This is a genomic window from Limnohabitans sp. 2KL-1, from assembly GCF_003063435.1.
GTDB lineage: Bacteria > Pseudomonadota > Gammaproteobacteria > Burkholderiales > Burkholderiaceae_C > Limnohabitans_A.
Genome location: NZ_NESL01000015.1, coordinates 1 through 54,783, shown reverse-complemented (window position 1 = coordinate 54,783; position 54,783 = coordinate 1). Strand labels below are relative to the sequence as shown.

The 54,783-nt window shown below is 60.6% G+C and carries 48 protein-coding genes and 7 tRNA genes; 22 read left to right on the top strand and 33 right to left on the bottom strand.

Annotation, left to right across the window (positions count from 1 at the left end):
- Nucleotides 1-289: 289 nt before the first annotated feature.
- Both B9Z47_RS17585 and B9Z47_RS17580 read right to left on the bottom strand, forming a co-directional pair.
- Nucleotides 290-1,247 (bottom strand): IS5 family transposase gene (locus tag B9Z47_RS17585; protein ID WP_108332505.1). Its coding sequence is split into 2 segments (ribosomal slippage): nt 290-1,136 and nt 1,135-1,247, totalling 960 coding nucleotides; the frame shifts between segments, so codons are not numbered across the junction.
- A gap of 64 nt (nt 1,248-1,311) precedes the next feature.
- Nucleotides 1,312-2,499 carry a pyridoxal phosphate-dependent aminotransferase gene (locus tag B9Z47_RS17580; RefSeq protein WP_255418480.1) on the bottom strand — a complete coding sequence of 396 codons (1,188 nt, stop codon included), beginning with the start codon at nt 2,497-2,499 and terminating at the stop codon, nt 1,312-1,314.
- 99 nt (nt 2,500-2,598) lie between these two features.
- On the opposite strand from B9Z47_RS17580, the gene B9Z47_RS17575 reads away from it, so the two are divergent.
- A complete protein-coding gene (locus tag B9Z47_RS17575; protein ID WP_108332504.1) occupies nt 2,599-2,871 on the top strand; it encodes a hypothetical protein in 273 nt (90 codons plus the stop codon).
- Here the strand turns inward: B9Z47_RS17575 and recD are convergent.
- The 9 genes from recD to B9Z47_RS17530 all read right to left on the bottom strand — a co-directional run bounded on the left by recD (nt 2,868) and on the right by B9Z47_RS17530 (nt 16,541).
- The gene (recD, locus tag B9Z47_RS17570) at nt 2,868-5,045 is read right to left on the bottom strand and encodes an exodeoxyribonuclease V subunit alpha (RefSeq protein WP_108332503.1); all 2,178 of its coding nucleotides are present in this window, start codon (nt 5,043-5,045) and stop codon (nt 2,868-2,870) included. The genes B9Z47_RS17575 and recD overlap by 4 nt on opposite strands.
- Nucleotides 5,042-8,923, bottom strand: a complete 3,882-nt coding sequence (gene recB / locus B9Z47_RS17565; protein WP_108332502.1) for an exodeoxyribonuclease V subunit beta — start codon at nt 8,921-8,923, stop codon at nt 5,042-5,044. The genes recD and recB overlap by 4 nt, the downstream gene beginning before the upstream one ends.
- Nucleotides 8,920-12,462, bottom strand: a complete 3,543-nt coding sequence (gene recC, locus B9Z47_RS17560) for an exodeoxyribonuclease V subunit gamma (RefSeq protein ID WP_108332501.1) — start codon at nt 12,460-12,462, stop codon at nt 8,920-8,922. The genes recB and recC overlap by 4 nt, the downstream gene beginning before the upstream one ends.
- A 283-nt stretch (nt 12,463-12,745) precedes the next feature.
- The gene (locus B9Z47_RS17555) at nt 12,746-14,155 is read right to left on the bottom strand and encodes a mannose-1-phosphate guanylyltransferase/mannose-6-phosphate isomerase (protein ID WP_108332511.1); all 1,410 of its coding nucleotides are present in this window, start codon (nt 14,153-14,155) and stop codon (nt 12,746-12,748) included.
- A gap of 224 nt (nt 14,156-14,379) precedes the next feature.
- Nucleotides 14,380-14,913 (bottom strand): transcription termination/antitermination protein NusG, encoded by a 534-nt coding sequence (locus B9Z47_RS17550; RefSeq protein ID WP_233253866.1) that lies wholly within the window; start codon nt 14,911-14,913, stop codon nt 14,380-14,382.
- Nucleotides 14,914-15,100: 187 nt separating this feature from the next.
- On the bottom strand, nt 15,101-15,454 hold the full coding sequence (locus B9Z47_RS17545; protein WP_108332500.1) for a hypothetical protein: 354 nt from the start codon (nt 15,452-15,454) through the stop codon (nt 15,101-15,103).
- 5 nt (nt 15,455-15,459) lie between these two features.
- Nucleotides 15,460-15,828 carry a glutaredoxin domain-containing protein gene (locus B9Z47_RS17540; protein ID WP_108332499.1) on the bottom strand — a complete coding sequence of 123 codons (369 nt, stop codon included), beginning with the start codon at nt 15,826-15,828 and terminating at the stop codon, nt 15,460-15,462.
- Between the two features lie 133 nt (nt 15,829-15,961).
- Nucleotides 15,962-16,038, bottom strand: a tRNA-Pro gene (locus B9Z47_RS17535).
- Between the two features lie 35 nt (nt 16,039-16,073).
- A complete protein-coding gene (locus B9Z47_RS17530; RefSeq protein WP_108332498.1) occupies nt 16,074-16,541 on the bottom strand; it encodes a MerR family transcriptional regulator in 468 nt (155 codons plus the stop codon).
- Nucleotides 16,542-16,761: 220 nt separating this feature from the next.
- Here B9Z47_RS17530 and B9Z47_RS17525 point away from each other — a divergent pair, with 220 nt between their 5' ends.
- The 4 genes from B9Z47_RS17525 to B9Z47_RS17510 are packed head-to-tail and all read left to right on the top strand — an operon-like array spanning nt 16,762 to nt 20,155.
- Nucleotides 16,762-17,700, top strand: a complete 939-nt coding sequence (locus B9Z47_RS17525) for an amidohydrolase (RefSeq protein ID WP_108332497.1) — start codon at nt 16,762-16,764, stop codon at nt 17,698-17,700.
- Nucleotides 17,697-18,506 carry an SDR family NAD(P)-dependent oxidoreductase gene (locus B9Z47_RS17520; protein WP_108332496.1) on the top strand — a complete coding sequence of 270 codons (810 nt, stop codon included), beginning with the start codon at nt 17,697-17,699 and terminating at the stop codon, nt 18,504-18,506. Before B9Z47_RS17525 ends, B9Z47_RS17520 begins: the two co-directional genes overlap by 4 nt.
- A gap of 22 nt (nt 18,507-18,528) precedes the next feature.
- On the top strand, nt 18,529-19,509 hold the full coding sequence (locus B9Z47_RS17515) for a tripartite tricarboxylate transporter substrate binding protein (protein ID WP_108332495.1): 981 nt from the start codon (nt 18,529-18,531) through the stop codon (nt 19,507-19,509).
- Nucleotides 19,510-19,522: 13 nt separating this feature from the next.
- Nucleotides 19,523-20,155, top strand: a complete 633-nt coding sequence (locus tag B9Z47_RS17510; protein ID WP_146185827.1) for a hypothetical protein — start codon at nt 19,523-19,525, stop codon at nt 20,153-20,155.
- Between the two features lie 94 nt (nt 20,156-20,249).
- Here the strand turns inward: B9Z47_RS17510 and B9Z47_RS17505 are convergent.
- The 11 genes from B9Z47_RS17505 to folC form a co-directional block, all read right to left on the bottom strand.
- A tRNA-Asp gene (locus B9Z47_RS17505) sits at nt 20,250-20,326 on the bottom strand.
- A 49-nt stretch (nt 20,327-20,375) separates the two neighbouring features.
- Nucleotides 20,376-20,451: transfer RNA gene (locus B9Z47_RS17500), tRNA-Glu, on the bottom strand.
- Between the two features lie 73 nt (nt 20,452-20,524).
- Nucleotides 20,525-20,601: transfer RNA gene (locus B9Z47_RS17495), tRNA-Asp, on the bottom strand.
- Nucleotides 20,602-20,650: 49 nt separating this feature from the next.
- A tRNA-Glu gene (locus B9Z47_RS17490) sits at nt 20,651-20,726 on the bottom strand.
- Between the two features lie 33 nt (nt 20,727-20,759).
- Nucleotides 20,760-20,835, bottom strand: a tRNA-Ala gene (locus B9Z47_RS17485).
- Nucleotides 20,836-20,909: 74 nt separating this feature from the next.
- Nucleotides 20,910-22,319: a glutamate--tRNA ligase gene (gene gltX, locus B9Z47_RS17480; RefSeq protein ID WP_108332493.1), complete on the bottom strand. Its 1,410-nt coding sequence runs from the start codon at nt 22,317-22,319 to the stop codon at nt 20,910-20,912.
- A 1-nt stretch (nt 22,320) separates the two neighbouring features.
- Nucleotides 22,321-23,532, bottom strand: a complete 1,212-nt coding sequence (locus tag B9Z47_RS17475; protein ID WP_108332492.1) for an O-succinylhomoserine sulfhydrylase — start codon at nt 23,530-23,532, stop codon at nt 22,321-22,323.
- A gap of 9 nt (nt 23,533-23,541) precedes the next feature.
- Nucleotides 23,542-25,056: an amidophosphoribosyltransferase gene (gene purF, locus B9Z47_RS17470; RefSeq protein WP_108332491.1), complete on the bottom strand. Its 1,515-nt coding sequence runs from the start codon at nt 25,054-25,056 to the stop codon at nt 23,542-23,544.
- A gap of 37 nt (nt 25,057-25,093) precedes the next feature.
- Nucleotides 25,094-25,588, bottom strand: coding sequence for a CvpA family protein (locus tag B9Z47_RS17465; protein WP_108332490.1), 495 nt, complete (start codon nt 25,586-25,588; stop codon nt 25,094-25,096).
- A 1-nt stretch (nt 25,589) separates the two neighbouring features.
- Complete coding sequence (locus B9Z47_RS17460; protein ID WP_108332489.1) at nt 25,590-26,399, bottom strand: SPOR domain-containing protein; 810 nt, start codon at nt 26,397-26,399, stop codon at nt 25,590-25,592.
- Between the two features lie 10 nt (nt 26,400-26,409).
- Complete coding sequence (gene folC, locus B9Z47_RS17455; protein WP_108332488.1) at nt 26,410-27,699, bottom strand: bifunctional tetrahydrofolate synthase/dihydrofolate synthase; 1,290 nt, start codon at nt 27,697-27,699, stop codon at nt 26,410-26,412.
- A gap of 50 nt (nt 27,700-27,749) precedes the next feature.
- Here folC and B9Z47_RS17450 point away from each other — a divergent pair, with 50 nt between their 5' ends.
- The 6 genes from B9Z47_RS17450 (at nt 27,750) to B9Z47_RS17425 (ending at nt 31,251) form a co-directional block, all read left to right on the top strand.
- Complete coding sequence (locus B9Z47_RS17450) at nt 27,750-28,094, top strand: ArsC family reductase (protein ID WP_108332487.1); 345 nt, start codon at nt 27,750-27,752, stop codon at nt 28,092-28,094.
- Nucleotides 28,095-28,193: 99 nt separating this feature from the next.
- Nucleotides 28,194-28,847: a glycine zipper 2TM domain-containing protein gene (locus B9Z47_RS17445; RefSeq protein ID WP_108332486.1), complete on the top strand. Its 654-nt coding sequence runs from the start codon at nt 28,194-28,196 to the stop codon at nt 28,845-28,847.
- A 133-nt stretch (nt 28,848-28,980) separates the two neighbouring features.
- Nucleotides 28,981-29,298: a pyrimidine/purine nucleoside phosphorylase gene (locus B9Z47_RS17440; RefSeq protein WP_100173912.1), complete on the top strand. Its 318-nt coding sequence runs from the start codon at nt 28,981-28,983 to the stop codon at nt 29,296-29,298.
- Nucleotides 29,299-29,305: 7 nt separating this feature from the next.
- A complete protein-coding gene (gene argG, locus B9Z47_RS17435) occupies nt 29,306-30,646 on the top strand; it encodes an argininosuccinate synthase (RefSeq protein WP_108311535.1) in 1,341 nt (446 codons plus the stop codon).
- Between the two features lie 96 nt (nt 30,647-30,742).
- Entirely contained in the window at nt 30,743-30,997 is a 255-nt protein-coding gene (locus B9Z47_RS17430) for a DUF4160 domain-containing protein (RefSeq protein WP_108332509.1), read from the top strand.
- Nucleotides 30,998-31,008: 11 nt separating this feature from the next.
- Nucleotides 31,009-31,251 carry a DUF2442 domain-containing protein gene (locus B9Z47_RS17425; protein WP_108332485.1) on the top strand — a complete coding sequence of 81 codons (243 nt, stop codon included), beginning with the start codon at nt 31,009-31,011 and terminating at the stop codon, nt 31,249-31,251.
- Nucleotides 31,252-32,155: 904 nt separating this feature from the next.
- Here B9Z47_RS17425 and murB read toward each other — a convergent pair.
- Nucleotides 32,156-33,208: a UDP-N-acetylmuramate dehydrogenase gene (gene murB, locus B9Z47_RS17410; RefSeq protein ID WP_108332483.1), complete on the bottom strand. Its 1,053-nt coding sequence runs from the start codon at nt 33,206-33,208 to the stop codon at nt 32,156-32,158.
- A gap of 41 nt (nt 33,209-33,249) precedes the next feature.
- Between murB and B9Z47_RS17405 the strand changes: the two genes are divergently transcribed.
- On the top strand, nt 33,250-33,735 hold the full coding sequence (locus B9Z47_RS17405; protein WP_108332482.1) for a YajQ family cyclic di-GMP-binding protein: 486 nt from the start codon (nt 33,250-33,252) through the stop codon (nt 33,733-33,735).
- A gap of 25 nt (nt 33,736-33,760) precedes the next feature.
- Here the strand turns inward: B9Z47_RS17405 and B9Z47_RS17400 are convergent, their stop codons facing one another.
- The 5 genes from B9Z47_RS17400 to B9Z47_RS17380 form a co-directional block, all read right to left on the bottom strand.
- Entirely contained in the window at nt 33,761-34,120 is a 360-nt protein-coding gene (locus B9Z47_RS17400; protein ID WP_108332481.1) for a RidA family protein, read from the bottom strand.
- A complete protein-coding gene (gene plsY, locus B9Z47_RS17395; RefSeq protein WP_108332480.1) occupies nt 34,117-34,746 on the bottom strand; it encodes a glycerol-3-phosphate 1-O-acyltransferase PlsY in 630 nt (209 codons plus the stop codon). Before plsY ends, B9Z47_RS17400 begins: the two co-directional genes overlap by 4 nt.
- A 28-nt stretch (nt 34,747-34,774) precedes the next feature.
- Nucleotides 34,775-35,266, bottom strand: a complete 492-nt coding sequence (locus B9Z47_RS17390) for an aminoacyl-tRNA deacylase (RefSeq protein WP_108332508.1) — start codon at nt 35,264-35,266, stop codon at nt 34,775-34,777.
- An 11-nt stretch (nt 35,267-35,277) separates the two neighbouring features.
- On the bottom strand, nt 35,278-36,339 hold the full coding sequence (locus tag B9Z47_RS17385) for an aldo/keto reductase (protein WP_108332479.1): 1,062 nt from the start codon (nt 36,337-36,339) through the stop codon (nt 35,278-35,280).
- A 71-nt stretch (nt 36,340-36,410) separates the two neighbouring features.
- Nucleotides 36,411-38,171 carry an acyl-CoA synthetase gene (locus B9Z47_RS17380; RefSeq protein WP_108332478.1) on the bottom strand — a complete coding sequence of 587 codons (1,761 nt, stop codon included), beginning with the start codon at nt 38,169-38,171 and terminating at the stop codon, nt 36,411-36,413.
- A gap of 25 nt (nt 38,172-38,196) precedes the next feature.
- On the opposite strand from B9Z47_RS17380, the gene B9Z47_RS17375 reads away from it, so the two are divergent.
- From B9Z47_RS17375 to B9Z47_RS17350, 6 genes are all read left to right on the top strand, one after another.
- Nucleotides 38,197-39,111: an alpha/beta fold hydrolase gene (locus tag B9Z47_RS17375; protein WP_108332477.1), complete on the top strand. Its 915-nt coding sequence runs from the start codon at nt 38,197-38,199 to the stop codon at nt 39,109-39,111.
- A gap of 78 nt (nt 39,112-39,189) precedes the next feature.
- Nucleotides 39,190-39,720: a hypothetical protein gene (locus B9Z47_RS17370; protein WP_233253867.1), complete on the top strand. Its 531-nt coding sequence runs from the start codon at nt 39,190-39,192 to the stop codon at nt 39,718-39,720.
- Between the two features lie 71 nt (nt 39,721-39,791).
- Nucleotides 39,792-40,896, top strand: a protein-coding gene (gene prfB, locus B9Z47_RS17365; protein ID WP_108332476.1) for a peptide chain release factor 2 whose coding sequence is annotated in 2 segments (ribosomal slippage) — nt 39,792-39,872 and nt 39,874-40,896 — 1,104 coding nt in all. Because the reading frame shifts where the segments join, the coding sequence is not laid out codon by codon here.
- 33 nt (nt 40,897-40,929) lie between these two features.
- Nucleotides 40,930-43,641, top strand: coding sequence for an aminopeptidase N (gene pepN / locus B9Z47_RS17360; protein WP_108332475.1), 2,712 nt, complete (start codon nt 40,930-40,932; stop codon nt 43,639-43,641).
- 25 nt (nt 43,642-43,666) lie between these two features.
- Complete coding sequence (locus B9Z47_RS17355; RefSeq protein ID WP_108332474.1) at nt 43,667-44,674, top strand: class 1 fructose-bisphosphatase; 1,008 nt, start codon at nt 43,667-43,669, stop codon at nt 44,672-44,674.
- Between the two features lie 13 nt (nt 44,675-44,687).
- A tRNA-Thr gene (locus tag B9Z47_RS17350) sits at nt 44,688-44,763 on the top strand.
- Between the two features lie 132 nt (nt 44,764-44,895).
- Here the strand turns inward: B9Z47_RS17350 and B9Z47_RS17345 are convergent.
- Together B9Z47_RS17345 and B9Z47_RS17340 are read right to left on the bottom strand one after the other, a co-directional pair.
- Nucleotides 44,896-46,116: an MFS transporter gene (locus B9Z47_RS17345; protein WP_108332473.1), complete on the bottom strand. Its 1,221-nt coding sequence runs from the start codon at nt 46,114-46,116 to the stop codon at nt 44,896-44,898.
- A 5-nt stretch (nt 46,117-46,121) separates the two neighbouring features.
- Nucleotides 46,122-46,946, bottom strand: coding sequence for a hypothetical protein (locus B9Z47_RS17340; protein ID WP_233253865.1), 825 nt, complete (start codon nt 46,944-46,946; stop codon nt 46,122-46,124).
- A gap of 243 nt (nt 46,947-47,189) precedes the next feature.
- Between B9Z47_RS17340 and B9Z47_RS17335 the strand changes: the two genes are divergently transcribed.
- Both B9Z47_RS17335 and B9Z47_RS17330 read left to right on the top strand, forming a co-directional pair.
- Nucleotides 47,190-47,924 (top strand): CoA pyrophosphatase, encoded by a 735-nt coding sequence (locus B9Z47_RS17335; RefSeq protein WP_108332471.1) that lies wholly within the window; start codon nt 47,190-47,192, stop codon nt 47,922-47,924.
- Nucleotides 47,925-47,931: 7 nt separating this feature from the next.
- The gene (locus B9Z47_RS17330) at nt 47,932-48,897 is read left to right on the top strand and encodes a CobD/CbiB family protein (protein WP_108332470.1); all 966 of its coding nucleotides are present in this window, start codon (nt 47,932-47,934) and stop codon (nt 48,895-48,897) included.
- Nucleotides 48,898-48,958: 61 nt separating this feature from the next.
- Here the strand turns inward: B9Z47_RS17330 and rsgA are convergent, their stop codons facing one another.
- The 3 genes from rsgA to B9Z47_RS17315 are packed head-to-tail and all read right to left on the bottom strand — an operon-like array spanning nt 48,959 to nt 51,513.
- A complete protein-coding gene (rsgA, locus tag B9Z47_RS17325; protein WP_108332469.1) occupies nt 48,959-49,939 on the bottom strand; it encodes a ribosome small subunit-dependent GTPase A in 981 nt (326 codons plus the stop codon).
- Between the two features lie 6 nt (nt 49,940-49,945).
- The gene (locus B9Z47_RS17320) at nt 49,946-50,257 is read right to left on the bottom strand and encodes a 4a-hydroxytetrahydrobiopterin dehydratase (RefSeq protein ID WP_108332468.1); all 312 of its coding nucleotides are present in this window, start codon (nt 50,255-50,257) and stop codon (nt 49,946-49,948) included.
- Nucleotides 50,254-51,513, bottom strand: coding sequence for a M48 family metallopeptidase (locus B9Z47_RS17315; protein WP_108332506.1), 1,260 nt, complete (start codon nt 51,511-51,513; stop codon nt 50,254-50,256). The genes B9Z47_RS17320 and B9Z47_RS17315 overlap by 4 nt, the downstream gene beginning before the upstream one ends.
- 133 nt (nt 51,514-51,646) lie before the next feature.
- Here B9Z47_RS17315 and orn point away from each other — a divergent pair, with 133 nt between their 5' ends.
- Complete coding sequence (gene orn / locus B9Z47_RS17310) at nt 51,647-52,234, top strand: oligoribonuclease (protein WP_108332467.1); 588 nt, start codon at nt 51,647-51,649, stop codon at nt 52,232-52,234.
- A 260-nt stretch (nt 52,235-52,494) separates the two neighbouring features.
- A complete protein-coding gene (locus tag B9Z47_RS17305; protein WP_108332466.1) occupies nt 52,495-54,579 on the top strand; it encodes a DEAD/DEAH box helicase in 2,085 nt (694 codons plus the stop codon).
- Nucleotides 54,580-54,783 lie beyond the last annotated feature (204 nt).

Here is a 54,783-nt window from a genome sequence, read left to right as displayed (position 1 = left end):
CAGTCGCACAGCCTCCAGCTTGAATTCCAGCGTGTACCGCGCCCGTCGTTTCGTTTCGCTCATCTCTCACTCCTGTTACTGATTTTTACCCATCAGCTATGGAGTACGTTTTTCGGGGGCAAGGTCAGTTAAGGATGGTCTGAATAATTCGACACAAGCAAAGGCTAATGGCCGTTGACTTCAATTTCTTGCCTTTTCGGATCAATGCGCCCAGTTGGGCAACAATTTTTCAGGCCCCTGATGCGCCGTTGCCCATGGGCACCACCACTTGCCTTGCCAGCAGACGCACTCATCCCTGCGCCCCTTGCAACTTGGTCCGCACCATCCACAAATTGGACAAGGCAAACAAGGTGACCAACTGTGCCGTGTTCTTCTTGAGCCCACGGTAGCGCGTTTTGACATAGCCAAACTGGCGCTTGATCACCCGAAACGGATGCTCCACCTTGGCTCGAATCCCGGCCTTGGCTTTTTCAAGCTTGTCTGTCAGTTGATCGAGCGGGTCGCTCTTGTTCAAGGCCTTGCGTTTGCCTGGGTGCATGGCAACGTGCCATGTCACGCGGCTGTTGGCATCGGGACGTTTGTGGATGCCCTGATAACCGGCGTCGCCATACGCATCCACTTCTTGCCCGTGCAACAAGCTGTTGCCTTCGAGCACATCGTGAACATTGCCGGATGTGCCTCTCACGGTGTGCACCAAGCCCGAATCGGCATCAGCGCCAATGTGGGCCGTCATGCCAAAGTGCCACTGGTTGCCCTTTTGGCTGGAGTGCATCTCAGGGTCGCGGGCTTTGTCGTTGTTCTTGGTTGAGCTGGGGGCTGCTATGAGCGTGGCATCCACCACCGTACCGGTCTTGAGCAGCAAACCGCGCTCAATCAGCAAGTCGTTGACGGTGGCCAGGATTTGATCGGCCAGCTTGTGCTTTTCCAGCCGATGGCGGAACCGCAAGATGGTGCTCTCGTCGGGCATGCGCGAGAACTCTGGGATCAGGGCAAATTCCCGATACAGGGGCACGTCAAAGCACGCTTCTTCCATACCTGGGTCCGACAAGGTGAACCACTGCTGCAAAAAGTGCGTGCGCAGCATGGTCGCCAGTGAGAAGGGTGGACGCCCTTTTTTGCCTTCGGGGTAGTAAGGCGATCAGCTCGATCAGCGCCTGCCACGGGACTACTTGCTCCATCTGATCGAGGAACTCGCGCTTGCGGGCTTTCTTCTCGCTCAGGTTCAAATCAAGACTTGCTTGTTTCATGTATCAATGATGCTGGGCGAGGCTTACGACAGGCACACGGGGGCGGGACTTTTGCAGAGTTTCCTTAAGCGTTCAAGGCCAACCACCCCTTGAGCCGCTCTACACCCTCCCCCAGCCGCCCCAAATCTTTCGACGCAAAGCACCAGCGCAGCCAGCCTGCCGCCTCGGGGGCAAAGGCTTCGCCAGGGGCCAGGCCCAGACCGGCTTCGGCCACCAAACGCTTGGCCGTCAGCACCGCATCGGGATGTCCTTCGAGCTTGAAAAACGCGTACATGCCGCCTTGGGCTGGGGCCACTTGCACGCCCGGTACGGCTTGTAGCAGGGGCACCAAAGTGTCGCGGCAGGCTTTGAGGTGGGCCACCACGCGGGGCGTGATGTCGGCTGTGTTTTGCAAGGCCACAACCCCCGCTTTTTGGGTGAACACCGAGGCACACGAGGTGTTGAACTCGATCAGCTTGCCCATGTGGGGCGTCATGGCGGCAGGCATGACCAACCAACCCAGACGCCAGCCGGTCATCAAAAAGCTCTTGGAAAAGCTGTGCACCACGACCAGGCGGTCGTCGGGCTCGGACACATCCAAAAAAGACGGGGCGCAGCCGTTGGCCGTGTCGGTTTCGTAATACAGGCGCTCGTACACCTCGTCGGCCAGCACCCAGGTGCCGGTGCTGCGGCAGTGCGCCAGGATCTCGGCCTGTTCGGCGCGGCTGAGTGTCCAGCCCGTGGGGTTGTTGGGCGAGTTGACGATCAGCAATCGGGTGGCGGGCGTGATGGCGGCTTTGAGTGCGGCCATGTCGAGTTGCCACTGGCCCGCCATAGCACGCAGCGACACGCACTTCAAATCAGCGCCCATGACCAGCGCCTGCGCGGTCAAGTTGGGCCAGACGGGCGTGACGGCGACCACTTCGTCGCCTGCATTGATCAGGGCTTGCGCGGCCAGCATCAAGGCGTTCACGCCGCCCGAGGTGATGGCCAGACGCTCCACACCAATGGGTCCGTGCAAGGCCGACATGTAATCGGACACGGCATGGCGCAGCTCGGGCAGGCCCAGGTTGTGCGAATAAAAGGTCTCGCCTTTTTGCATCGAATCGATGGCGGCTTGGCGCACGATGTCGGGCGTGATCTCGTCGGATTCGCCAAACCAGAAAGCCAGCACATCGGGCCGGCCCATGCCCGCGTTGGCGACTTCGCGGATGCGGGACTCTTCCAGGTCCATGACGGCCTGGCGCATGAAAGGAGGGGGACTGGTGTTCATGCACTCATCGTAAAGGCTGACCCGGCCTGGGCATGTCGCACTTTGCACACCTGCACGACATGCCTATGATGAAAACAAACCAACGTCAGGGAGAACGCCATGAAGTCGACATGTTTTACAACCGCGCTGACCAGCACGGTTTTGGCCTTGGGCCTGATGGGCGCATCGCCCGCCAGCTGGGCCGTGGAAACCTTCACCGCCACCACAGGCGCAGACAAACCCGCCAAGGCCAGGAAAGCCAAGGCAGGCAAAGCCCCCAAACTGCCCGGCGACAAGGGCTCTGGAGAAAACAAGGCCGAGCGAGACAAACGCCTGCTGCGCGAATGCCGGGGCAAACCCAATGCCGGTGCTTGCGAAGGTTACGCCCATTAGGCCCCCCACCACTGTTGCAAACCGCTGGCGCGCACGCTGGGCCGGCCAATCGCCGCTGCCAGCAAGCCCGCCTGCGCCTCGACCAGGGTGAACTGTTCGCGGGCGCGGGTGATGCCGGTGTAAACCAGTTCACGCGACAGCACCTCGGCCGCACCAGGCGGCAACACCAAGGCGGTGTGCAAGAACTCAGAACCCTGGCTTTTGTGCACCGTCATGACAAATGCGGTCTCGGCATGGGCCAGGCGCGACACGCTGACCGAACGCAGCTGCTCACCGTCCAGAAACCAGACCTTGAGCAAACCTTGGGGGTTGGGCACAACCACCCCCACATCGCCGTTGAACACGCCCAACTGCGTGTCGTTGCGCATGACCATGATCGGGCGACCGGCAAACCATTCGCCTTGCGGCTTGAGCCAACCCGCATCGGCCAGCGCTTTTTGTACGGCAGCATTGAGGGCGGCGGTGCCCCAGTCGCCTTGGTGCACGGCGCACAAGATGCGAAACCGGTCAAAGGCCTTGAGCACGCTGCGCACCCAATCCGCATGGTCATCTACCCCCGGCCCCGCAGGGCCACGCCGCAGGGCTTGCAAGTAGTCGCTGTAAGAAGCTTGACCCGATGCGCCCAGCGCCAGTGCACACACGGCCAAAGGGGTGTCCGGCTGCAAAGCCAGCAAGGGAAACGCCGAAGTGTCGGCGGCTCTGAAACAAGCCCATGCGCCATCGGCGTCACCCGCATTCACGGCCAAGGCCAGCTGGCCAATCGGACCATCGAAGCGGCGGCTTTGGCGCAGCATCACGGTTTGCTGGGCCAATGCCGAGACCGCCCGCCCAGCCACCGCGTGAAACCGGGGAGCCAGGGTCTGACCGGCCACCGCTTGCGCATAGCGCAAGGTCTCGGGCTGGTAAGCGCCAAGCGATGCGTTGCGGCACACATCACCCAGCACCGCGCCCGCTTCGACCGAGGCCAGCTGGTCCTTGTCGCCCAGCAACACCAGCCGGGCCGTGGGTGGCAGGGCCTGCAGCAATGCGTCCATCATCTCCAGGTGCACCATCGAGGCCTCATCCACGATCAGCACGTCCACATCGAGCGGGTTGGCCGCATGGTGCCGAAAGGCGCGGGTATCCGGCCGTGCACCCAACAGCGCGTGCAAAGTACGGGCCGAACCAATGCGCTGGATGAGTGTGTCCAAGTCGAGTGGACGCTCAGCAAAAGGCCTGGACGGGGTGGACACGATGGGTTCACCCGGTGGCGATGGCCGCACCTCAAGCTGCAACGACCCAGCCTGCAACGCCTTGGCTTGCAACGCCTGCAGCGAGCTGTCAATCGACTGCTTGAGCCGAGCCGCTGCCTTGCCCGTGGGCGCAGCCAAGGCCACGCGCAAGGGGCTGACGCCATCGTGCAAGGCCAACAACAAAGCCAGCAAACGCGCGGCGGTGTAAGTCTTACCGGTGCCCGGCCCCCCCGTGATGACCGACAAACGCGCCCGCAAGGCCACGGCGCAGGCGAGTTTTTGCCAGTCAGTTTGGGCCTCGGGGTGATCACCGGGATGGACCTCAGGAGGCAGCGCGCCAAAAAGACGGTCCAACCACGCGCGCGCCAAATCCTCTTGCACCGGCACCGCACTTTGTGCGCGCTGCAGCAGGTTTTGCCCCACCCGCTCTTCATGGGCACGGTAGCGACGCCAATACAGCAAGGGCGCATCCACCGACCCACCCAGCACCAGAGGCTGCCCCTGATCTGGCGCATCGGCCAGGCGCAAACAGGCCCTTGGTGCCGCCTGCAAGGCCGCAACCCAAGCCTGTGCATCGCGCGGCATGTGGGTCCACAGCGCCTGCAAACCTTGCGGGGCCTGCACGGCATCGGTTGGCCAACCCAGCAAATCCGTGGGCGGCGTGGCCAGTGCGTGCACCGCCAGGCAGGTGTGGCCGCGCCCCTCCATTTGCGCCAGCACGGCAGCCGACACCAGCACAGCGGGCGAGATGCCCGCGTCCAGGCGGTGCAGCTGCGTGGCCAAAGCGCTGTCCAGGCGGCGCAACCAGCCCAGTTCGGCCCAGGCATGCAGCCACTGCAGGGTGTGCACGGCACTCAAGCCCAGCGCGGGCAAATCGACCAGCCAATCCATTTGGGCGGCCTGCGCCAACACGGCGGCTTGTTTTGTTTTGCGCGTGGTCATGCCCGCTCTCCCGGCTGCGTTGCAGCGCCTTCATCGTGTCCCAACATCGCATCCAGGCCGTCCATCAAGGCCACGGGTGCAGGCAAGCAGCAGCAGCCTGAGGCGGGTCCGTCGATGCCGCGCATGAACAGGTAGACCGCGCCACCCAGGTGTTGCGCGGGGTCGTAAGCTGCGCCCAGACGCGAACGCAGCAAACGGTGCAACGCCAGCATGTAAAGCGCCGCCTGCACCTCGTAGCGGTGCTGGGCCATGGCCTGGTCCAAGGCCTCGGCCGTGTAGGCCGCGTCATCTGCGCCCAAATGGTTGGACTTGTAATCCAGCACCCAGTAGCGCCCCTCGTGCTCAAACACCAGATCGGCAAAGCCCATGAGCATGCCGTGCAGCTGCGCATCGGGCAGCTGCGGACGCACCACACCGGGCAGCAAATGCAGCTGGCACAAAGCGTCGATTTCCCGCGCATGCAAGCGCTTGGCAGGCAGCCAAAATTCCATTTCGGGCAAGACCGTTTGCAACGCATTCAGGGCCACACCCGGTCCACGACTCAGCGCAAGGTTCGGCCCCGCATTCAGACCCGTGTTCATCCCACGCAAGCCCCCGCCCAAAGGTTGCGCCACCACCCGAGCGAGCCACTGCACCATGCCCTCAGCCTGCGCCTTGTAGCCCGCGCGCTCGCAGCGCTTGGCCAGGCGTTCGGCAGTGGGCGTTCCGGGCTGCAGCGCAAAGCCGTCAGCGGCCAGCCACTCCATCTGGTCGTGCAAAAAGTTGCCCGCACTCGGGCCACGGGCAAAGCCATGCCAAGGCGCAGCCTGTGCCGATGCTGCGCGAGACAACGGTGCCTGCAGCTCAAAACTCAAGGCCATGGCCGCGCCCTCATCCTGAGGTTCGTCATCGGCCGGGCGCGGGGTGGCCATGTCCAGACTGGCAAACCAGGACGGCTCGGGCATGGACTCGGACAAACCCGGCGAGGACAACGCCGGTGAAGACATGGCCTGCGATGACAAATCCCGCGTCAACCTGGAAAAACTCGCGATGCCCCAGGACTTGTCAATGCGGGCGGTGCAGGCCAAAGCCTCGCGCAGAGCGTGCAATTGCTCGGTGCGCTGCCAGCGTGTGAGTGGCACCACGCTCGGCGCGAGCGTGAATTGCACCGCCAAGTGCTCGCCTTTGGCGTTGGTTTGCAAGGCCTGCAGCTTGGGCCACCAGCCGGCTTCATCAGGCTCGTCGCCGCGGGCCAGCAAATGGCCGGCCGCGCTGTCGTGGTTGACGCAGCTTTTACCGTTGCCGCGCTTGACCGGGCTCCAACCCACCCACAACGCATGCCGCGCCCGGGTCAGCGCCACATACCAAAGACGCAGGTCTTCGCGCAGGCGGTCACGGTCGGCCGCCTGGGCGTCGGTCCGGTCAAAGTCCAGCGTCCAGTGGCGATTGCCTCCGGCCTCGCCGACCTGCATGACCGGCGTTTTGCCTGCCGTCACTTCGCGGTGGCTGTGCGCAAAGGGCAGGCACACCACCGGGTACTCCAGGCCCTTGCTGGCGTGGATGGTGATGACCTTGACCAGGTCTTCGTCGCTTTCCAGGCGCACGGTTTTTTCTTCGCTCTCGCCCGCACTGCCGTCCAGCGCTTCGTCGATTTGCTGGACCAGCCAGCGGATCAGGGACTGCTCGCCATCGAGCTGGCTGCTGGCCTTTTGCAGCAGTTCGGCCAGGTGCAGCACGTTGGTCAGTCGGCGCTCGCCGTCGGCCTGACCGCGCCAGCGCCCGGCCAACTGCAAGCGGTGCAGCGACTGGCGCAGCATGGCCAGCACACCCTGCGCTTGCCAGGTCTGGTGCAGCTCGCGCATTTGCTCGGCATGTTGGTCCAGCAAGTCGTCTTGCGTGGCCAGCGCGTGCAACTCGGCCAGCGACAGGCCCACGGTGCGCGTGCCCAGGGCCGCACGCACGCGGCGCATGTCGCGGGGCTCAGCCACGCCGCGCAGCCACAGGCACAGGTCTTGCGCCTCATCGCTGGCAAACACCGAATCGCGGTCGGACAAATACACCGAGGCCACGCCGCGCCAGCGCAACGCGTCGCGCACGGCGGCGGCCTCCACCCCCGTGCGCACCAGCACGGCGATGTCTTTGGGCTTGAGCGGCGCATCGCCTTGGCCGGGGTACACAAAGCGGGCCTGCGGGTCGCTCAGCCAGGCCACGATCTGCTGGGCGCACAGGGCCGACAGATGCGCCCGCGCATCGCGCATGCTGCGCAGGGTGGCGTCGTGCACCAGCGTTATGGCGGGCACCGGGCCACTGCTGGCGTGCAGCACTTCGGCGCGACCTTGGGCCTTGACGCTTTGAAAAGGCAGCGGGTCATCCTGGGCCGTGCGGTAGCCAAAGGCGTCCTCAGGAATTTCAAACCAGCGGTTGACCGCATCGACCATGGCCTGGGTCGAGCGGAAATTGGTGCCCAGCACATGGTGGCGGCCCTCGGTCGCGCGACGCGCCGCCAGATAGCTGTGGATGTCCGCGCCACGGAACCCGTAAATCGACTGTTTGGGATCGCCAATCAACAGCAGCGCCGTGTCCGGGCAGTGATCGGCTGTGCGGTAGATGCGGTCAAAAATGCGGAACTGCAGCGGCGAGGTGTCCTGGAACTCGTCGATCAGGGCCACCGGAAACTGCTCGCGCAGCCGCTGCGCCAAGCGCTCGCCTGAGTCGGGATCGGCCAACGCCCTGTCCAGGCGCTCCAGCATGTCGGCAAAGCCGAACAAGCCGCTGCGTCGCTTGAGTTCAGCCATGCGCTTGAGCACATGGCTGCGGGCATGCAGACGGGCTTGCTGATCAGGGTCGGGCAAGGTCTGCAAGGCGGCTTGCAGGTCCGCATAGGCCTGACTTTCGGGCGGCAACTCTACCGGGTCTTCGCCGGGTTTTCGGCAGGCCAGCAGACCTTCGGGGGTGAAACGCTCCCAGCCGGTTTTCATGGCGGCTTGCAGGGCCTGCGCATCGGACGGGCCTTGCGCCCAAGCTTTGAGCGTACCCAGCCAGTCGGCGCATTTTTTGTAGGCCAGCTTGCGGCCATCCCAACCGTGCTTTTTGGGGGCCAGCTGCGCCTCGATCCAGCCCAGCAAGGCGTCGGCTTTGTCAGCCCAAGCTTGTTTGAGGGCTTGCAGTTGCGCTTCACGTTGGGCCAAGGCACCCGCGTGGACCTGCGCCAACGTGCCCGGCAGGGGCTCCGGCAGGGGCACGGCCATCAAGGCGCGCATGTCGGCGTCAAGTGCGGACACGTCGCGCCAGATACCTTGGACCTGCGCCACTTGTTCAGCGGCCATGGGGTAGAGCTGTTGCCGCCAATAATCCTGCACCGCTTCCAGGCGCAGCGTGGCCTCGTCACCGACCAGGTTTTCTTCAAACAGGTTGCCGCTGTCAAAAGCGTGCTCGCGCAGCATGCGCTGGCACCAAGCGTCGATGGTGTAGACGGCCGCGTCGTCCATGGCCTGCGCGGCCAGCGCCAGCCGATAAGCCGCCTGCTCGCGTGATGGACCTTCGGGGTAGTCCGCCATGAGCGTCAACAAGAAGGCGTCGTCTGTGGACGTCAGCCCCCTGAACACCTGTGCCGCTTGCGTCAAACGGGCGCGGATGCGGTCCGACAGTTCGCGTGTGGCGGCGCGGGTGAAAGTCATGACCAGCACGTCTTGCGGCAGCATGGGGCGCACGGGGGCGGTGTCGCGGTTGCCATGGCCGAGCACCAAGCGCACATAGAGCGCGGCAATCGTCCAGGTCTTGCCCGTGCCCGCACTGGCCTCGATCAGGTGGCTGCCCCGCAACGGGAAGCTGGGGGCCTTCAGGTCATGGGCGGGTGGGCTTTTTGCAGGGTTCACCGTCACGTTTTCAGCGGCGTTCATGGTTGACCTCCTTCTGCCATTTCTGCCATTTCTGCCATTTCTGTCACTTCTGCCGCCTCTGGAGTGGCCTCGGTCAAAGCATCCACCTGGATGTGCGCGGCCCAGTCGCGCAGGGGAGCGTAGACGGCCTCGGCCAGCCGCTCGAAATCGCCGCTGGACATCAAGTCGTTCAGCGTCGGGTAGGTGCGGGCCAGTGCCGGGTCTTTGCCGCGCTCGGCCCGCCGGTGGCTGCTGCCTTCATACAGGTCGTACAAGGCATTCTGGTTGTCCGGGTCTTGCAGCCATTGCAACGCCAGGACAGGCGGTAATGGCAGGGGCCAGCGCATGCCTTCGGCCCAGGCGTCCAGCAGCACCTGCAGCTGGGCTCGGGCTGATTCGCTTTCATGCGGCGGCACACGCAGCACGGCATTGGCACCGACCACCACGCAGTGCAGCGGCTGGCCCATGGCGGCTGCGGCCAGCGAGACCAGCCAGATGTCGATCAGTTTTTCTGGCAGGGCCTTGGGCGTTTTGCTTTTCTGATCGGCCAGGGCATTGGCCCGCAGGTCCAGCAGCATGGCACCGCCCTCACCGGCGAGCACGCCGCTCAGGGCGTCTTGAAGTTGCACATGCGGGTGAGACACATCGATCTGCACACGCGGTGCGGGCTGCGGGAAAGCCGCACGTTCGTGCAAGGCTGCGCCCAGCTGGGCCTCCAGTTGCTGCGTGAGTTGACGCGCTTCGAGCTGCCCCACACCTGCCAGCGGCAAGGCACCGGCCAGACGCAGGCGGCGCACCACGCACTGGGCGTGCGCGGGCAAAGTTTCAAAGCTCAAATCGGTGGGCACATGCTGCAGTTGATGGTCCAGCAGCTGGTAAAGGTCGAGCCCGCCGAGGCCAAACAACTCCTCGTCATGCAGTTCGCTGCGCTCGTCTTCCAGATGCACCTGCAGCCGCTCGCGAAAAAACGCACCCACGGGTTGGCGTAAAAACCTGGCCAGCTGTGCGAGCGTGATCACAGGTTTGCCTTGGGCCGATTCAAGCGGGGGCAACAGCATGGGTGCGTCGCTGGACACCTCTGCGCCAGACGCGGCCTTGGCCCATGTGTCGGCCTGCGCGGCCCGCCATTCCCGGGCATACGTGTGCAGCGCGCTGCCCGCCTCAAAATAAGCGCGGCTGAACGGCTGCAACGGATGCACCCTGGTCAGACGCTCGGAAGTGCCTTCGCCCCACAGCGCGTCGATCTCGTCACGCAGCTGAGACACCAGCACCGACGGCGGTTGCTCGCTGTTGTTGCGTACGCTGCGCCCGCTCCAGCTCACGTACAGCGTGCGGCGGGCCGACAGCAAGGCTTCGAGCATCAACTGACGGTCGTCGTCGCGGCGCGAGCGGTCGCCAGGGCGCCCCATGCCGGGCAAACCCAGCAGGTCAAAGTCGGCACGCGGGCTGCGGCGCGGGTAGTCGCCGTCGTTCATGCCCAGCAGGCACACCATCTGGAAGGGGATCGCCCGCATCGGCATGAGGGTGCAAAAGGTCACGCCTCCAGCCCGAAAACGTTGCTCCAGCTTGGGCACCTTCAGCGCCTCCAGCCAGGCCGAACGGGCCACCGCCAGCGGCACAGTCTGCGCAAAATCGGCTTGCTCGGCGGCGCGGGCCCAATCGTTCAAGGCCTGGTCCAGAGCCGACAAGGCGTTGCGTTCGGTGTCGTCCTGCGCCTTGAACAAGGCCGCCAGCATGGCGCGGCCGCGTTCGGCCCATTGCAGGGGGGTGGCGGCGCTGGCGCATTGCTGCCACCAGTCCATCAGGGCCTGCAGCAAATGCGCCAGCGCGCCGGCCAGCTCGGCATCCAGCCCGCCGACCTCGGCATAGGGGTCGATGCCTGCGGCAGCGGGCACCGGATCGGCACCACAGGCATAACCCATGAGCATGCGCTGCACGCCAAACAGGGCCGAGTTGTCTTCGCCGCAAGTGGCCAGGCCCAAGCCTGCGCGGTGCGGTGCCGACAAGCCCCAGCGGATGCCCGAGCCCGCCATCCAGCGCGTGAGCGTGGGCAATTGTTCGGGCGACAAGCCAAAGCGGGCGGCCAGCGCGGGCACTTCGAGCAACGCCACCAGCTCGCTCATGCGGCTGCGCTGCTGGGGCAAGGCCAGCAACCACTCCACCGCGTGGATCAAGGGACTGGTGGCCTGCGCCCCCAGGTCAGCAATGTCATAGGGGATGAAACGCGTGTCGCCCCGCTTGTACTGGCCAAACACAGCCCGGATGGCTGGGGCCATGGTGTCGATGTCGGGCACCATGACCACCACGTCGCGTGGCGAGAGATCGGGCTGCGCATGGAACCAGGCCAGCAGCTGGTCGTGCAGCACTTCCAACTCGCGCACCGGGCTGTGCGCCACTTTGAAAACAATGGAGTCGTCCTGCGCCTGAAGCGACGCCTCCACCGGGTCTTGCGCCGACTTCAAATCACGGATGCGGTTTTGCAGTTGCTGGAGCAAGCGGCTGCCATCGGCCCCGGGCGCATCGTCAAACAGATCCAGCCGCTGACCAGGCATGCACTCTTGCGCGGCCTGCAGGTCGTCAAAGGCATCGAGCTGGCGGATGAAGTCCCGCCCCTGCCGTCCCCAGGCGGCCAGCAAGGCCGGGGCGTGCAGGTGCATCTGCTCAAAGGCCACGGTCGAGAGGTTGTCCTTTTTGTAGGCGTGCCGCCTGCGCTCGGCCCGCAGCGCATCGCGCCCGTCCATGATGTCGCCCCAGTGGTACTGACACGGGTTGGGCACGGCCAACAGCACCTGGCTGTGCGCCGCCAGTGCGGCCAGCATCTCCAACAATTGGCTGGGCATGTGGCTCATGCCAAACACCGACACGCGCCGCGCCACCGGGCTGGCCAGCGCATGCCCCGATTGCAAACGGGCCAAGGCCCGCAGGTGCAAGGCAGGCCGGGTGGCCTGTTTTTCGGCTTCGGACAAAGTGGCCAGCACACGACGCCAAAGCTCGGCCTGCCACAGCTGGTCTTCGGGCAGTTGCCCTGACGCATCAGTGGGCAACACCGCCTGCCCTGCCAGCTTGCGCAGCACGTTGCGTCCTTGCGCCCAGTCTTGCAGCCAATCGGGACGGTAAATCTGGTACTGGTCAAACAGGTCGGCCAGGCGGCTGGCCAGTTGCAGCAGGCGGTCGGGCTCGTCCCCCCGCAAAAAACCGGCCACAGGCTGAAACACCGCATCGCCCACACAATTGGGCAGCAAAGCCATCAAGCGCCAGGTCATGGGCAGTTTGTCAAGTGGCGAGTCGGGCGGTACGTTTTGCGCACCCAGCACCTGCCGGTAAGTGCGCCACAAAAAGCGCGAAGGCAGCTCCACCCGGGTTGCCGCGCAAACCCCGCCCTGCCCGGCCAAGGCCATCTTGATCCACTCGGCCATGCCATTGCTTTGCACCAGCACCACCTCTTGTTCCAGCGGGGCCAGGGGCTGGCGGGCCAGCCAGCCGGACAAGGTCTCGGCCAGCACTTCAGAGCGGTGGCTGTGTAGGGCCAAGAAGCCCGTGGAAATCTGGACAGTGGTCATGAATTACTAGGCGCTCAACAAAAGAACAAACAAGCCGTAACCGTCAAGAATAGCGGCAATGGCCAGACCCAAGGCTCAAGGAGTGAGCCTGTGCCAGGCCTTCATTGCCCAAAAAACAAGCAGCTCACGCCGAGCCCCTGAATTCGGGGCTTTGCAGGGTTGTTCAAGTACTTATCCACAAACTTGGACACGCTTTGCAGGGGCAAGTGTCACGCGATCAAAATGGGCCATAAAAAAAGGGCGACGACCTCCAAGCCATCGCCCTGCTCCGAACAGCACCCGCTCAAGTGCGACCGTACAGGTCCTCAAACCGAACAATGTCGTCTTCGCCCAGGTAACTGCCCACCTGCACCTCAATCAACTCCAAGGGAATCTTGCCCGGATTTTCCAGCGCATGCACGGCCCCCACCGGCAGGTAAATCGACTGATTTTCGGTCAGCAAATGCTGCACGCCATCGAGCGTCACATTCGCGGTGCCCGACACCACAATCCAGTGCTCTGCCCGGTGGTGGTGCATTTGCACCGACAAACGCGCACCCGGCTTGACGGTGATGCGTTTGACCTGGTAACGGCTGCTGGCATCCACCGAATCGTATTTGCCCCAGGGGCGAAAGACTTCGCGGTGCAACTGATGCTCCGTACGGCCTGCCCGCTTGAGCTGATCCACAATCTGCTTGACCTCACTGGCGCGCGAACGGGGTGCAACGAACACCGCATCCTTGGTCTGGACCACCACCGTGTCTTGCAAACCCACCGTGGCCACCAAGGCATTTTCAGACATGACCAAGTTGTTACGGCTGTCATGCGACAGCACATCACCCCGGTGCACGTTACCCTGCTCATCCTGCGGCAGCACCTCCCAAAGAGCGGCAAACGCGCCCACATCGCTCCAGCCCGCATCCATGGGCACCAACACCGCGTCACGGGTTTTTTCCATCACGGCGTAATCGATCGACACATCCGGACACGCCCGGAACACCGCCTCGTCTACCCGCACAAAATCCATGTCCGATCGCGCATCGGCCATGGCAGATTGGCAGGCCGCCAAGACATCCGGGCGATGCGCTTTCAACGCCTCCAGGTAGCGACTGGCTCGGAACAAAAACATGCCGCTGTTCCAGTCATAACCGCCCTCGGACAAGTACGATTCGGCCACAGCCAAATTGGGTTTTTCGACAAAAGCGGCCACCTCATAGGCCCCTTCGGCCACGGGCTTGCCACGCCGTATGTAGCCATAACCCGTCTCGGGTCGCTGCGCCACGATGCCAAAAGTCACCAATGCCCCCCGCTCGGCCAAAGGCAACGCCTTGCCCACCGCATCTTGAAAAGCCGCCGTATCCTGAATCATGTGGTCTGCCGCCAGCACCAGCAACAAGGGGTCGGCGCCATCGCGGCTGGCCTGCAAAGCCGCCAACGCCACTGCAGGCGCGGTGTTGCGTCCGACGGGCTCAAGCAGGATATTGCCCTGCAAAGCGCCCATTTGACGCAACTGCTCGGCCACCAGAAAACGGTGGTTTTCATTGCAAATGACCACCGGCTTGAGGACATCCAGCCCCTGCAAACGCCCCACCGTGGACTGCAGCATCGACTGCCCGGCCTCCAGCGTCAGAAACTGTTTGGGGTACATCTCGCGGGACAACGGCCACAAACGCGTGCCAGAACCTCCGGCCATGACAACAGGCAAAAGCTGCATGATTTTTTTCCTGCAAATAAAACAACCAAAATTGATCTGGCTTTTCAAATTCCACAATCGTAAAGATTTGACTTGAATTCAAAACCAAACTGTCTAATTTAAATTGTATGACGAATTAAAATTCGAATTCATCAACTTTTGTATTTAAAAATACCAAAAAGTGATTTATAAAAATCACTTTGGTTTGGATCGGCTGTCAAGACTGCGGCTGACCGCCGTGCGCCTCAGCCCTGCTGGAGCCCAGCTTCGAGGTGATGGTGTGCCACTTTCACCAGGGTTGGACGGCCCAGAATTTCCAGCAAAACCGCCACCCGTTTGCTGGAAACGTTTTGGACAATGCCTTCGATGCCCCCCAGTGGATTGTTTTTGAGGACCACCCTCTGACCTTTTTGAAAGTTGTTGATTTCTTGCAGGCTCGATTGGTTGCGTTGTTGTTCGAGTTGGCGTATCCGGTCAAGCAATTCCGAGGCGAGCACGGCAGGCTCGAAACCGAATCGAACGATGTTGTTGATGCCCTTGGTACTGCGCACCACCGAAATGCTTTGTTCGGGCTGACTGGGTCGAAAAAAGATGTAGCGCGGAAACATCGGCTCAAACATGGCGACAGGGCCTTGTTCAGTTTTCTGGAATTTCTTGTACAAAGGCAGATAAACCTCGAACTTCTGGAATTCAAGGTTCAGGCTGGCCACTTGCTCTTGTCTGGGTTTCGTGTAGGCCAAGTACCAGCTGTCTGGGATGGAGAAAACGGGTTCAAGCATATGCATGTTGTCAGCCAAAATTACAACTAATGACACCTAAAATTTTAACTTGAATAAAAAAATCATCAATAGCAATTACATCAATTAAATTAAATAAATTTCAAAAAGATGTTTTTTGCATCAAATACAACAAGCGCCGCAGGTCATTGATTCAAATGGCATCTGTGTGGGTGATGCGTGCAGCCTGTTAGAGGTCTTCTCGTGCTTCAATCACCAGGCGTTGCACCACCGAGCCATGGCTTGCCGCCAAGGCACGAAGACGCACAGCGGGGCCAGCTTCGAGCACGATGAGGCAGTGGTAGTCCAGTCCATCGGTTTGTCCTGGGCAGCTGCTCTGAATGCGCCTTTGCCATTGACGCTGGCCGTCGATCTCCAGCACCAGCTCATGCCATGGCCCCGGATGGTCAGGCGGTACTTTCACCCACAAACTCACATCGATGTCGAAGACGCGACTGCGCTGGAGTGCGCCGGGAATATTCAACAAGGCCACCGATTCGGCCACTTCGGTGCGCCACAGTTCAGGCTTGATGTTGGCGGGCATGAGATTCAAGAGGACAGCATGCTCTGGAATTCCCCGCTGTCGAGAAGTCGGCGCAGGTCATCGGCCCCGCCCACCAGTTTTCCGCGGACAAAGACCATGGGGAATGTAGGCCAGCCAGTCCACATTTTCAGGGCGTTGCGCAGACGCCATTGCGATAAATAACTGCCAAATGCCATGTACTCATGCGACACACCGGCCAATGTCAATGCATTTCGGGCTTTGCTCACAAAAGGGTTGCCGGCCATGCCGACCACCACAACCGGATGCACGGCGATAGCCGCCTGTACCTGTTGAATCACGGTGCGGTGGTGGTCGGAAATACGCGCACGAATGGCCGGGTGAACGGCCGAATCATCCAGAATGGGTCTGTTCATGTCATTCCTTGGTCGATGCTGGCGTGACCATGAGCGCAGCAGAGGGCACCCATGTAAGGTGAAGGGTCCAGCCATGTTAGACCCATATGAAAAAAGGGTTAGCAAACATCAGTTTGCTAACCCTTATCAGTTTTGGTCGGCGTGGCGGGATTCGAACTCGCGACCCCTTGCACCCCATGCAAGTGCGCTACCAGGCTGCGCTACACGCCGACAAGCTTTGAATTATAGCCTGAATATTTCACGATTCAGACCGTGAGGAGTGCCCTGATTTGCAAAAGTTCTTCATGCATGAACGGTATGTCTTGCACTTCGAGGCGCATGGGCAACACCGCATTGCGAACCGAGGAAACGGACGATGCGGCTGCCGCATGCTCGTCCTCTTCTGGCGACACCAAAACATCATCCCCCACCTCATCATCCACAAAGGAATCGTCACGCAGCAGTTGACGCTCGTTTTGCGAGAGTTCAAGAAGCTTGTTGCGTGCCCCGCTGATGGTGAACCCCTGGTCATACAGCAGACCACGGATTTTGCGAATCATCATCACTTCATGACGCTGGTAGTAACGGCGATTGCCCCGGCGCTTGACGGGACGCAGCTGTGTGAATTCTTGCTCCCAGTAACGCAAGACGTGAGGTTTGACGCCACACAACTCGCCCACCTCACCAATGGTGAAGTAGCGCTTGGCCGGGATAGGTGGGAGCAAACTGTCCATGAGTGACAACAAGTTACCTAGAAAACCTAGTAGCTTACTGCAACTGTGTTTGCCAAGTCCAGCGCTGGTGAGCGGGGGGAAAGAACAACGGCAGTTTCACCGGTGTTGAATAAAACTCATGCCATTGCGAGACAACATGTATTCGGAGGGGCTCGGCATTTCCCGGCGTCTGTTTCACAATGAGACACCACCACATTCAGTGGCAGATAGTCACAAAACCATGCCTTCAGCCGCACCTGTTCTGACGTATGCCCGGCAACCGACCTCTGCGAGCATGCGCTTGCCTGCGGGCGCATGCGATAGCCATGTGCATGTTTTCGGCCCGCCCGAACGTTTTCCCTATTCGCCGCAGAGTGTTTTGAGACCCGCCACCGCCAGCAAAGAAACTCTGTTTGCTTTGCACCGGCATTTGGGCATTGAGCGCTGTGTGATCGTGCAATCGATGGTGCACGGCATGGACAACCGCGTGATCGAAGATGCGATTGCGGCCGGTCAGGGGCGTTATTTGGGCGTCGCGCTGGTTCCCAGTGATGTGTCCGATGCGGCGCTAGACCGCCTGGTCGCCAGGGGGTTCAAGGGCGTACGTTTCAATTTCATGCCACATTTGGGACCGGCAATCGACAGGTCTGATCTGCGTTTGCTGAGTCATCGGTTGGCTGATCGGGACATGCATCTGCAAATTCACATGGCCAGCGCACTGATTCAAGAGTTGTCGCCTTGGCTCCAAGAGGCCGCAACCCCCGTGGTGGTGGACCACATGGGGCGGGTCGATGCACGGCAAGGCTTGCAAAGTGCAGAGTTTCAGGCGCTTTGCCGTTTGCTCGATCATTCAGGGCTGCACGTCAAGGTCAGCGGCATCGACCGCGTCGACGCCGGCGTCGATGCAAGTGGCCATCCGCACCAGCCCTTTTACAGCGCAGGCATTGCACTGGCCCACTATTTGGTGAAGACCTTTCCAGAACAATGTGTCTGGGGCACAGATTGGCCGCACCCTCACCACACACATGTGCCGGACGATGGTGTGCTGACCGATGCTCTGGCGCAGATCGCGCCCTCTGAGCAAGCCTTGCAGGCACTGCTGGTTGACAACCCTTTGCGGCTGTACAAGTTCGACCACGTGCCATCCTCCATCGAACCGACTGAGGACGCGCCTGCATGAGTGCACGTTTTCAAAACAAGATCGCTGTGGTCACCGGTGCTGGCTCGGTCGGACCGGGCTGGGGCAACGGACGAGCCATTGCGGTGGCACTGGTTCGTGAAGGTGCGCATGTGGTGGCGCTCGATATCAGCTTGCGCAGCATGGATGAAACACTGGCATCGGCGCGAACACAAGCCACACACGGCGGCACGATCGAGTCCATGGTTTGCGATGTGACGCAGGCCGCATCGGTTCTGGCGGCCATCGAGGCCATTGTCAAAACCCACGGCCGCATCGATGTGCTGGTCAACAATGTGGGGGGCTCAGCCAAGGGCGGTCCAGTGGAAATGAGCGAGGAAGTCTGGGACGCACAAGTCGACTTCAACCTCAAGAGCGTCTTCCTCTTATGCAAGCACGTGCTGCCGGTGATGGAGCGCAACGGCCGAGGTGCCATCGTGAATTTGTCCTCGACCTCGGGCATCCGCTGGACAGGTGCAGCCCAGGTCGCTTATGCCGCGACAAAGGCCGGCGTGATCCAACTGGGGCGCGTGGTGGCCAACCAGTACGCCAAAAAAGGCATTCGGGTCAACACCGTGATACCGGGTCAATTGCACACGCCCATGGTCGAGACGCGGTTGGCCTTGCAGCGCAGTGGCGGCGATGTGCAAGCCTTGCTGGCACAGCGCCAGGCCCGCATTCCACTGCCATTCATGGGGGATGGCCGTGACACCGCCAACGCGGTGCTGTTCCTTGCCAGCGAAGAGGCCCGTTTCATCACAGGAACCGAGCTGGTGATTGATGGTGGCATGTCCACCCGTTGCGACTGACCACTTTCTCAAAAGGCCACACATGTTGACACGCATTAACACCCGCGTTCGTTTTGCTCCTCGCATCCTGGCCCTTGCCACCTTGGTGATACTGACCGCGCATTCAGCGCTGGCCCAAACGCGCCCACTGAAATTGCTTGTGGCATTTCCGCCGGGCGGGCCTGTCGACTTTGTGGCGCGAACCCTCAGTGATCAATTGGGCAAAGAGCTGAACCAGCCAGTGTTGGTGGAAAACAAGGCCGGGGCCAATGGTGCCATTGCGGCCGATGCCCTGATCAAATCTCCTGCCGATGGCCAGACACTTTGGCTGACCAGCGTGGGGGCGGTGGCGATCAACCCGACCCTTTACCCAGCCCTGCCCTACAAACCCCTGAGCGACCTGGCCCCCGTCTCCATGGTGGTCAACAATGTGGAGATGCTGGTGGTCAACCCGGCCAGCCCGGCCAATCAGCCGGGCGAGTTTTTAAACCATGCCAAGAGCAAGCGTTTGAGCATGGCCTCTTCGGGAACGGGCAGCGTGCCACATCTGGCCATGGAACTGTTGTCAAGTGCCACACAAATTGAAATGACGCATGTACCCTACAAAGGTGCGGCCCCTGCCATCACCGATGTCATCGCTGGTCATGTGGACGGCTTCTTTGGCGACATTCCAGGGCTGATCGGTCACATCAAGGCAGGCAAACTCAAGCCTGTGGCCTTGGCCGCCACGCAACGCCATCCCTTGTTTCCAGATGTCAAAACGTTTGAAGAAATCGGCGTCAAAGGGGTGGACTCCGACAACTGGTATGCGCTATTTGCACACAAGGGCACTTCAGCCGCCGACCTTGAACGGCTGAACAAGGCTGTGGTGAAAGCCTTGGCCGACCCCAGTGTGAAATCACGGCTGCTGGCTTCGGGCGCGGTGCCCTCCTCCTCCAGCCCCGCAGAATTGGCAGCGGTGCTTGTCAAAGATTCTGCCAAATGGTCTCAGATCATCAAAGCCAAAAATATCAAAGACAACTGATCACGGCCTGCTCATGACCTGCTCAACCGCCCTGCTTGTCAAGCTCCGGTATTCGCAAGTCTACGAGCTGACTTGGCTTAGCCATCAAGTGCTGAAGGCTTGTCAGATGCAAGGCATGACGCCACTTCATGTGCAACGCATCGTTCACACCACCCAAGCTGAAAACGGTCAGCCAATGACCCATGTTTACCTGGAAGGCTCGCCCAGCGACATGCTCACGCCTTCACAACGTGACGCTTTGTCGCAAAACCTGTCGAAACAACTGCAGTGCCCGACTGAAGTGTCTCGCCTCCAATCTGTGATGCAACTGGAAGGCGCTTCCCATGGAGCAGCGGCGGCTTTTCACTATGCAGTTGAAACCGACATTGACAAGGATTGGCGCGACGAAGTTTACCGCTGGTACGATTTGGAGCACCTGCCTGGCCTTGCCCAGGTTGCCGGTTGTGTGCGCGCCCAACGCTGGATCAACATTGACCGCGGTCCAGCATCGTTCGCCTGCTATGACATCACCCTTCCCGAGGTTTTACGATCACAAGCCTGGCTGAAAGTCAGAGGAACGCCATGGAGCAGCGAATGCCGACCTCATTTTAAAAACACCTTGCGCACGCTGTTCGAGAATTGCCAATGGCCAAGACCATCTGAATAAAGTCAACCGCCGTCACCAAGCTACGGCGGAAAACATCGGATGCGTCAGAACAAAACAAAAAACCCAAGCAGCAAACTACTTGGGCTTTTATATTTGGCGGAGTGGACGGGACTCGAACCCGCGACCCCCGGCGTGACAGGCCGGTATTCTAACCAACTGAACTACCACTCCTGGCAGATGGCTTTACTTCAACTTTGGTTGAAGACAAGTGCCACAAACTTGGCGACCCTACGGGGATTCGAACCCCGGTACTCACCGTGAAAGGGTGATGTCCTAGGCCTCTAGACGATAGGGTCATGGCCTGCTTGCCGCAGCACACTGTCGGCAATAAAAAACCCTTACAGATTTTAGTTTGTAAGGGTTTCAATTTGGCGGAGTGGACGGGACTCGAACCCGCGACCCCCGGCGTGACAGGCCGGTATTCTAACCAACTGAACTACCACTCCTGGCAGATGGCTTTGCTTCAACTTTGGTTGAAGCCAAGTGCCATAAACTTGGCGACCCTACGGGGATTCGAACCCCGGTACTCACCGTGAAAGGGTGATGTCCTAGGCCTCTAGACGATAGGGTCATAACCTGGACTCTTACGAGTTTTCGACACTTTTGGTGGAGGTAAGCGGGATCGAACCGCTGACCTCTTGCATGCCATGCAAGCGCTCTCCCATCTGAGCTATACCCCCCGTTTAGTTCATCACATCGCTTTCGCTTTGTGCTGCACCTCGTTAGTGTCGAGACTTGAATTATAGACAGAAATTTATGCGTTTTTGAGGCGCGCAATAATTTTTTCTCGCTGACTCAAAGAAAGTACAGCATCCAGCGATGGGGTTTGCGCTGTGCCCATCACCAGCACACGCACGGGCATGGCCAACTGTGGCATCTTGAGACCGGTTTCGGCCAAAGTTTCCTTGATAGCTGCTGCGATCGATGCTTTGTCCCACGCACAGGCAGCGAGCTTGTCTGCCAGCACGGCCAGCGCAGGTTTGACTGCATCGGTGACGTGTTGGGCTTTTTCTTCCGCGTTGGGCACCACGTCCAAATAGAAGGCCGAGATCCATTGGGCCAAATTCACCAAAGTGTCACAACGGTCTTTGAACAAGCCGCAAATGCTGGGCAAGCGCTCGTCGGCCACCACACCCAGTTTGACAAGGAAAGGTTGAACGTGTTCCGCCAACTCGGTATCGCCCATGGCCTTGAGGTGCTGGGCGTTGACCCACTTGAGCTTGGCTTCGTCAAACTGCGCGGCGCTGCGGCCCAAATGGTCCAGGTTGAACCACTCCAGAAACTGTGCACGGCTGAAAATCTCGTCGTCGCCGTGGCTCCAGCCCAGACGCGCCAGGTAGTTGACCATGGCATCGGGCAAATAGCCCTCGTCGCGGTAAGCCGTGACCGCCTTGGCACCGTTGCGCTTGCTCATCTTCTCGCCCTGCTCGTTCAGCACGGTGGGCAAGTGGGCATAGATCGGAGGCTCTTTACCCAAGGCCTTGAAGATGTTGATCTGGCGCGGCGTGTTGTTCACATGGTCGTCGCCACGGATCACATGCGTGATGGCCATGTCGATGTCGTCCACCACCACGCAAAAGTTGTAGGTGGGCGTGCCGTCCGGGCGGGCGATCACCAGATCGTCCAGCTCGTCGTTGCTGATCTCGATGCGGCCTTTGACCTTGTCGTCCCAGGCCACCACGCCGCCAATCGGGTTCTTGAAGCGCAACACGGGCTTCACACCTTCGGGAATCGCGGGCAAGGTTTTGCCCTCTGCCGGACGCCATGTGCCGTCGTAACGGGGTTTTTCCTTGTTGGCCATCTGGCGCTCGCGCAAGGCGTCGAGTTCTTCCATGCCCATGTAGCAAGGATAGACATGGCCAGCGGCAATCAAATCAGCCAGCACCGCTTTGTAGCGGTCCATGCGTTGCATTTGGTAGAACGGGCCTTCGTCGTGGTTGAGTTCAAGCCAGGCCATGCCTTCGATGATCACGTCCACCGACGCTTGCGTGGAGCGATCGAGGTCGGTGTCTTCGATGCGCAAGATGAAGTCACCACCGGTGGCACGGGCAAAAGCCCAAGGGTACAAAGCCGAGCGAATGTTGCCCAGGTGAATGAAGCCAGTGGGCGATGGGGCAAAACGGGTGCGCGTGCGTGCGCAAGAGCTTGAAAGGCTTTGTGTCATATCAAAGGGTGTCCAGACCACGGGAGAGGTCTTTTTGGATGTCTTGCGGGTATTCGAGGCCGACCGCCACGCGGATCAGTCCTTGGCCAATGCCCGCAGCTTGACGCTGAGCCTCGGTCAAGCGGCCATGCGAGGTGCTGGCGGGATGGGCCACCAAAGTTTTGGTGTCGCCCAGATTGGTGGACAGGGACAGCATTTGCATCGAATCGAGCACATGGAATGCGCGTGCGCGTGATTGCTCGGGGCCATCGGCTTTCACATCGAAAGACAAGACCGCGCCGCCCAAACCTGACATCTGACGCATGGCCAGATCGTGCTGGGGATGGCTGGCCAAGCCAGGGTAGTAAACGCGCGCAACCGAAGGGTGTTTTTCCAGCCACTCGGCCAGAATGTGTGCACGGGCGGTCTGCGCACGCATGCGCAAGTCCAGTGTTTCCAGGCCCTTGAGGACCACCCAGGCGTTGAAGGGCGCCAGCGTCATGCCACCGCTCTTGAGCACAGGCAAGAACTTCTCGGTGATCATTTGCTGCGAAGCACACAAGGCACCGGCCATGACACGGCCCTGGCCATCGAGGTACTTGGTACCTGAATGCATGATGATGTCAGCCCCCATGGCGGCGGGGCGCTGCAAGGCGGGCGTGGCAAAGCAGTTGTCCACGGCAAACAAAGCGCCCGCATTGTGGGCCATGTCGGCCAGCGCCTGGATGTCGCAGACTTCGGTCAGCGGGTTGGTCGGGGTTTCGGCAAACAACAGGCGTGTGTTGGGCCGGATGGCCGCTTGCCATTCTTTCAAGTCGGTCTGAGAGACAAAGCTCGATTCGACGCCGAATTTGGCGAGGTCGGAACCGATCAACTTGATGGTCGAGCCGAACATGGAGCGCGAACACACCACATGGTCGCCCGCTTTGAGCAAGCCCATGCACATCATCAAGATGGCCGACATGCCTGACGCCGTGCCCATGGCGGCCTCAGTGCCCTCCAGTGCAGCCAACCGCATCTCCATGCTGCTGACGGTGGGGTTGCCGTAACGGCCGTAGGTGTAGCCTTCTTCGTCGCCAGCAAAACGGCGGGCAGCCGCTTCGGCTGTGGGCTGCACATAGCCGCTGGTCAGGTACAGCGCTTCAGAGTTTTCGCCGTACTGGCTGCGCTCGACTGCGGCGCGCACCGCCAGGGTTTCGATGTGCAGATCGTCAAATCGGTTGGCTTCGGTCATGGCTTGTGCTCACACGCTGGCGTTGGGCAGTGCCAAACGCGAATTGTCATCGTCGCCCTCCTCCACTTGGAGGCGGGTTTCATTCAAACGGCTGATGTCGTTGGCCGAAATATCACCCGTGACATAAATACCGTCAAAACAAGAGGCATCGAAGTCAGACAGCGCGCCAGCCGCGTTGACACGCGCCTGGGCCACCGCGGTTTTCATGGCGTCCACGTCTTGGTAAATCAGGGCATCGCAGCCAATGATTTGGCGGATTTCTTCGATGCTGCGGCCGTGCGCCACCAGCTCTTCTTTGGTCGGCATGTCGATGCCATAAACGTTGGGGTAGCGCACGGGCGGCGCCGCGCTGGCCATGTAAACCTTGCGGGCACCCGCATCACGTGCCATCTGAACGATCTCACGGCTGGTGGTGCCGCGCACGATGGAGTCATCCACCAGCAACACATTGCGCCCCTTGAATTCGCTCACGATGGTGTTGAGCTTTTGGCGCACCGACTTTTTGCGCACAGCTTGGCCCGGCATGATGAAGGTGCGGCCCACGTAGCGGTTTTTCACAAAACCTTCGCGGTAAGGGATGCCCAGCAAATGGGCCAACTGGGTGGCGCTGGGGCGGCTGGACTCGGGAATTGGAATGACGACATCGATGTCGCTGGGTGGCACCGTGGAGATGACGCGCTTGGCCAGGGTCTCGCCAAGGTTCAAACGGGCCTGATAAACCGAGATACCGTCCATAGTCGAATCCGGGCGGGCCAGGTACACGTATTCGAAGATGCAAGGGCTCAGTTGCGACTTTTCGGCGCATTGCTGGGTGTGGACCAGCCCTTCCAGATCGACAAAAATGGCTTCACCCGGGGCCACATCGCGCTCAAACTGGTGCGATGTGCCGTCCAAAGCCACCGACTCACTGGCCAGCATGATCGAGCCGTCTTCGCTGCGTCCCATGCACAGAGGGCGAATACCGTGCGGGTCGCGGAAAGCCACCAAGCCGTGGCCTGCGATCAAGGCGATCACCGCGTAGGAGCCTTTGACACGGCGGTTCACGCCGCGCACGGCCTCGAACACGTCCAGGGGTTTGAGCGGCAATCCACGGGTGGTTTTCTCCAGCTCATGAGCCAGCACGTTGAGCAGAACTTCAGAGTCGCTTTCGGTGTTGATGTGCCGGTGATCCTTGGAAAACAACTCTGCTTTGAGCGCGTGGGCATTGGTCAGATTGCCGTTGTGCACCAACACCAGGCCAAAGGGCGCATTCACATAAAACGGCTGCGCTTCTTCTTCGCTGAAAGCGTTACCCGCCGTGGGGTAACGCACCTGGCCCAAGCCGCAGTTGCCGGGCAAGCTGCGCATGTTGCGGGTGCGAAACACGTCGCGCACCATGCCCTTGGCCTTGTGCATGAAAAATTTACGGTCCAACTGGGTGACGATGCCCGCAGCGTCCTGGCCGCGGTGTTGCAACAGCAACAAGGCGTCATAAATCAACTGATTGACCGGTGCGCTGCTGACAACGCCGACGATTCCACACATACTTTTTTCCGTTCAAAAATCGAACCCCCTGAAAACTTCAGGGCAAAAATTCAAGCAAGGACTGCGGCAACCAAGGCCTCAATCCATTGAGCAACACATTCAACCACGCAGGGCCTTGGGCGTTTTGCCACCAAGCCTCGGCAGACAGCCCCAAAAGTTGCAGCACGACCGTCAAAACCAACAGCAAAAGCACGCCTCGCATCAGTCCAAAAATGGCTCCCAAAGACCGATCAATGGGTCGCAAACCAACGGTTTCGACCCATTTTTTGATCAACCATGACAGCAGCCCTGCCACAAACAACGCGGCCACAAAAACCAAGACAAAGGCGACCGCATACTGAACCGTAGCCGCAGCGCCCTTCAAAAAAGGCAACAGGTCAACCACATCGGACGCCAGCCATTGGGCCAAGACAAAAGCGGCCACCCAGCCTGCGAGTGACAACACCTCGTAGACGAGGCCTCGCCAAAATCCCACCGTCATGGAGATCAGCAAGACCCCCAACAAAATCCAGTCGGTGAGGGACAATTGCACGTCAAAGCCTCAGCACAGCGGCCGACAAGTCAAGTCGCCGGATACGGGCGGCCACCTTGTCGGCTTCCTCCCGGCTGTCGAAAGGCCCCACGCGAACGCGTGTGCTCGCCTTGCCGTCCTTGCCGTCGATGACTTGGGTAAACGTCGACAACCCCGCTTGCTCCAGCTTGCGTCGGACTTCGCGCACTTTGACAGGATCGGTGAATGCCCCCACCTGAACCACATGCCGCTCTACAGCCGCCGCTGATTTGCCGTCCAGGAGTGACTTGGCTTTGCTGCCGTCATCTTTGGGCTTGGCCAGCGGCGATGCATCGGTCTTTTCGGTCCTGCCCGTTGCCGTTTGAGGCTCGGGTTTAGGTACCGGTGTTTTAACTTCCGCCTTGGGCACCATGGCGGCAGCTTTAGTCGGTGCCTCTGGCACAGGTGCCATCACCGCAGGAGATTGGGGGGCCTGAACCACTTCTTCATGTGGACTCAGACCTTCTTTGGCAGGAAGCGGCCTGGACTCGGACAAAAGCGGCTTGGCCGGCGCTTGCTCAGCAGGTACGTTCTGGCCAGGCGTCAGTGCCGGCACAGCTTGACGGTCCGCAATCACAATCGGCGTGTCCACCGCCACTGGTCGGGGCTGGGTGTCAAACATCAAAGGAAAACCGACCACGCCGATCAGCACCAAAACGACTGCACCGATCAGGCGATGGCGCGCACGCTTGCGGACGACTTCGATGTTTTCACTCGGTCCGGCAACAACCGCTTCGACAGGAGCAGTGGTCGATGCAGCTTGACCAGGAAGGCGGAACTTGAAAAAGGCCATGGCGGGGTGCTCAGGGGCTCAGGTGTCGGGCTTGCAGTCGGGGAATGCCCTCTTGCAAAACACCGCCCACGGTATAGAAGGAGCCAAAGACAACGATTCTATCAGCCGGGTCTGCCGCGCCAATGGCCGCCTGCAAGGCTGTCATCGGGTCGGGATGCACGCTGGCCGTGACATCCTTGCGGGTGTTTTGCGCCGCCCAGATGGTTTGCAAATCCAGCGCTTTGGCGGCCCGAGGCAGCGGCAAATCGGTGAAATACCAACGGTCGATCATCGGATTGACCTTTTGCAGCATGGGCAACAAATCCTTGTCGGCCATCACCCCCACCACCGCATGGGTGGTCGGGTAAAAGCCCATCGCGTCCAGGTTGGCCGCCAGCGCCGCCACCGAATGCGGGTTGTGCGCCACATCCAGCACCAGCACCGGCTCGCCCGGCACGATCTGGAAGCGCCCGGGCAACTCCACCATGGCCAGGCCATTGCGCACCGCCTGCGCCGTCACCGGAATGCGCTGGCGCAAGGCTTCCAGCGCCGCCAGCACACCCGAAGCATTGACCAGCTGGTTGGCCCCGCGCAAAGCCGGATAGGCCATGCCGCTGTAGCGTCGCCCGCGCCCAGCCCAGGCCCATTGCAGCTTGTCGCCCGAAAAATTGAAATCCTGCCCGAAACGCCACAGATCGGCCCCCACAGCCGCAGCATGGTCAAGCACGCTTTGCGGCGGCACCGGGTCGCTCACAATGACTGGCCGACCGGCGCGCATGATGCCCGCCTTCTCAAAACCAATGCTTTCACGGTCCTTGCCCAAAATGGCCGTGTGGTCGATGTCGATGCTGGTGATCACCGCGCAATCGGCGTCGATGATGTTGACGGCGTCCAGTCGCCCCCCCAAACCCACCTCCAAAATCGCCACATCCAGGTTGGATCGGGCCATCAGGTGCAAGATGGCCAGGGTGCTGAACTCGAAATAGGTCAGGCTCACATCGCCCCGCACCGCCTCCACAGCCGCAAAGGCCTCAGCAAACACCTGCGCCGATGCCGACTCGCCGTGCAGGCGGCAGCGCTCCTCGAAATGCACCAGATGCGGCGAGGTGTAAACGCCGGTGCGGTAGCCCGCTTGCAGCAAGATGGCTTCGAGCATGGCGCAGGTCGAGCCCTTGCCGTTGGTGCCCGCCACCGTGATGACAGGGCAGTCAAATCGCAAATCCAGGCGGCCGGCCACGGTTTTGACACGGTCAAGGCCCATGTCAATGGCCACGGGGTGTAGTTGCTCGCACCAGTCGAGCCATTCCTGTAGAGTCTTCATAGGCGGCGATTGTCGCCCAGTCCTCACTTCATTGACTTCAGCACACCCCCATGGACCTCTTTGTTTACGGCATTCCCAACTGCGACAGCGTCAAAAAAGGCCGCTCCTGGCTGACCGACCACGGCCTGGATTACCAGTTCCACGACTTCAAAAAACAAGGCGTGCCCGCCGCCGAACTCGACACCTGGCTGGCGGCTGTGGGCTGGGAAACCCTGCTCAACCGCAAAGGCACCACCTGGCGCAAGCTCGACGCCGCCGTGCAAGCGGGCGTGACCGACGGCGACAGCGCCAAAAAAGTCATGCTGGAACACGCCAGCACCATCAAACGCCCAGTCATCGCCTGGCCCTCGGGCCAAATCACGGCAGGCTTCACACCCGACCAGTGGCCCGCCTGACCCCGCACCGGGCCTTGACGCAACTTTACTTGCCAGCCACACCAGACCCCGCTGGCCACCGCTAAACTCGCGGCCAGTGATTTGACGGAGAACCCCATCATGAAAACCTTGGCAACCACACTTTTGCTGGCCACAGCCGGTCTGGCGCAAGCCCAGGAAGTCGGTCAGGTGATTTCACGCACAGCGGTTTACCAGCAAGTGGCTGTGCCGCGACAGACCTGCAGCCAGACACCCGTGGCGGTGCAAAACCCCACTTCTGGCGCAGGCGCGCTGATGGGGGCCATTGCAGGCGGAGCGGTGGGCAATCAAATTGGCGGCGGCTCGGGCCGGGCATTAGCCACCATCGCGGGCGTCATGGGCGGCGCAATGATGGGTGACAAGATTGAAAGCCCCGGCAGCCAGATCCAGAACCAGACCACCTGCACCACCCAGACCGTTTATGAAAACCGGTTGACGGGCTACAACGTGGTCTATGAATACGCGGGCAAGCAATACAACGTGCAACTGCCGCAAGACCCCGGCCCCACCATCCAGCTGCAAGTCACCCCGCTGGGTGCGCCCCGGTCTGAAGCCCCTGCTGACACCGTGGTGACCGCGGCCGCCATCCCCGCCACGGTCATCAACGAATCCCGCGTGGTCTATGTGCCCACCCCGGTTTACCGCACCTACCCGCCGGTTTACACCAACATCAACCTCGGCTGGGGTTGGGGCGGCGGCTACGGCTACCGCGGCGGTCACGGCCACTGGCGCTGAAAGCGCCCCCCGCCGATCTCTGGCCGGATCGGCCGTCTGGCCTAAAATGCCGGGTTGACTGGCCACAAAGGGCGTCTCAAGACGCCCTTTTCCATTGACGCGGGACTGTCCCGCCCCCTTTGAAGCACCCCACATGACCACCCAAACCATCGACGGCGTCTCCGTCAATACCCAAGCCAATGTTTACTTTGACGGCAAATGCGTCAGCCACGGCCTGACCCTGGCCGACGGCACCAAGCTGTCGGTGGGCGTGATCCTGCCCGCCACATTGACCTTCAACACCGGCGCACCCGAAATCATGGAATGCGTGGGCGGCTCCTGCGAATACAAGCTCGACGGCAGCACCGAATGGGTCAAGTCCAGCGCAGGCGAGGAGTTCAGCATCCCCGGTAACTCCAAGTTCGAGATCCGCGTGACCGAGCCCTACCACTACATTTGCCACTTCGGTTGATTCCCTCATGAGCACCATCCTGCAAAACCTGCCCAAAGGGCAAAAAGTCGGCATCGCCTTCTCGGGCGGCCTGGACACCTCTGCCGCCCTGCTGTGGATGAAGCAAAAGGGCGCCCTGCCCTACGCCTACACCGCCAACCTGGGCCAGCCTGACGAGTCCGACTACAACGAGATTCCCCGCAAGGCGATGGAATACGGTGCCGAAAAAGCCCGCTTGGTCGACTGCCGCACCCAGCTGGCGCACGAAGGCATCGCCGCCATCCAGTGCGGCGCCTTCCACATCTCCACCGGTGGCATCACCTACTTCAACACCACCCCACTGGGCCGCGCCGTCACGGGCACCATGCTGGTGGCCGCCATGAAGGAAGACGACGTCAACATCTGGGGCGACGGCAGCACCTTCAAAGGCAACGACATCGAGCGCTTTTACCGCTACGGTTTGCTGACCAACCCGAGCCTGAAAATCTACAAGCCCTGGCTCGACCAGCTGTTCATCGACGAGCTGGGTGGCCGCGCCGAAATGAGCGCATTCATGACGGCCAACGGTTTTGGCTACAAGATGAGCGCCGAAAAGGCCTACTCCACCGACAGCAACATGCTGGGCGCGACCCACGAAGCCAAGGACCTGGAAAGCCTGCAAAGCGGCATGAAGATCGTCAACCCCATCATGGGCGTGGCGTTCTGGAAGCCCGAAGTGGAGGTGAAAGCCGAAGAAGTGAGCGTGCGCTTTGAAGAAGGCATGCCCGTGGCCTTGAACGGCGTGGAATACGCCGACCCGGTCGAGTTGTTCCTCAAAGCCAACGAAATCGGCGGCCGCCACGGCCTGGGCATGAGCGACCAGATCGAAAACCGCATCATCGAAGCCAAGAGCCGCGGCATCTACGAAGCCCCCGGCATGGCGCTGCTGCACATCGCCTATGAGCGTTTGGTCACTGGCATCCACAACGAAGACACCATCGAGCAGTACCGCATCAACGGTCTGCGCTTGGGCCGCTTGTTGTACCAAGGCCGCTGGTTCGACCCGCAGTCCATCATGCTGCGCGAAACCGCCCAGCGCTGGGTGGCCCGCGCCGTGACCGGCACCGTGACGTTGGAGCTGCGCCGCGGCAACGACTACAGCATCCTGAACACCGACTCACCCAACCTGACTTACGCACCAGAGCGCCTGAGCATGGAAAAGGTGGAAGACGCGCCGTTCAGCCCGCTCGACCGCATTGGTCAACTGACCATGCGAAACCTGGACATCGTGGACACCCGCGCCAAACTGGGCATCTACGCGCACGCTGGCTTGCTGTCGGTGGGCGAAGGCCCGCACATCTACAAGTTGGATGGCAGCGGCAAGAAGTGATTTTTATCGCTTTAAATGAAAAACGGCCTTTGGGCCGTTTTTTGTTGTCGTCCTGCTTGCTGCCTTGTTGGCGTATTCCGCCTTGCCACCATCAGCATGTTTTACGGAATCTTGGTCTCCATGTTCTTTGAGGACACGGACAGACATCACCTCGCCCACATCCATGTGCGCTACGCAGGCGACAAAGCAGCCATCGCCATTGCCGACGGACGTGTTTTGGCTGGCGGGTTTCCACCCAAGCAGTTGAAAATGGTTCAAGCCTGGATCGAGATTCACAAGGATGAATTGCTGGCCGACTGGGAGCTGGCCAAGGCTGGCGAGCAGCCCTATCCGATTGACCCTTTGCGCTGAGGAGCAGAACCATGCAAGACTTGTTGGATGTGACCGCGGTCAAGCCCATAAAAGATCATTGGCTGGCTTTGTCGTTTGAAAACGGTGAAAACCGTTTGTTCGATGTCAAACCCCTGCTGACCAAAAAACCCTTTGCGCCGCTACAGCAATGGCATGTTTTTGAACAAGCTTATGTGTTTGCCGGCACGGTGAACTGGCCTGGCAACATCGATATTTCACCTGAAACTTTGTACGAACGCTCGGTGCTTGCTTAAGGTGACCATTGCACGTCAGCGGCCAAACAACGGCAATAATTAATACTTGGTTTTTAATCGGCATAGGGGGCCTCCGGTAGGAGGCACCCCTGCCACACCACCCGGCATGCGGGTCCGCACCGGGCGGTTCGAGAGCTTGAGGTTCATGGGCAGGTCCTCAGTGAGCCACCTGTGCCCAGCCTTGAACCCTTCCATCCCCGTGTCTGGGTGCTCATGCAACGTACCTCCAGCTTCGTCGCTGATGGGATCACGCCCGGCTTCACCGTACGCTACGCCCACCCGCCTAGGTCTCCCCAGCATCTGACGCATGGCCTTGCAGCTTTGCACGTCCTCAGACTCTCACTCTCGTTCGGTCCTTCACGGTCTCCATCCGGCCTTGTGGGCCTCGTACTGCCGCTACTACGACCTCTGCTGACTTCTCGCTCCGGCTCAAGCCGTCGCCCTTTCAGGCACAAGGCGAGATCTCCCCAGGTAAGGGTCGCACACCTTCATCGCACAACCGCCGCATTTACGCCACCTCGCCTTGGTCACAAGAGCTTTGCAGTAATGGGCCTGCTCGCCCTGCTTGGCAACGCCTTCTATGCGGTTCTTGTTCATCGGCTCACGATTTACGCTCCACGCTTCCTTCCCACGCTCGGTCGCCCTCACGCAGTTGCGCTTCGCTTTGCTCACTGTGACCAGCTCGCAGCGGGACTTGCACCCGCAGGTGTGCGCCCATGCTGGGCGCACCCAATGAAAAACGGCCTTCGGGCCGTTTTTTGTTGTTTCGCATGTGTTTCAGGTGTTTTCCGCCTTGGTACGGGCTGGGGCCTGAGCGGATCGGCCGATTTGGCGAGCGAAGTGAGTATGAGGCCGACCGCTCAGGCCCCAGCCCGTCGCGGCAAAGCACCACAGACGCAAAAAATCAAATCACCACAGGCTCAGGCTCCAGCCGAATCCCAAACCGCTCATACACGCTGGTCTGAATGGCCTTGGCCAGCGTCATCACCTCGCCCCCCGTACAGGGATGTTCAGCAGTCCCCCGGTTCACCAACACCAGCGCCTGCTTTTCATAGACGCCGGCGTGGCCCACGGTCTTGCCTTTCCAGCCGCAGGCGTCGATCAGCCAGCCTGCTGCCAGCTTGATGGTGCCGTCGGGCATGGGGTAGTGCACCACTTTCGGGTCGCGGGCGATGATGTCGGCGCATTGCTCGGGCGTGACGGTGGGGTTCTTAAAGAAGCTGCCCGCGTTGCCAATCACCTGCGGGTCGGGCAGTTTGGCGCGGCGAATCGCCACGATCCAGTCAAAAATCTGCCGGGCATCGGGGTTGTGGATGCCGGTCTCGGCCATTTTGCGCTCCAAATCGAGGTAGCCCAGCTCGGGCTTCCAGCGTTTGGCCAGCGCAAAGCGCACCCGCAAAATCACCGAACGGCCTGCCAAGCCCAAACCTTCAGGGCCTCCCGATGCGTGTTTGAACACCGAGTCCCGGTAGCTGAAACCGCACTGCGCGGCGTTCAGGGTGAACAACTCGCCCGTCAGCATGTCCATCGCATCTAGCGAATCGAACCGGTCTTGCAACTCCACCCCATAGGCCCCAATGTTTTGCACGGGCGATGCCCCCACTGTGCCGGGAATGAGGGCCATGTTTTCGAGACCCGGGTAACCGTTGTCCAGCGTCCAAGCCACCAGGTCGTGCCAGTCCACACCCGCACCCGCTTCAACAATCCAGTGTTTGTCGGTCTCAGAGGCCAGGCGCAGGCCCGGCACCTCCACCTTGAGCACCAGCGCCTTGACGTCGCCAGTGAGCACGATGTTGCTGCCGCCGCCCAGCACCTGCCGGGGCAAGGTGGCCAGTTGGGGGTCGGCCAGCACGGCCCGCAGATCGGCTTCGGAGCGCACGCGCACCAAAGCCTGGGCTTTGGCGGCAATCCCAAACGTGTTGTAGGGCTGCAGGGGGACGTTTTGCTCCAGGTTCATGGGAGAATTGTCGCATTCTCAACCCCCGGATTTTTACCGCCATGCCCTCGTTTGATACCGTTTGCGAACCCAATATGGTCGAAGTGCGCAACGCCGTTGACACTTCAGCCAAAGAAATCGGCACCCGTTTTGACTTCAAAGGCACGTCTGCCAACATCGAACTCAAGGACAAAGAGATCACGATGTTCGGCGATGCCGAGTTTCAGCTCACGCAGGTCGAAGACATCCTGCGCAACAAACTGACCAAGCGCAACGTGGATGTGCGCTTCCTGGACATTGGCAAAGTCGAGAAAATCGGCGGCGACAAGGTTAAGCAGGTCATCAAGGTCAAAAACGGCATCGAAACCGAAGATGCCAAGAAGATCACCAAGCTGATCAAGGAAAGCAAGCTCAAGGTGCAGGCGTCGATTCAAGGCGACGCCGTGCGTGTGACCGGCACCAAGCGCGACGACCTGCAGGCCGCCATGGCCCTGCTGCGCAAGGACATGACCGAGCTGCCCTTGAGCTTTGACAACTTCCGCGACTGAACGCCCGCGAGGCTGCCCCTAGCTGTCAGCCCCTGACGGCTGCCGTGACCACCACTTCAAGCTTGTAGTCCGGATTCGCCAACGCAGCCTGAACGGTGGCGCGGGGCGGTGCACTGCCCGCCACCACCCAAGCATCCCAGACCTCGTTCATGGCGGTGATGTCGCTGATGTCTTGGAGGTAAATTTGGGCGCGAAGAATGCGGGTTTTATCACTGCCCGCCTCCAGCAGTCGAAGGTCTATTTGGCGCAGGACATCGGCGGTTTGGCTGCGAATGTCTTTGGCTTGACACTCGGGCACCATGCCCGCCAGATAAACCACCCCGTTGAAAATGGCCGCCTCGCTGTAGCGAGCTGCCACATGCAGCCGTTGGATGTCATCGCTCATGCTTTTTTCTTCCCCAGTTGGGACTCTGTCCCTGCCAACAGGCGGCGGATGTTTTCACGGTGTCGCCAGACCAGCAGCAAGGCCATGATGGCCAAGCTCAAGACTTCTGTTGCCTCAGACTGCCATGCCACCCCGTCACCAAACCGGTAAAACGCAGGGGCAAACACCGCAGCCACCATGGAGGCCAGCGAAACATAACGGCTGAAATACAGCACGATGGCAAAGGTCAGCAAAACCGCCAGCGCAAGAGTGCCATTGACCCCCACCACCACGCCCACCGCCGTGGCCACGCCTTTACCTCCGGCAAAGCCAAAAAACACCGGGTACAAGTGGCCCAAAAATGCCGCCAGACCTGCCCATGCAGCCAAGCCGGCACCCCATCCTTGCTCAGGACCATAGGCCAACACCAGCGCAACAGGCAACCAGCCCTTGAAGGCATCCAGTACCAACGTCAAAATGGCGGCTTTTTTGCTGCCCGAGCGCAGCACGTTGGTGGCCCCGGGGTTCTTGCTGCCGTAGCTGCGTGGGTCGTTCAGCCCCATCAGTCGGCTGACGATCACCGCAAAACTGAGCGAGCCTGCCAGATAACTGGCCAGGACCACACCCGCTTGAATCAACATCTCCATCCGGATCTCCCTTGTTTTTGAACTGGCGTCATTCTGCCAGCGCGCAGTTGACAGGCCTGGCCTCCAGCAGCTGCACACACACCTGCGGATCAATGCCCACCAGATAACCCCGCCTGCCGCCATTGATGCAGATGCGCGGCAAGGCCAGGATGCTTTCTTCAATGAACACCGGCATCTGGCGACGCGTGGCAAACGGCGAGGTGCCGCCCACCAGATAGCCACTGTGGCGGTTGGCCACCTCGGGCGCACAAGGCTCAACCGACTTGAGCCCCACTTGGCGGGCCAGGTTTTTGGTGGACACCTTGCGGTTGCCGTGCATCAGCACCACCAGCGGCTTGGCGTCCTGGTCTTGCATGATCAGGGTCTTAACCACGCTGAACGGGTCCATGCCCAGCATCTGGGCGCTGTGCTGGGCGCCGCCATGCTCCAGATACTCGTAAGGATGCTCGGTGAAGCTCACCCCCTGCTGGCGCAAGAGCGCCGTGGCCGGGGTTTCACTGACTTTGTCTTTCTTGGCCATCGCCACAAAAATCAAAGGGCAGGGTCGCGCATTTCCCAACGGATCGCGTCAATCGCCTTGAGCACCTCCGGGCTCAGCTGGGTGCTCCAGGCGGCCAGGTCTTCATTGAATTGCGCCAGCGAGGTCACGCCAATGATGGTGCTGGTCACGCTCCAGCGGTGGTAGCAAAACGCCAGCGCCATTTGGGTGGGGGTCATGCCGTTGTCACGCGCCAACTGGTTGTAGCGGCGGGCAGCCGCCAGCGCCTCGGGGCGGCCCCAGCGCTGTTTGCGCATCGAATCGTAGCGGGCAATGCGACCACCATCGGGCACCAGTGGGCCGGTCAGGTCCATGTTGTCGTATTTGCCCGTCAGCAAACCAAAGCCCAGCGGCGAATAAGCCAGCATGGACACGTTCAGGCGGTGGCAGGTTTCATCGAGCCCGTTGTCGTAAGTGCGGCTGACCAGCGCATAAGGGTTTTGTACCGTGGCCACACGCGGCAGGCCATGCTGCTCGGCCAGGCGCACAAACTCGTGCACGCCATAAGGGGTTTCGTTGGACAAACCGATGTAGCGCACCTTGCCCGCCTTGACCAGTTGGCCCAGGGCTTCGAGTTGTTCGTGGATCGACGTGACCGATTTGTCCTTGCTCGGGTCGTAATAGGTGATGCCAAAGGCGGGCACATGGCGCTCGGGCCAGTGGATTTGGTACAGGTCGATCACATCGGTTTGCAGGCGGCGCAGGCTGCCTTCGCACGACTTCAGGATGTCCTGGCCAGTCATGCCCGCGCCTTCACGGATCCAGGGCATGCCACGCGAGGGGCCCGCCACTTTGGTGGCCAGCACCAGCTTCTGGCGGGCACCGGGGTTTTTGGCAAACCAGTTGCCGATGTAAGTTTCGGTGGCACCGCAGGTCTCGGCCGTGGCCGGCACGGCGTACATCTCGGCGGTGTCGATGAAGTTGATGCCCGCTTCCAGCGAGCGGTCCAGGATGGCGTGCGAATCGGCTTCATTGACCTGCTGACCAAACGTCATGGTGCCCAAGCAAATGGGCGTGACTTGCAGGTCAGATTGACCGAGTTGAACGAGTTTCATGGAAATGTCCTGTGTTGGAAAAATCTGGCAAGGTGGGTGCAGGTGCACCCACCGGATGTTTGCTTATTTTGTCATGCGGCTGCCCGTGGCTCTGTCGCCAAAGACCTCGCCTCTTCTTGCAGACGCAGCACCCGGCGCTGCACCTTGCCGGTGGTGGTCATGGGCAGCTGGTCGATGAACTCGATCTCTTTAGGGTATTCATAAGGGGCCAGCAAGCCGCGCACATGGGCTTGCAGCGCCTGGCGCACCGTGTCGTCAAAGGCCGCCTGCTTCGCGCCACCAGGGCGTCGGGTCAACCAGTCAGGCGACATGACCACATAGGCTTTGACCAGCGCCCCACGGTCTTTGTCGGGCTTGGGCACCACCGCAGCATTGGCCACAGCCGGGTGTTTGACCAGGCAGTTCTCGATCTCGCCGGGGCCAATGCGGTAACCCGCCGCCTTGAACATGTCGTCGGTGCGGCCTTGGTACCAGAGGTAGCCGTCTTCGTCGGCCACGGCCATGTCGCCCGTGCGGCACCAGTCGCCCGTGTATTTGGCCTGCGTGGCTTGGTCGTTGTTCCAGTAGCCCAAAAAGAATACCGGATCGGGGTGGCCGTGCACGTCAAAACGGTTGACGGCCACCTCGCCAGGCGTGCCTGCGGGGCAAAGCTGGCCCGCCTCGTCGATCACCGCCACCCGGTGCCCGGGGTAGCCCTTGCCCATGCTGCCGGGTTTGGCCGGCCACAAGCGCGTGCAGTTGCCCACCACGTAGTTGATTTCGGTCTGGCCGAACATCTCATTGACCGTGACGCCCAGCTGGTCTTGGCAATAGCCAAACACCGCATCGCCCACCGCTTCACCCGCGCTCATCATGGCTTGCAGTTTCAGGCGGTAGCGGCCTTTCACATCGGGCACCGCCTTCATCATGGCCTTGAGCGCCGTGGGGAACAAAAAGGTGTGCGTGACGCTGTGGCTTTGCAAAATCTCGAACGCGACTTCTGGCGAAAAGCGCCCGTTGAAGGCCACGATGGGGCGGCCGAAATACAGGCTGGGCAGCAAAGCGTCCATCAAGCCGCCCGTCCACGCCCAATCAGCGGGCGACCAGAACACAGCTTGGGACGGACGATTGGCCTTAAACGGGTCAAAGCCGAACCAGTTCTGGCTGCACACAAAACCCGTGAGGTTACCGATCAGCGCCCTGTGCGGAATCAGTGCCCCCTTGGGGTTGCCGGTGGTGCCGCTGGTGTAGATCAGCACCGCCGGATCGTCGGCCAACGTGGCCACGGGCTTGAAGGTGCTTTCACTGGCCTGCATGGAGCGGGCGCAATCCAGGTCGGCCAGTGCCCCGGCCTGCCCCACCCCGATCAGGGTTTGCAATCCTGGGCAGTCAGGCCGGGCTTGCCGCAAAGCGTCAAGTGTCGATTCGTCGCACACCGCCACCCGCGCTTGGCTGTCGTTGATGCGAAACGACAGCGCCTCGGGGCCAAACAGCATGGACAGCGGCATGGCCACCGCCCCCATTTGCAGCACCGCCATGTAGGCCACGGCGGTTTCAAAGCGCTGGGGCAGCACAATCGCCACCCGGTCACCGCGCTGCACGCCTTGCGCCCGCAACACATTGCTCAAGCGGTTGGCGGCGGTTTGCAGCTGGCCAAAAGTCCAGCTTCGGCCCAGGCCCTGCCCCGCCACATGCTCCCGTATGGCCACATGCCGTGCCGTGGCAGGTTCAGCCGCCCATCGCCCGCAACACGCCTGCGCCATGTTGAAGCGCTTGGGCACTTTCCAGCCAAAACGGATGTGCAAGGCCTGGTAATGGTCAACAAGCGGGTCTTGGGCGTGACTGCGTGGCATCGGTTGTCTCCTTATGATTCAAAGTATGTACGAAGTTCAACGCCCCTCCACCAGCTCCTGGGTGCCGCTGCGCGGCTGCCGCTACCACGTCCGTCACTGGGGCGACAGCGCATCCGACGCCACACCGCTGGTGCTGGCCCACGGCTGGATGGATGTGGCCGCCTCTTACCAGTTCATGGTCGATGCGCTGAGTGAGGCTTTTGTCAGCCAGCGCCCCATCATCGCGATGGACTGGCGCGGCTATGGCCTCACCGACACCCCACCCACTGACAGCTACTGGTTCCCCGACTACCTGGCCGATCTGGACGCCCTGCTGGATGTGCTGTACCCGGGCCGCACCATCGATCTGGTGGGCCACAGCATGGGCGGCAATGTGGTGATGATGTACGCAGGCAGCCGCCCCGAGCGCATCCGCCGCCTGGTCAACCTCGAGGGCTTTGGCATGGCCGCCACCCGGCCATCGCAGGCCCCGGGTCGCATGGGCCAGTGGCTCGACGAACTCAAGGCCCAGCGCCAGGGCGACAAGGACCTCAAAACCTATGCCGACGCAGCGGGCGTGGCGGCGCGCTTGATGAAAACCAACCGACGCTTGGGGCCCGACAAAGCCAACTGGCTGGCACAGCACTGGGCGCGCCCGGGTGCCGATGGCCAGTGGCGCATCCTGGGCGATGCGGCCCACAAGGTCATCAACCCCTATCTTTTTCATGTAGAAGAAACGCTGGAGATGTACCGCCGCATCACCGCCCCGGTGCTGGCGGTCGAGGCCTCGGACGACTCGCTCGGCCAGTGGTGGAAAAAGCAATACACGCTGGACGAATACCACGAACGCCTCAAAGCCGTGCCACAGGTGCAGATCGCGGTGATCCAGGACGCCGGGCACATGCTGCACCACGACCAGCCGCAAGACCTGGCGCGGATGCTGGAGCAGTTTCTGGCCTGAAGACCGTGTTCCCGCTGAATGGCGGCTGAATGCTTCCGGTCTAAAATCCGCCGCATTCCATTTGAACGGGCCTTGTCTGTGCGTTTCTTCTCCTTCTCCCTGATCGGCCTGCTGGCGTCCCTGCTGGGTGCACTGCCTGCGGCGCATGCCCAGTCTCCTGACCGTTATTGCCCCTCTTTTATCGAAGTAAAGGGCGCACCCGAGCCCACGCACCGGGGTGAATTCACGTTCTCGCCCTACACCCTCCACTGGAGCCATAACCCGGAGCACAAACCGGTGGTGCTGGCGGCCATGGATGAGCAAGTGCCCGGCAACCGTTTTTGCGGTGTCGCCCTGTTCAGCAACTCGTTTGGCCAGCCCTCCGTCTATGTTTACGTGGGCCAGGAATTTGACCATCTGCTGGGCAACCCCCGTTTGTTTGTCAAAGTGACCGCAGGCATCCTGTACGGCTACGTGGGCCAATACAAAGACAAAGTGCCGCTCAACCACGGTGGTTTTTCGCCGGCCATCATCCCTTCGGTGGGCTACAACTTCAACGCGCACGACTCAGTGCAAATGAAAGTGCTGGGCAATGCGGGCCTGATGTTCTCTTACGGACGGAAGTTTTAAGCCACAGCTGCGGCCCGTGCTGGGTCAACTCATGAGAAAATGCCTGGTTTACCGAACCGGACACATTCCCCATGGACGCAGAACGCATCAACCAAATCGGCGCATCCCTCACAGACCTGACCGCTCGTACCCACGAGTTACGGGGGTATCTTTGACTACGATGCCAAATCTGAACGGCTGAGAACCGTCAACGCATCGCTCGAAGATCCCACGGTCTGGAACGACCCCAAAAAAGCCCAAGAACTGGGCAAAGAGAAAAAAGCCCTCGACGGCGTGGTGGTGACCATCACCAACCTGACAAGCGAATTGGCCGACAACCTTGAACTCTTTGAGATGAGCAAGGAAGAAGGCGATGACGATGGCTTGCTGACCATCGAAGCTGAAGCCGCCAAACTGACTGCTCTGGTCGAAGACCTCGAATTTCGCCGCATGTTCCGCCACGAGGCCGATCCGCTCAACTGTTTTGTCGACATCCAGGCCGGTGCCGGTGGCACCGAAGCCTGCGACTGGGCCAGCATGCTGCTGCGCCAGTACATCAAATATGCCGAACGCAAAGGCTTCAAGGCCACCGTGGAAGACGAAACCCCGGGCGACACCGCAGGCATCAAGGGCGCGACCATCAAGATCGAGGGCGAATACGCCTTTGGCCTGTTGCGCACCGAAACTGGCGTGCACCGCCTGGTGCGCAAAAGCCCGTTTGACTCATCAGGTGGCCGCCACACGTCTTTTGCATCGCTGTTTGTGTATCCCGAGATCGACGACTCGATCGAGATCAACATCAACCCGTCGGACGTGCGCACAGACACCTTCCGTGCCAGCGGCGCGGGCGGTCAGCACATCAACAAGACCGACTCGGCGGTGCGCCTGACCCACATCCCCACGGGCATCGTGGTGCAGTGCCAAGACGGCCGCAGCCAACACAGCAACCGCGATGTGGCCTGGCAACGCCTGCGCTCGCGCCTGTACGACTTCGAGATGCGCAAGCGCCTGGAAGAGCAGCAAAAGCTGGAAGACACCAAGACCGATGTGGGCTGGGGTCACCAGATCCGCAGCTATGTGCTGGACAACAGCCGCATCAAGGATTTGCGCACCAACGTCGAGATTTCGGCCACCCAAAAGGTGCTCGATGGCGACTTGGATGCGTTCATCGAAGCCTCACTGAAACAAGGCCTCTGACCCGGTCAGACCGCAAACAAAACGGAGTTAGTGATGCGTGAAGGACAACCCACCGCGATTCACCGGGAAGCTTATGCCGCCCCGGCCTTCTGGATCGACACGGTCGATCTGACGTTCGACCTCGACCCCACAAAAACCCGCGTGCTCAACAAAATGCGCCTGCGCCGCAACCCCGACGTGGCGGCCCAGCCGCTGCGCCTGGACGGCGAAGACCTCAACCTGGCCCGCGTGCTGGTCAACGGCGGCGGCACCTCGTTCAAGATGGACGGCAATCAGCTGGTGCTGGAGAACCTGCCCGAAGGCCCTGATGCCTTTGATCTGGAAATCTTCACCACGTGCAACCCCGAGAAAAACACCCAGCTGATGGGCCTGTACGTCAGCAACGACTCGTTCTTCACGCAGTGCGAGGCAGAAGGTTTTCGCCGCATCACCTATTTCCTGGACCGCCCGGACGTGATGGCCAGCTACACCGTCACGCTGCGCGCCGACAAGGCCAAGTACCCGGTGCTGCTGAGCAATGGCAACCTGGTCGAGCAAGGCGCGCTGGAGGATGGCCGTCACTTTGCCAAGTGGATTGATCCGCACAAAAAGCCCTGCTATTTGTTCGCCCTGGTGGCCGGTCAGCTGGTGGCGCGTGAGCAGCGCATCCTGAGCCGCTCCGGCAAAGAGCATTTGCTGCAAGTCTTTGTGCGCCCCGGCGACCTGGACAAGACCGAGCACGCGATGAACTCGCTCATGGCCAGCGTGGCCTGGGACGAGGCCCGATTTGGCCTGCCGCTGGACCTGGAACGCTTCATGATCGTCGCCACCAGCGACTTCAACATGGGCGCGATGGAAAACAAGGGCCTGAACATCTTCAACACCAAATACGTGTTGGCGAACCCGGCCACCGCCACCGACATGGATTTCGGCAACATCGAATCCGTCGTGGGCCATGAGTATTTCCACAACTGGACCGGCAACCGCATCACCTGTCGCGACTGGTTTCAGCTCTCACTCAAAGAAGGCCTCACCGTCTTCCGCGACCAGGAATTCAGCCAGGACATGGCAGGCGACACCAGCGCCCGTGCCGTCAAGCGCATCGAAGACGTGCGCGTGCTGCGCACCGTGCAGTTTGCCGAAGATGCTGGCCCCATGGCACACCCCGTGCGCCCTGACAGTTACGTCGAAATCAACAACTTCTACACCGTCACCATCTACGAAAAAGGCTCTGAAGTCGTTCGCATGATGCAAACGCTGGTGGCCACGCCCACCGACAGCCTAGGCCGCGACGGTTTTGCCCAAGGCATGAAGCTCTACTTTGAGCGCCACGATGGTCAGGCCGTGACCTGCGACGACTTTGCGCAAGCGATTGCCGATGCCAACCCCGGCTCGGCACTGGCCAACAACCTGAGCACGTTCAAGCACTGGTACAGCCAGGCGGGCACGCCGCGACTGCAAGCAACAGGTGAATACAACGCCGCCGAGCGCACTTACACCCTGACGCTCAGCCAAAGCTGCCCGACCACACCCGACCAGTCGAACAAAGCCCCGTTTGTCATACCCGTCACCCTGGGCTTGCTCAGCCGCGACGGCCAGGCCCTGCCCCTGCAGATGGTCGGTGCGAGCGACTCAATGACGCAGCAAACGCTGGTGCTGACCGAGGCCAGCGCCCGCTACACCTTTGTCAATATCGACAGTGCGCCCGTGCCTTCGTTGCTGCGGGGTTTCAGCGCCCCGGTTGTGCTCGAAGACGGCCTGAACGCCGATGACCTGCTGATCTTGCTGGCGCACGACAGCGACCCTTTCAACCAATGGGAAGCCGGTCAGCGGCTGATGTTGCAAAGCGCCTTGGATGCCATCCAGCAAAACAAAGACGTGACCGGCCTGCCCGTGTTGTCCGACGCCCTGGTGCAAGCCCTGCGCAACGTGCTGCGCCACCCCGGCCTGGACGCTGCGTTTAAAGACTTGGCGCTCACCCTGCCCTCAGAAAACTACATCGCCGACCAGCTCGATGTGGTGGACCCGCAGCGCGTGCACGCCCTGCGCGAAACCATGCGCGTGCAATTGGCCACCGCCCTGCAAGCCGACTGGCAATGGGCTTGGGATGCCCACAAGAACAATGGTGCCTACTCCCCCGATGCCAAGTCATGCGGCCGCCGCGCGCTGGCGGGTCTGGCCATGACCATGCTGTGCATCGCTGCTGTGCAAAGCGGCGACGCCGTCACGCCCGGCCGTGTGTACCAGCAGTTCAAGGACGCGGGCAACATGACCGACCGTTTCAACGCCTTGTCGGCGCTGGTAGTCAGCGGCCATGCCCTGGCGCAAGATGCGCTGGCCCACTTCCACAAGCTGTTCCAACACGAAGCGCTGGTCATCGACAAATGGTTTGCCCTGCAAGCCGGTGCGCCTGACCGTGCTGGCGACATCCTGCCGCGTGTGCGCCAGCTGATGCAGCACCCTGACTTCAGCCTGCGCAACCCCAACCGCGCCCGCAGCCTGATCTTCAGCTATTGCAGCGCCAACCCGGCAGGCTTTCACCGCGCCGACGCGGCGGGCTATGTGTTCTGGAGCGAGCAAGTGCTGGCCCTGGACGCCATCAACCCGCAAGTGGCCGCCCGCTTGGCTCGCGCCATGGACCGCTGGAGCCGCCTGGCCGAGCCCTACCGCAGCGCGGCCCGCGTGGCGGTCGAACGCGTGGCCGCCAAGGCCGACCTCAGCAATGACGTGCGCGAAGTGATCAGCCGCGCATTGAGCAGTCATTGACCGCACCCGAACCCAAGGAACGAACATGAGCAGCAAAATTTCCCTGTCCCGCTACTTGGTGGAGCAGCAACGCGACAAAGGCCACATCCCGGCCGACTTGCGCTTGCTGCTCGAAGTGGTCGCCCGCGCCTGCAAAAGCATCAGTCACGCCGTCAACAAAGGCGCTTTGGGTGGTGTGCTGGGCAGCGCCGAAAGCGAGAACGTGCAAGGTGAAGTGCAGAAAAAGCTCGACATCATCGCCAACGAAGTGCTGCTCGAAGCCAACGAATGGGGCGGGCATCTGGCCGCCATGGCGTCTGAAGAGATGGACAGCATCTATCTGGTGCCCAACCGCTACCCACAAGGCGAATACCTGCTGCTGTTTGATCCACTCGATGGCTCGTCCAACATCGACGTCAACGTCAGCATCGGCACCATCTTCAGCGTGCTCAAAAAAGCCGAAGGCAGCCAAGGCGTGACCGAGCAAGACTTCTTGCAACCGGGCAACCAGCAAGTGGCCGCAGGTTACTGCGTGTATGGCCCGCAAACCACCCTGGTGCTCACCGTGGGCGATGGCGTGGCGATGTTCACACTTGACCGCGAGCAGGGCTCTTTTGTGCTCACGCAAGAAAACGTGCAGGTGCCAGCCGACACCAAAGAGTTTGCGATCAACATGAGCAACATGCGCCACTGGGACGAACCCGTGCGCCGCTACATTGACGAATGCTTGCAGGGCAAAGAAGGCCCGCGCGGCAAAGACTTCAACATGCGCTGGATCGCCAGCATGGTGGCCGACGTGCACCGCATCCTGACCCGTGGCGGTGTGTTCATGTACCCCTGGGATAAGCGCGAACCGCACAAAGCCGGCAAGCTGCGCCTGCTGTACGAAGCCAACCCGATGAGCTGGCTCATCGAGCAAGCCGGTGGTGCATCGACCAACGGTAAAGAGCGCATCCTGGACCTGAAACCCGGCCAATTGCACGAACGCGTCAGCGTCATCCTCGGCTCCAAAAACGAAGTGGACCGCCTGACCAGCTACCACGCAAAGGTATAATTTTCAAGGTTAAGCCGGTGTAGCTCAGTCGGTAGAGCAGCTCATTCGTAATGAGAAGGTCGGGTGTTCGATTCATCTCTCCGGCACCACTCACAACAAGCCCTGATGCGCAAGCTTCAGGGCTTTTTTGTGCAGTCAGAATGTACCGGCCAGCACATTCAGTGCCACCAGCACCAGCTTGCCGGCCCACAACACCCGCAGAATGACAACGGTATGCTGAATCAGGCCCGCAGCCGATCCCGTCGCGCCAAACCCGGAAACAGCCGCAACCATGCCGCAGCAACCAGCACCGTCCCCAAGCCCCCGCTGACCACGGAAAACTCCGGACCCCACAATGCGGCCACGGTGCCCGATTCAAATTCACCCAGCTGGTTGGATGCCCCAATGAAAATGGAATTGACGGCCGCCACCCGACCGCGCATTTCATCGGGGGTTTCCAGCTGCATCACGGTCAAGCGCACCACCACGCTGATGTTATCGGCAGCACCGGTCACAGCCAAGGCGATTACCGACAGCCAAAAACTGTGCGACAAACCAAATGCCACGGTGGCCAGACCGAACACAGCCACCGCCATCAACAGCCTGCGGCCCACATGCCGGTCAAGGGGCCAGCGGGTCAGCGCCAACGACATGAGCAAAGCCCCCACCGCAGGTGCAGCCCGCAACACCCCCAGCCCCTGCGGGCCCACATGCAAAATGTCGCGGGCATAAATAGGCAGCAAGGCCGTGGCCCCACCCAGCAACACGGCAAACATGTCCAGCGATGTCGCACCCAACAGCACTTTGTGACGCCAGACAAACACCAGCCCGGCCAGCAGATGCTGCAACGTAGCCGCTTGCGTGGATGGGCGGTGTGCATAGCGAACGAACAGGCTCAGGAGCGCGGCCGCCAGCAACATCCCTGCGGCCGTCAAATAAACGATGCCCGCCCCTTGGGCGTAAAGGATGCCGCCCAATGCGGGGCCTGCGATGATGGCCACTTGCACACTCCCCGAGCTGAGCGCCACTGCACGGGGCAGCAAATGCATGGGCACCAACGTGGGTGTGAGGGCTTGCTGGGCAGGCATCTGAAACGCCCGGGTCGTGCCCAGCACCACAGAGACTGCCAGAATCAATGCACGCGAAGCGAATTGCCATTCAATCGATGCCAGCAGCAAAACGGCCACCAGTGCTTGTACAAACACACACAGGGCAAAAATTCGCCCCCTGTGAAATTTGTCGACCACATGCCCTGCAGGCAAGGCAACCAGCAACGCAGGCATGAATTGAAAGAGACCGACCAACCCCAGGTCCCATGCACTGGACGTGAGGTCATACATGTGCCAAGCCACCGCCACCATGAGCATCTGGTTGGCAGTCAGCCCACTGACCCTGGCCAGCAAAAAGCGGACATAGGCCTTTTGGGCCCACAACTCAGACAGGGGGGCCGTGCCCGAATTCACGGGGGTTACGCGTCGGTGTCGGGTGTCAAACTGTCGGCCTGCAGTTCAGCAGGCACAGCAGGTTCGGTCACCACATGACGAAGGGTTTCACGCAGCATTTTTTTCTCAGGCAAGCTCAGTGCACGGGCCAGACGCTGGCGCATGCGCAGCAGCAATTGGCGGTCCACTTCTTGCGGGATCCCTCGGCTGATTTGTAGCGCGTCACGCAGGTCCTCACGCAAATCTTCCGGCTCTTCGGCCCACCAACCCGTGATGACCTCGTGCATTGATTTGCGCAATTCCTCCACATCCTCCACCGCCAAGCCCATGCCAGAGGGCATTTTGCCTTGCAGCATATCGGCCAAAGCCTGCGAGTTGACCACCACACGGCGATCAGCCTGGGCCAGCAAACGGGCCCAACCCGGATCGGTACGCACCATCTGAGGCATGTTGCGAGCCGACTCATCGGCCAGCAGGTGCACACTCAGTCCACTGAGTTGGGCTTCATCGATGGTGGCCAAAAATCGTTCATCGTCACTGGCCACAAGAACATGGTCACAGGCGTGGTGTTCGGCCAGTTGTTTGAGGTCATGACCCAGCGAGCGCAGCAAAGAGGCACCGCCGTCGGCGTCGTGGGCCTGCACCAGACGCACGATCTGGTCATCAATGACCAGCCCATCGGAACGGTCGCTGTACCAGTAAATGCGTTTCAAATCGACATCGAGCGCCGATTGGGTCAGGGCCTGAGACAACAAGCTCAGCAGTCCTTGGCGATTGACCGACTCGCCAGTGGCACCCATGGCCCCCTGCTGAGCCAACCAGATCAGAAAGCGGCCATCAATCAAGGCCATGCAGGTGCCACTTCGGTGCTCGCCAAAACGGCGATCGGAACGTGAATCTTGGGGAAAATAATCGCGCTTCATGAGTAAACCTAAATCAATATAGAAAAACCATACAGCTGCAAAAAAACACAGCTGACATGATTTTAAGGCCTCGACATGAACGCAGGGCCATCACTTGCTGATGACCGTGTCGAAGATCTCATTCATCGCCAACAGTCCGCTCCGTGTGCCAAGTGCCCGGGTCGGTTATAAATCACACCTGTGTCCACCACTTTGACTTTTGATCCCCGCGATGTTCCTGTTTGGCGAATCGATCACGATTTGCCTGCAGTGCCCTGTTCTCATTGGCACCCGGATGCTTTGAAAACACGTTTCAAGCACCCACCTGACTGGCGACCGGAAATAGAGCGTGAGCCGTCCTTTTCAAATCGTCAACCTGCAAAGGCCGCTGTCTTGATCCCCATCGTGATGCGTGGTGACGATCTTCGGCAGTCCACCGTTTTACTGACACGGCGTGCCGCTCACATGTCCACACATTCAGGACAAGTCGCGTTTCCAGGTGGCAAAGTGGATCCCGAAGATGCCAATGTCCGTGCAACAGCCCTGAGAGAGGCACATGAGGAAGTGGGTCTGCACCCGCATCATGTACAAGTCGTCGGCGAATTGCCGGTCTATGTGACAGGCACCGCATTTTGGGTCACCCCCGTGATTGGCCTGGTCTCAACCGGCTTTGAACTCAGACCCAACCACGATGAAGTAGATGATGTGTTCGAAGTACCCCTGTCTTTTTTGATGAACCCGGCTAACCACCGCCGCCACCACCATGATTGGCAAGGTGCCAGCAGACAATGGTTTTCCATGCCTTATCAGGAAAACCGCACCATGCCCAATGGCGATGTCGTGACCATAGAACACTTCATCTGGGGGGCTACAGCCGCCATGCTCCGCAATTTTTACCGCTTTTTAGTGGTCAACCCAGCCCCTTGAGGACCTCATGAGTTTTTTTGCCATTTTGTTGGCCTTGGTGCTGGAGCAAGCCCGACCACTCAAGAACAACAACCTGATTTTTGTGACCACCGAGCGTTGGGCGAGCTGGGTGGCCAGAACCTTTGATGCAGGCACACGACAGCAAGCATGGATCACCTGGTGCATCACCGTGGTGGCACCCGCTGTGCTGGTCATGTTGGCGCATTGGATTTTGGAGTTCAGTCTGGGCTGGTTGTTTGCGGCCTTGTGGAACGTCGCGCTGCTCTACACCACCTTGGGTTTCAGGCAATTCAGTCACCATTTCACAGGCATACGCGAAGCCTTGGAAAGCGCAGACGAAGACAAGGCACGCGAGTTGCTGGCCCAATGGCAGCAAGTGCACGTAGGACAAATTCCGCGCAGCGAAATCGTGCGACATGTGATCGAGTATTCGGTGATCGCGGCACACCGCCATGTGTTCGGGGTGTTCTTTTGGTATGCCGCGTTGTCCATCATCGGGCTGGGCCCCGTTGGCGCGGTGCTTTACCGCCTGACCGAGTTTGCGCAACGCAAATGGCAACAGTCCACCCACGAAGGACCGCTGGGCAGCGATGTGCTGCGTTCTGTGGCCGCACGGGCATGGCTGGCCATGGATTGGCTGCCTTCACGCATGACAGCGCTTGGGTTTGCGATTGTGGGCAGTTTTGAAGATGCGATGGATGGCTGGCGCAACCACGCACAAAACTTCCCGGAAGACAACGATGGCGTGATTTTGGCTGCCACGGCAGGTGCCATCAACATCCGTCTGGGTGGTGCGGCCTTGCAGCCCCACAACGATCAAAAAGACAGTCCGCAAACGCCGGGGGGCACCAGCACACCGGGCAGAGCTCCGGATGTCGCCCATTTCGCGCAAGTGGTCGGACTGGTTTGGCGCACTGTGATCATGTGGCTGGTGCTGATTGCGCTACTGACCATGGCCAATTTGATGGGCTAAAACCGAGCGACGCCAACATGGCAGCACGGGAACCTGCACCGTTCCTTGTTCGGCATCGGTTTCACCAGCGCTGCTGGCTCAACTCCTCAAACAACTGTGCATAAATGCGGTGACGCCGCACGCTGATGGTGCCGGGACTTTGCTCGGTTTCCACCTGCGCCAGCACTGCACAACCGGGTTCATGCAAATGCGTGCAGTTGTAAAACTTGCAGCCCCCCAGATGCTTGCGCAAATCGGGCATGCAGTCTGCCAGGCGTGTGGGCTCGATGTGGTGCAGGCCAAACTCCTGAAAGCCGGGTGAATCGATCAAGGCCGTGCGTGCAGCACCCTTTTCAGCAAACCCATCGAGCGCGGGCACCCAGTACCAACGCGTGCTGGTCGTGGTGTGTTTGCCCGAGTTCAGGGCCAGCGAAATTTCGCCGGTTTCCACCTGCGCATCGGGCACCAAGCGGTTGATGAGTGTGCTTTTGCCACTGCCTGACGGCCCCAATACCAGCGTCGTCAGTCCTTGTAAATGCGCACACAAGGCGGACACGCCATCGTCGGCCACCGGGCTGCGCGGGCTCAGGCTGATGGGCATCACGCTGTAGCCCATGGAGCGGTAAGGGGCCAAGCGCTCCCAAGCTTGGGCAAAGGGCTGGGCCAGATCGCTTTTGTTGAGCGCAATGATGGGTGTGATGCGCTCGGCTTCGGCGGCCACCAGGGCGCGCGAAAGCTGACTTTCCGAATACTCGGGGTCGGCCGCGATCAGGATCAGCACGCGGTCCAGATTGGCGGCAAAGGATTTGGTGCGGATTTCGTCTTGCCGGTAAAACAGGTTGCGGCGCTCTTGCAGTTTTTCGATGCTGCCCTCGTCGCCTGCGATTTGCCAGAGCACCTGGTCGCCCACCACCACCTGGTTTTTCTTGCCCCGGGGGTGGCAAATGAGGCGTCGGCCTTCGGGCGTCTCCACCAGGCAATGGCGGCCATAGGTGGCCACGACCAGCCCCGGCTCCAAATCGTGGGCTGGGGGCAAGGCTGTGCGCGCTTTGGGTTTATTCATGCCGCATCATGCCGGTAACAAGGCGTCGGTCTGGGTGGCGGCCTCGAAGTCGAGTCGGCTCAAACCACGCACATCGTGCGTGTTCCAGCGCACCACGCAACGTTTGTAGGTCAACACCAGTTCGGGGTGGTGGTTGAGCTTTTCAGACAACCAGCCCACGCTGTTGACGAAGAGCAAAGCGTGCGTGTGTTGGGCGAATTCAAAGGTTTTTTCGATGGCAACGTTTTCGCCATCGCCCGACAAACGCCAGCCCGGAATCTGGCCAAGCGCCATGATCACCTCGGTCGGTTTGAGGGCGCGAATATCCGAAGTGCTCATGCGGTTTTCATCCTCAGCAAACGTTCGCTGGCCGGGGGGTGCGAGTAATAAAACTTCACGTACCAAGGATCTGGCGTCAAGGTAGAGGCGTTGTCCTGGTAGAGCTTGAGCAAGGCCGAAGACAAGTCCTTGCCCGGTGTTTGCAACACCGCATAGGCATCGGCCTCGAACTCTTGCTGGCGCGAGCGCCATGAAGACACAGGCGCAAAGAACAAAGTGAACACAGGTGTGACCAGCATGAACAAGACCAGTGCCAGCGCATCGTTGCTGCCCGACAAGTTGGGCATCACGCCCAGGCCCGTGTAAAACCAGACTTGCTGCGCCAGCCAGCCCAGCAGCGCCAAGCCTGCCAGTGTCATGGCAAAGTTGATCACCATCATCTTGACGATGTGCTTGTGCTTGAAGTGACCCAGCTCATGGGCCAACACCGCTTCCATTTCGGCCAGGCTCAGCTGCTTGAGCAAGGTGTCAAAAAACACCACGCGCTTGCTGGCCCCAAAGCCTGTGAAGAACGCATTGGAGTGTGACGATCGGCGGCTGCCGTCCATCACAAAAAAACCTTTGGCGGTGAAGCCTGCACGCTGCATCAGGGCCTGCACGCGGGCCTTGAGCGACTCGTCTTCCAAGGGCGTGAATTTGTTGAACAGCGGCATGATCACGTTGGGGGCAATGGCCATCAAAAACAGCTGCCAGCCCACCAACACGCCCCAGGCCCACAGCCACCACCACTGGCCCCCGGCTTGCATGAGCCACAGCACCACCCACAAAAGCGGCAAGCCCAGCGCCAGACCCAGCACCAGTCCCTTGGCCATGTCGGCGAACCACAAGGCGGGCGTGATTTTGTTGAAGCCAAATCGCTGCTCTACGCCAAAAGTTTGCATGAGCGACAAGGGCAAGCCGATCAGCCCCCCCACCAACGTGAAACCCAGCACCAGCGCGATTTGCTGCGCCATACCCGGCCCCATCCAATCCAGAAGCAACTGGTTGAGTGCATCCAGCCCGCCCAGCAATGTCCAGCCCAGCAAAACCGCCGCATCGAGTGCGATGTCGATTTGCGAAAGGCGAGCTTTGGCGAGGGTGTAATCGGCGGCTTTTTGATGGTCTGCCAAAGAGACCGTGCCAGCATAAGACACAGGCACCGCATCGCGGTGGCGGGCCACATGCCGCACCTGGCGGGCATTGAGCCAGAACTTGAGCGCCACATGCGCCAGCAAGGCCACGACCAAAGTCAGGGTCAAAGTCAAAGAAGGATTCATGCGCCGATTGTAGAAGCGGCCCGATCTGAGCGTCGTCAGCAAGGCCAAGCCAGCGGATGCGCCTGCACGGGTGCAGCTGGCACAGGTGTAGTTGCGCAAGAATGCACGGGGCGTCATCGGCGACAATCTCAGGATGTCTGAAGCGAATACACCCACCTCTCCTGAAGTGCCTGAATTGGCCAAATCCGACCAGAACCTGGTCTGGATCGATTGCGAAATGACGGGCCTGGACCCGGAAAAAGAACGCCTGCTGGAAATCGCTGTGATCGTGACCGGCCCGCACCTGACACCGCGTATCGAAGGCCCGGTGCTGGTGATCCACCAAAGCGACGAATTGCTGAACCAGATGGACAAGTGGAACAAGGGCACCCACGGCAAGAGTGGGCTGATCGACAAGGTCAAGGCCTCCACCACCAGCGAAGCCGATGCCGAAGAACAGATTCTGGCCTTTCTGAAAAAGTACGTGCCCAAAAACAGCTCACCCCTGTGCGGCAACACCATCAGCCAGGACAGGCGTTTTCTGGTCAAGTTCATGCCCAAGCTGGAAGCGTTTTTCCACTACCGCAACCTGGACGTGAGCACCCTCAAGGAACTGTCCCGCCGCTGGAAGCCCGAGGTGTATGCCAACTTCAAGAAGCAGCAAAAGCACACCGCCCTGGCCGATGTGCATGAATCCATCGACGAACTGGCGCATTACCGCGAGCATTTCATTCGTTTGTGATTTTTCAGGGAAAACCCTAGCGCTTTTTCCTGATCCGTGCCATAATCATGAGCTTGCTGCACACTGGTGCGGCAATTCATACATCTCCCTTCATGCCTTGACCCAACGATAGGGTCACTCACAGCGGCCAGGCTCCACGCCCAGCGCCCCTCGCGAGCACCGTTTGATGGTTGATGTTTTTTCAACCTTGCGGTGCTGACGACCCCATGCAACAGATCTCTGTTGGCAGTCGTTGTTCCGTGCGAGTTTTTTATACACACATGACCGACACTTTGAACACAGTGCAGGACGACTTGTCGCCTGCCGAAATCACATCCATCGCCACTGAGTCGCCTGCACAACCCGCTGCGACCAATATGGCCACTGAAATCATGGTCGCCGCAGCGGCCGAAATCACCCCCGAGCCTGCAGCTGAAGTCACAACTGAAGCAGCCGAAGAAGTTGAAGCCGTCGCCGACGTGCCCAACGGTTTCGTTGAACTGGGCCTGGCCCCGGAACTGGTGCAAGCCGTGGCCGATCTGGGTTACACCCAGCCCACTGCCGTGCAACTGCGCGCCATTCCTTTGGCTTTGCCAACTGCTGGCGGTTCCAAAGACGGCAAGTCCAACGGCTACACCGACCTGATGGTTTCCAGCCAGACCGGCAGCGGCAAAACCGCCGCCTTCTTGCTGCCCGTGCTGCACACCCTGATTCAGCAAATGGCCGAACAGGAAGCCGCTGAGCGCGCTGAGTTCGACCAGGCCTGCGCCGACGCAGCCGCCAAGGGCGAACCCGCTCCCAAGCGCTCCAAACGCAAAGACCCGACCAACCCACGCAACTTCAAGGCCCCAACCCCTGGCGCCCTGATCCTGTGCCCCACCCGTGAATTGGCCCAACAGGTCGCGCAAGACGCCATCGAGCTGGTCAAGCACACACGCGGTCTGCGCGTGGCCAACGTGGTCGGCGGTATTCCTTACCAGTTGCAAATTGCCAAGCTGCAAAACGCCAACCTGGTTGTGGCCACCCCTGGCCGTCTGCTCGACCTGCAACGCTCCATGCAAATCAAGCTGGACCAAGTGCAATTCCTGGTGGTGGACGAAGCCGACCGCATGCTCGACCTGGGCTTCTCGGACGACCTGGCTGACATCAACGACATGACCAGCCAACGTCGCCAGACCATGATGTTCAGTGCGACGTTTGCACCGCGCATTCAGCAACTGGCCATGCGCGTGATGCACGACGGTGGTTCTTCGGTCCAGAAAATCCAGATCGACAACCCGCAAGAAAAGCACAACAACATCAAGCAAGTGCTGTTCTGGGCCGACAACGCCCAGCACAAGCGCCAGATGCTCGACCACTGGTTGCGTGACGCCACGATCGACCAAGCCATCGTGTTCTCCAGCACCCAAATCGAGTGCGACGGCCTGGCCGCCGACCTGCAGCAAGACGGCTTCTCGGCTGTGGCCCTGCACGGTGCTTTGAGCCAGGGCATGCGCAACCGCCGCCTGATGGCTTTGCGCAATGGCCAAGTCCAGATTCTGGTCGCCACCGACGTGGCCGCCCGCGGCATCGACGTGCCCACCATCACCCACGTCTTCAACTTCGGCTTGCCGATGAAGGCCGAAGACTACACCCACCGCATTGGCCGCACTGGCCGTGCAGGTCGCGATGGCTTGGCCGTGACGTTTGCCGAAATCCGTGACCGCCGCAAGATCGGTGACATCGAGTCCTACACACGCCAGCCCTTCAAAGCCGAAGTGATTCCAGGCCTCGAACCCAAAGTGCGCATGCCTGAAGCGCGCAAGCCCATGGGCCGTGGCGGTGACCGCTTTGGCGGCGAACGCAACTACGCCAACGCAGGTGGTGGTTTCCGTGGTGGTCGTCCCGCCCCTGGTGGCCGCGACTTCGGTGGCAACCGTGACCGCGACCATGGTGGCGGTGGTTTCGACAACCGCGCACCACGTGGCAACTTCCGCGATGAACAGCCCCGTTTTGAGCAGCGCAGCGAACCCCGCTTCGACCAGCGCAAAGAAGGTGGCCGTTTTGACGCGCCCCGTGGTGACAACCGCGGCGGTGATCGTTTTGAGCAACGCGCTGCACCAGCCCACCCTTGGGACCGCGGCGATAGCCGCCCTGCCCCTCGCCAAGACGCCCGTCAGGACGGTCCACGTCAAGGTGGCCGCTGGGAAGAGCGTGGCGGCGACAACCGCAATGCTGCCCGCCCGGCTCCACGCGGCGCTGCAGGTGACAAGTTCGCCCGTGGTCCCAAGCAGTTTGGTGCCAGCAACTTCAAACCCCACGCTGCAGGCGAAGGCCCTGCAGGCAAGCGTGGCGGCACCCGCGTGCTGAAAATCACACGCGGTTGATCCATCCCCAGGGGTTCAAGCCCTGGAGTTTGAGGCCATCAATAAGGTCTTGCCCTCACCGGCAAGGCCTTTTTTCATGGGTGCGCCCAGCATGGGCGCACACCTGCGGGTGCAAGTCCCGCTGCGAGCTGGTCACAGTGAGCAAAGTGAAGCGCAACTGCGTGAGGGCGACCGAGCGTGGGAAGGAAGCGTGGAGCGTAAATC

Bases quoted from the DNA above. Each gene is read 5' to 3' on its own strand.
- recD (WP_108332503.1), bottom strand. From the start codon at position 5,045: ATGACCACGCGCAAAACAAAACAAGCCGCCGTGTTGGCGCAGGCCGCC.
- B9Z47_RS17330 (WP_108332470.1), top strand. From the start codon at position 47,932: ATGAGTTTTTTTGCCATTTTGTTGGCCTTGGTGCTGGAGCAAGCCCGA.
- argG (WP_108311535.1), top strand. From the start codon at position 29,306: ATGAGCACCATCCTGCAAAACCTGCCCAAAGGGCAAAAAGTCGGCATC.
- recB (WP_108332502.1), bottom strand. From the start codon at position 8,923: ATGAACGCCGCTGAAAACGTGACGGTGAACCCTGCAAAAAGCCCACCC.
- plsY (WP_108332480.1), bottom strand. From the start codon at position 34,746: ATGGAGATGTTGATTCAAGCGGGTGTGGTCCTGGCCAGTTATCTGGCA.
- B9Z47_RS17550 (WP_233253866.1), bottom strand. From the start codon at position 14,913: ATGCTTGAACCCGTTTTCTCCATCCCAGACAGCTGGTACTTGGCCTAC.
- B9Z47_RS17515 (WP_108332495.1), top strand. From the start codon at position 18,529: ATGTTGACACGCATTAACACCCGCGTTCGTTTTGCTCCTCGCATCCTG.
- B9Z47_RS17510 (WP_146185827.1), top strand. From the start codon at position 19,523: ATGACCTGCTCAACCGCCCTGCTTGTCAAGCTCCGGTATTCGCAAGTC.
- recC (WP_108332501.1), bottom strand. From the start codon at position 12,462: ATGACCACTGTCCAGATTTCCACGGGCTTCTTGGCCCTACACAGCCAC.
- B9Z47_RS17450 (WP_108332487.1), top strand. From the start codon at position 27,750: ATGGACCTCTTTGTTTACGGCATTCCCAACTGCGACAGCGTCAAAAAA.
- B9Z47_RS17355 (WP_108332474.1), top strand. From the start codon at position 43,667: ATGAGCAGCAAAATTTCCCTGTCCCGCTACTTGGTGGAGCAGCAACGC.
- B9Z47_RS17340 (WP_233253865.1), bottom strand. From the start codon at position 46,946: ATGGCCTTGATTGATGGCCGCTTTCTGATCTGGTTGGCTCAGCAGGGG.
- purF (WP_108332491.1), bottom strand. From the start codon at position 25,056: ATGTGTGGAATCGTCGGCGTTGTCAGCAGCGCACCGGTCAATCAGTTG.
- rsgA (WP_108332469.1), bottom strand. From the start codon at position 49,939: ATGAATAAACCCAAAGCGCGCACAGCCTTGCCCCCAGCCCACGATTTG.
- B9Z47_RS17390 (WP_108332508.1), bottom strand. From the start codon at position 35,266: ATGGCCAAGAAAGACAAAGTCAGTGAAACCCCGGCCACGGCGCTCTTG.
- B9Z47_RS17580 (WP_255418480.1), bottom strand. From the start codon at position 2,499: ATGAACACCAGTCCCCCTCCTTTCATGCGCCAGGCCGTCATGGACCTG.
- B9Z47_RS17545 (WP_108332500.1), bottom strand. From the start codon at position 15,454: ATGCCCGCCAACATCAAGCCTGAACTGTGGCGCACCGAAGTGGCCGAA.
- murB (WP_108332483.1), bottom strand. From the start codon at position 33,208: ATGAACCTGGAGCAAAACGTCCCCCTGCAGCCCTACAACACGTTTGGG.
- B9Z47_RS17425 (WP_108332485.1), top strand. From the start codon at position 31,009: ATGCAAGACTTGTTGGATGTGACCGCGGTCAAGCCCATAAAAGATCAT.
- folC (WP_108332488.1), bottom strand. From the start codon at position 27,699: ATGAAGACTCTACAGGAATGGCTCGACTGGTGCGAGCAACTACACCCC.
- B9Z47_RS17385 (WP_108332479.1), bottom strand. From the start codon at position 36,339: ATGAAACTCGTTCAACTCGGTCAATCTGACCTGCAAGTCACGCCCATT.
- B9Z47_RS17575 (WP_108332504.1), top strand. From the start codon at position 2,599: ATGAAGTCGACATGTTTTACAACCGCGCTGACCAGCACGGTTTTGGCC.
- B9Z47_RS17460 (WP_108332489.1), bottom strand. From the start codon at position 26,399: ATGGCCTTTTTCAAGTTCCGCCTTCCTGGTCAAGCTGCATCGACCACT.
- orn (WP_108332467.1), top strand. From the start codon at position 51,647: ATGTCTGAAGCGAATACACCCACCTCTCCTGAAGTGCCTGAATTGGCC.
- pepN (WP_108332475.1), top strand. From the start codon at position 40,930: ATGCGTGAAGGACAACCCACCGCGATTCACCGGGAAGCTTATGCCGCC.
- B9Z47_RS17305 (WP_108332466.1), top strand. From the start codon at position 52,495: ATGACCGACACTTTGAACACAGTGCAGGACGACTTGTCGCCTGCCGAA.
- B9Z47_RS17400 (WP_108332481.1), bottom strand. From the start codon at position 34,120: ATGAGCGATGACATCCAACGGCTGCATGTGGCAGCTCGCTACAGCGAG.
- B9Z47_RS17380 (WP_108332478.1), bottom strand. From the start codon at position 38,171: ATGCCACGCAGTCACGCCCAAGACCCGCTTGTTGACCATTACCAGGCC.
- B9Z47_RS17315 (WP_108332506.1), bottom strand. From the start codon at position 51,513: ATGAATCCTTCTTTGACTTTGACCCTGACTTTGGTCGTGGCCTTGCTG.
- B9Z47_RS17525 (WP_108332497.1), top strand. From the start codon at position 16,762: ATGCCTTCAGCCGCACCTGTTCTGACGTATGCCCGGCAACCGACCTCT.
- B9Z47_RS17555 (WP_108332511.1), bottom strand. From the start codon at position 14,155: ATGCAGCTTTTGCCTGTTGTCATGGCCGGAGGTTCTGGCACGCGTTTG.
- B9Z47_RS17475 (WP_108332492.1), bottom strand. From the start codon at position 23,532: ATGACCGAAGCCAACCGATTTGACGATCTGCACATCGAAACCCTGGCG.
- B9Z47_RS17375 (WP_108332477.1), top strand. From the start codon at position 38,197: ATGTACGAAGTTCAACGCCCCTCCACCAGCTCCTGGGTGCCGCTGCGC.
- B9Z47_RS17540 (WP_108332499.1), bottom strand. From the start codon at position 15,828: ATGAACAGACCCATTCTGGATGATTCGGCCGTTCACCCGGCCATTCGT.
- B9Z47_RS17440 (WP_100173912.1), top strand. From the start codon at position 28,981: ATGACCACCCAAACCATCGACGGCGTCTCCGTCAATACCCAAGCCAAT.
- B9Z47_RS17530 (WP_108332498.1), bottom strand. From the start codon at position 16,541: ATGGACAGTTTGCTCCCACCTATCCCGGCCAAGCGCTACTTCACCATT.
- B9Z47_RS17320 (WP_108332468.1), bottom strand. From the start codon at position 50,257: ATGAGCACTTCGGATATTCGCGCCCTCAAACCGACCGAGGTGATCATG.
- B9Z47_RS17405 (WP_108332482.1), top strand. From the start codon at position 33,250: ATGCCCTCGTTTGATACCGTTTGCGAACCCAATATGGTCGAAGTGCGC.
- B9Z47_RS17445 (WP_108332486.1), top strand. From the start codon at position 28,194: ATGAAAACCTTGGCAACCACACTTTTGCTGGCCACAGCCGGTCTGGCG.
- B9Z47_RS17520 (WP_108332496.1), top strand. From the start codon at position 17,697: ATGAGTGCACGTTTTCAAAACAAGATCGCTGTGGTCACCGGTGCTGGC.
- B9Z47_RS17430 (WP_108332509.1), top strand. From the start codon at position 30,743: ATGTTTTACGGAATCTTGGTCTCCATGTTCTTTGAGGACACGGACAGA.
- gltX (WP_108332493.1), bottom strand. From the start codon at position 22,319: ATGACACAAAGCCTTTCAAGCTCTTGCGCACGCACGCGCACCCGTTTT.